Raw genomic sequence first — 57,671 nt, 5'->3', positions numbered from 1 at the left:
GGTGCAGCACCCGCGAGTTGTCGAGGCTGAGCTTCTCCCCCACCCCGCGGGCGGCGTTTGAGTAGCGGTTGTGCAGGCGCACGAGCTCGTCGAGAGGCAGCGTTCGGCCCACGGAGGCGAAGGCCTCGGCGATGGCCGCCACGTGCTGGGGGAAGAGGCGGCTGAGCCGGCCTAGCTGGCGGGCGAACTCGCCGGGGCGGCGGGTGAGCACGCCCAGGAGGGTGCCGAGGTTCTGCTGACGGTAGGCGTCGAGGAGCTGCGCGACGGTTGCCGGCTCAAGCTGGGAGGCAGCTCCCGCGCTCCCCTGCCGACGGGTGAGGGTTGCCGCCCCTCCCATTGCGTTAGCGGGTTCCTCTACTCCATTGGGGATGATGCCCTGCTGCCCCACACTATCACGACCTCAGATATTGGATGAGTTTTTAGCACTCCCTCTACCCTATCAACAACGACGGGCAATTACTAGGGTTAGAGTAACTATTAACTAAGGTTAAGCTATCTTTTGGGTTTTGAGGGCTTTATGAGAATGATTGAGCCCGGCAATTCGAGTGGCGGTAGGGGCGGTAACCTAGACCGGCAGATCCACCCACTGCGTGTCACCCCAGGTCACGCTCGCCGCACCGGAACTCAAGCTCACCACCAGCTCCTCCGCACGCGACAGCTCCTCAGCGCGGTCAAACACGCCCACCGAGATGACCGCGCCCTCCGCACCGTACTCGGTACCCAACACGTTCAGGCCCGCGGCGCGCATCTCGTTCTCCAGGCGGCCCGCCTCCGCGTGCGAGCTAGGAACCTCACCCACGCGCAGACGCTCACGCGAGTCGAACTGCGCCGAGTCCAGGGTCTGCACCACCGCATCAGTGTAGGCGCGCACCAGGCCACCGGCACCGAGCTTAATGCCGCCGAAGTAGCGCACGACCACGGCCACCACGTCGGAGAGGTCGGTCGTGCCGTCCTCGCGGGTCTGGCGCGCCAGCAGCGCCTGCATCATGGGCACACCCGCGGTACCGGCGGGCTCGCCGTCATCCGAGGAACGCTGCACGTCGCGGTCGGCACCAATCACGAACGCCGAGCACACGTGGCGGGCGTCGTGGTAGGTCTTGCGCACCGATTCGATGTAGGCGCGGGCATCCTCGACGGTGCTCACGCGCTTGATGTGACCGATAAATTCGCTACGCTTAATCTCGAGGAGGCTCTCATAGGGCTCATCGCCGCGCGGCACAAGGTAGCGGTTGGCGCGGGTTTCTTCCTGCATGTGTCCTCCTCTAATCGGTACCTATCTATTGTGGCACAGCCCGTCAGGAGCACCGTCCATGTCCCAGCCTGCTTCCCCCGCCTCTACTGCCCTGCGCCGTTACGCCCTGACCGGCGGTATCGGCAGCGGCAAGAGCACGGTCGCCGCCCTCTTCGTTGAGCGGGGCGCGTTCCTGGTGGATGCGGACGCCATCTCCCGCTCCCTCATGGAGCCCGGCGAGGCGGTGCTCGCCCGCACGGTCGCGGAGTTTGGCGAGCATCTGCTCGACGAGGACGGCCGCCTCAACCGCCCCGCCCTGGCGCGCATCGTGTTCCATGATGAGCAGGCGCGCCTGCGCCTAAACGCAATCGTGCATCCGGCCATTCGTGAGCGTGCCGCGCAGCTGGTGGAGCAGGCGCAGTCCGAGCCCGGGTTCAGCGGCGTGGTGCTGGAGGATATTCCCCTGCTCGTGGAGACCGGCGACCCGTCCGCTTTTGAGGGCGTGGTCGTGGCGCGCACTCCCCTGGCGACTCGCCTGCAGCGCCTCGTGTCTTCGCGCGGTATGAGCGAGGAGGATGCGCGCGCGCGCATCGCCGCGCAGGCAACCGACGAGCAGCGTGAGGCGGTCGCAACCTGGATTATCGATAACGGCGGCTCACTAGAGGAAACCGCCGAGCAGGTGCGCGCCGTCTGGGAGCAGATGACCGCCGCCTAAGACCCTTCCCAGCAACACAGGGCACAGCAACACCAGGCACGTACCCCGGATCCCAACGCCCCCAACCCCGACTCACTCCGGCCCCCAATAACGCAAAGAACCCCCTCACCTCCCAAACGGGAGATGAGGGGGTTCCCCTGCTCTAGGCACCCCACGCGGGGTTACCTATCGGCTATTACGCCTGATGAGTGCTCATCTGAGCGGCAGATTAGTTGCCGGTCAGCTTCTTGCGGAGCTCAGCCAGTGCCTCATCCGATGCGAGGGTACCTGCGGAAGCGGGCTCCTCGGAGGAGTAGGAGGTCGGTGCGGGCTCAGCTACTGCGGGAGCTGCTGCTGCAGCCTCTGCGTCAGCCTCGAGAGCCTTAGCAACCTGAACCTTGTGAGCCTCGAAGCGAGCCTGTGCCTCTGCGTACTGTGCTTCCCAAGCCTCGCGCTGTGCGTCGAAGCCTTCCAGCCACTCGTTAGCCTCGGGGTCGAAGCCCTCGGGGTACTTGTAGTTGCCAGCCTCGTCGTACTCTGCAGCCATGCCGTACAGAGCGGGGTCAAACTCGGTAGCGTTGGGGTCAACGCCCTCGTTTGCCTGCTTGAGGGACAGGGAGATGCGGCGGCGGTCCATGTCGATGTCGATGATCTTAACGAAGACCTCTTCACCAACGGAGACGACCTGCTCAGCCAGATCAACGTGGCGGGTTGCCAGCTCGGAGATGTGGACGAGGCCCTCGATGCCGTCCTCAACGCGCACGAATGCACCGAAGGGAACGAGCTTGGTGACCTTGCCGGGAACAATCTGACCCAGAGCGTGGGTGCGGGCAAATGCCTGCCACGGATCTTCCTGGGTTGCCTTGAGGGACAGGGACACGCGCTCGCGGTCCAGGTCCACCTCGAGAACCTCGACGGTAACGGGCTGGCCAACCTCGACAACCTCGGACGGGTGGTCGATGTGCTTCCAGGACAGCTCGGAAACGTGAACCAGACCGTCCACGCCACCCAGGTCCACGAATGCACCGAAGTTGACGATGGAGGAGACAACGCCCTCGCGGACCTGACCCTTCTCCAGCTCGTTGAGGAAGGAGGAGCGGACTGCGGACTGGGTCTCTTCCAGGTATGCACGGCGAGACAGAACAACGTTGTTGCGGTTCTTGTCCAGCTCGATGATCTTAGCTTCGAGCTGCTGGCCGATGTAGGGAGCGAGGTCGCGGACGCGGCGCATCTCAACGAGGGATGCGGGCAGGAAGCCACGCAGACCGATGTCGAGGATAAGGCCACCCTTGACAACCTCGATAACGGTACCGGTAACGACGCCGTCGTTTTCCTTGACCTTCTCGATGTCGCCCCATGCACGCTCGTACTGTGCGCGCTTCTTGGAGAGGATCAGGCGACCTTCCTTGTCCTCCTTGGTGAGGACGAGTGCCTCAACCTCGGAGCCGAGCTCGACGACCTCGGAGGGGTCGATGTCGTGCTTGATGGACAGCTCGCGGGAGGGGATGACGCCTTCGGTCTTGTAACCGATGTCGAGCAGAACCTCATCGTGGTCGATCTTAACGACCTGGCCGGAGACGAGATCGCCGTCGTTGAAGACCTTGATGGTCTTGTCGACAGCCTCGAGGAATGCCTGCTCGTCGCCGATGTCGTTGATTGCGACCTGAGGGATGTTGGTGCTCATGTAGTGAGGGCTCCAATTGGATTTCTAATAGGTCGACGCCGCCGGTTCACCGTTCAACACCCCCGACTGGAGGCGCTAATCGGCTCACTGTTTCACCCCGGCGCGCACGGTATAGGACCGCTAACGCCTTTGAACGAGGTGAGGAAACGTCGAGCTGACGGATACTTACAATGTGTACCGCCGCCGAGGCGAAGACGCTTCAGCGGGTGTACGGAAGATATAACTCGTTTTTCCGGAAAGTTATTCCCATAAAACGGGTGCAAAAACCCGTACGTTGGTACACGCGATTAACAGTGTACGGGAATCCCGGGCGTGTCGTCAATGGATGCGCGCCCGGAATCCCCGTACTTATTTGCGGTTTTGTGTGGTTGTGAGGTTGCGGGGCTGTGCTCGTCCTCGTTCCTCGCCCCGGCCCAAGGAAGCAGCCGGTGCGCACCTTCCTACGCTCCTACAGGGGAACCTACCCTCTCGGGCGCTCCGCTCTCTCCTTGCTTCGCTGCGGAGAGCACCCGAGAGGGTACCCTGATGTCGCTTCCGGAAGGTGCACCGGCACGCTCCGGCAGCGGGGCCGAGAGCGGCTACTCGAAGTACACGTTCGGAAAACGCGGTCACCCGTTATCCCAGCGAGAAAGGCGGTATCGTCCGAACGTGACATCAGGGTGCCCGAAGCGAAGCGAGGGCGGGTTCCCTGTAGGAACGAGGACGATAACCGTCTTTCCAAGCGGAGCAAAGCTGAGCACTGCCTTTTCAAGCGGAACCGTGCATCCCCCGCCGAGCCAAGCGTCCCCGGTCTTTCCAAGCGGAAACTGAGGAGTTGAGCCTAGTGGCCCGCCTCCTGCCAGGACTTACCCCAGCCGACCTGCACATCCAGAGGAACACGCAGGGAGGCGGCACCGCTCATCTCCTCGACGAGTACGCGTTCGGCGGCTTCACGCTCACCGGTGGCGACTTCGAGGATGATTTCGTCGTGCACCTGCAGCAGCATGCGGGTCTTCAGGCCCTCTTCGCGCAGGCGGCGGTGAATGTTAATCATGGCGATCTTGATGATGTCCGCGGCGGTGCCCTGAATCGGGGCGTTGAGGGCGGCGCGTTCGGCGGCTTCTCGGCGTACACGGTTGGGCGAGTCCAGGTCGGGCAGCACGCGGCGGCGACCGAAAATGGTTTCGGTGTAGCCGTCCTGGTGTGCCTGCTTGAGCACGCCGCGCAGGAAGCGGCCCACGCGTCCGAATCGCTTGAAGTAGTTGGTGCGCAGTTCGCCTGCTTCGTCGGAGCTGATGTTCAGCTGCTTGGCGAGGCCGAAGCGGGACAGGCCGTACGCCAAACCGTAGGACATGGCCTTGACCTTGGAGCGCTGCTCGGGGGTGACGTCCTCGGGGGCTACGCCGAAGACTTCGGAACCGACGTAACGGTGCAGGTCCTCCCCCGCTTCGTAGGCTGCGATGAGCTTCTCGTCGGCGGCGAGGTGCACCATGATGCGCATTTCGATCTGCGAGTAGTCGGCGGTGAGCAGACCCTCGTACTCCACGCCGTCGATGGGCTCGGGAGCCACGATGAAGGCACCGCGGATGCGGCGGCCCTCCTCGGTGCGAATCGGGATGTTCTGCAGGTTCGGCGCGGTCGAGGAGAGTCGGCCGGTGGATGCGGCGCCCTGCTGGAAGGTGGTGTGCACGCGTCCGTCCTCGGTGGCGGCCTTCTGCAGGCCCTCGACGGTCTGGGCGAGCTTGATGTTGTCGCGGTAGGCGATGAGCGCACCAAGGAAGGCTGCGCCGTCGGATTCGGGCGAGATCTTGGAGAGCAGCTCGGTGACGGATTCGGCGTCGGTCGAGTAGCCGGACTTAATCTTGCGGGTGTGCGGCAGGCCGAGGGTCTCGAAGAGCACGGTCTGCAGCTGTTTGACGGAGGCGAGGTTCAGCGACTCCTCGCCGTCCTCGGTGGCGACCTCCCCACCGATGATGGCTCGGGCGGATTCCTGCGCCTGGTTGGCGCGTGCCGAGAAGGTTTCGTGCAGCTCGGTCAGGAGCGCATCGGAGACGGCGATGCCGGCCTGCTCCATGTCTGCGAGCACGTACAGTAGCGGCAGCTCGATTTCTTCGTAGACCTTCAGCTGGCCGTGCTCTTCCATTTCGTAGTGCAGCAGGCGCGCAAGCTCGTGGATGATGCGGCTGATTTGCGTGAAGTAGCGCAGGTTCTCGACGGGTTCGGTTTCGCCGGGCAGGCTGAACAGGGAGGGTTCTTCGCGCGTCTCGGGCTGGAAGACCAGCTGCGCGTAGGGTTCCTTGGGAATCCACAGGTAGCGTTCGGCGAGGTCTTCCATGCGTTCGGAAAAGAGCTTGCGGGTTGCGGTGGGGATGAAGCCGCACATGTACGAAGACAGCGCGGGGTCCTCGACGGCGCCGGCCAGTTCGTAGCCGTAGGAGCGAAGAAGCTTGCGCTGAACCTTGAGGTCCATAACGATTTTGCGGGCGGCGGGGTCGGAGAGCCACGCGGCGAGGGCGGTATCAAGCTCCGGGTCGATGCTGCGGGTGTCGACCCACATACTGGCTCTCTTGCTGGTCAGGAGCACGCCGAGTAGTTCGGGGTTCTCCTCGGCGGCGCGAATCTTCGTCTTGGTGACCTTGACGGCGGGTTCGTCGCCCACGGCGGGGCGCGCCACGGGCAGGTTCGTGACCGGGTAGAGGGTCACGGCACCTTCGAGGCGTTCGGGCACGGGGATGGGTGCGCCTTCGGGGGTTTCGCCGTAGTTCTCTTCGGCCGCGGCGGCGCAGAAGGCGCGGAAGGCGGCCGCATCCGTGGCATCCTGCGGGGCCTCGACGGGGATGGGTGCGTAGACGGGGCCGGCGGGGGCCTTCTTTGCGGGGCCCTCCTCCCCCGCTTCTGCGGCGGAGCTGGTAGCGCCTGCGGAACCGGCGGCGCGCACGATGGGGCCGAGGGTGTCGGCGGCGCGCTTGCGGATGGTGCGAAACTCCACCTCGTCGAAGAAGGCGTTCAGAGCGTCCAGGTCGGGGGTGAATGCGGTGTCTTCGAGGGTGACGCCCAGGTCGAGGTCGTTGACGAGCTGGTTGAGGCGGCGGTTACGCACCACGTTATCCACGTTCTCACGCAACGCCTCGCCCTTCTTGCCGCCAATCTTGTCGCTGTTTTCGATGACGGCGTCGAGGGAGCCGTATTCGCCGAGCCACTTGGCGGCGAAGCCGGGGCCCACGCCGGGTACGCCGGGCAGGTTGTCGGCCTGCTCGCCGGTGAGGGCGGCCAGGTCGGGGTACATGTGCGGGGGCACCTTGGTCTTCTTTTCGATGGCGGCGGGGTCCATGCGCTGAATACCCTTGGAGGGGCCGGTGGTGACCGGGTAGAGCAGGGTGACCTCGTCGGTGACGAGCTGGAAGATGTCGCGGTCGCCCGAGAGGATGAGGACCTTGTAGCCGGCTTCGGTGCCGCGGCGGGTCAGGGTGGCGACGATGTCGTCGGCCTCGTAGTTTTCGTAGGTGAGCGCGGGAATGTTCAGCGCGCCGAGCATCTTCTTGATGAGATCGATCTGGCCGTCGAAGGCCTCGGGGATGGCGTTGCGGCCGCCCTTGTATTCGCCGTATTCGGCGGTGCGGAAGGTGCCGCCGGGCAGATCGAAGGCAACGGCGATGTGGCTGGGCTGGTTGTCTTTGATGATGCTCAGCAGGGTTGAGAGGAAGGCGTGCACGGCCTCGGTGTGTTGGCCGTCGCTGCGCACGAAAATGTGCTGGCCGGTCTTTTCGGCCATGGTGTAGATACCGAAGAAGGAGCGTAGGGCCAGGGAGTGTCCGTCAATGAGCAGAAGGGTTTTGTTCTCTGTAGTCACTCCTCTAGTGTATCGAGTCTGAGTTTGCTCGGTGGTTGGCTTCGTGAGGCTGGGTTCGGGAGGCTAGTTTCGGTGACTGCTGGTTAGCCCTGCGGGGAGGCGCCCGCGCTGTGTTGGGCGCCCGCGCTGTGTTGGGCGCCGGTACTGTGTTGGGTGCCGGCGCCGTGCCATATGGCGGAATAGCAGGGTACCGGGAAAGAGTTTTACCTCATATATAGGTGCCGGTGGGGTGCGTTTGGTGAATTTTCTCTAAAAAATTGTGCCCCAAGCCACTATGTAAGGTGGATAATAATACAGTTTCCAGATAATATATAACCTTATTATCGCCTCCAGCGTAGGAACCCCCGCACCCCGTGTATTCATAGGCAGAACTCTACCCAGAATTCACCGGCAGGATTCACTGGACTGTGAGGGCACATCCCGCGCTTAACACACAACGAACCCTCATTTAGGAACCCATGAAGGTACTCAAAAAAATCCCCCTAATCCTGTGGATTGTCATCGCAATTGGCGCGGGTGTGCTCATCGGTCTCTTCACCCCTGGAATGATTAGCGGCATCAATGACGCAACCGGCGCGGCCATCCCCACCGACCTCATTGTGCAGCTCTTCGTCTCCTTCTCGACCGTATTCAGCGCCTTCCTGAGCTTCGCGATTCCGCTGATTATTATCGGCTTCATCGTGCCCGGCATCGGTTCCCTCGCGCAGGGTGCAGGCAAGATGCTCGGCATCACCGTGGGTCTGGCATACCTCTCCAGCATCCTTGCTGGCTTCCTGGCACTGACCTGCGCACTGCTGCTCTACCCCATCATCTTGAAGGGTCAGCAGCTCGCCTCCTTCGATAACCCCGAGAACGCCCTCTCCACCGGTTACGTTTCCATTCAGCTGCCCCCGATTATGGGCGTGCTGAGCGCACTGATTCTCTCCTTCATCCTGGGCCTAGGCATTACCGCCCTGAAGACCCGTGCGATGCTGAACCTCTTTGAGGACTTCCAGGTCATCGTTGAGAAGATGCTCAGCTACGTGATTATCCCCCTGCTGCCCGTGCACATTGTGGGCGTGTTCGCGAACATGACCCTCGCCGGTCAGGTGGCAAAGATTCTGACCGTCTTCGTCTGGGTCTTCGCCATGATCTTCATCCTGCACTGGGTCACCCTAACCCTGCAGTACTCGGTGGCTGGCGCAGTCTCCCGCCGCAACCCCTTCAAGATGCTCAAGACCATGATGCCCGCGTACTTGACCGCAATCGGCACCCAGTCTTCGGCTGCGACCATCCCGGTGACCGTGCGTTCTGCGAAGAAGGCTGGCGTTTCTGCTCGCGTGGCTGACTTTGCAATCCCCCTGTGCGCAACCATTCACCTCTCCGGCTCCATGATTACCATTACCTCCTGCTCGGTGGCAGTGCTGTTCATGACCGGTCAGCACCCCGACTTTGGTTCATTGATTCCCATGATTCTGGTGCTCGGCGTGATGATGGTGGCAGCCCCCGGCGTTCCCGGCGGTGGCGTGATGACCGCAATCGGTCTGCTGCAGTCCATGCTTGGTTTCGATGCCTCCATGATTGCCCTGATGATTGCCCTGTACCTGGCTCAGGACTCCTTCGGCACCGCAACCAACGTGACCGGTGACGCGACCATCGCGGCCCTGACCGAGCGTATCTCCAAGGCAATCGGAGCGAACCCCGATAAGGAAATCCGCGACGAGGACATCGAAAAGGCAGAGGCCATCTCCGCCTAGCCATCCCCCGCTTGCATAACGTTTTCGGCCCCGTCTCCCCCCGTTCGGGAGGCGGGGCCGACGCGTACCCGCGGGCGCTCGCGAAAAACCACCCGCCCGAAGCACCAAACGCCGAGGGGTACACTGGAGACCATGACTGAAAACAACACGCAGCACGCACCCGTCCGGGCGGCGGCACCCACCACACTCACCCCCGAACAGATCAAAGCACAGCTGATTGAGACCGGCGTTCCCGAGCACCTGCACTCCTATTTCCCCCGCGGCATGGGCGAGCTTATCCCCGCCATGGGCATCAAGTTCCAGGAGCTGACCGCCGAGCGCGCCGTCGCCACCATGCCGGTTGCCGGCAACACCCAGCCTATCGGCCTGCTGCACGGCGGCGCGAACGTTGTGCTCGCCGAGACCCTCGGTTCGCTCGCATCCGGCGTGCACGGAGGCGAAGACCTCGTGGCCGTGGGTGTTGACATCAACGCAACCCACGTGCGCCCGGCGGTATCCGGTGTGGTCACCGCGACCTGCACCGCCGTCAAGCTGGGACGTACGCTGTGCATCCACACCATCGACATTGTGGATGAGCGCGGCCGCACCACCTGCACCGCGCGCATCACGAACATGCTCATTCCCCGCCCCAAGGCCTAAGCTAACAAGGCCTAAGCTAAGGTAGAGGGAACGACCCCGACGAAAGGACGACCATGGCCCGCGAGCGCACCCCCTATTTCAAGCGCTACCCCAAGATTGTGCGCGCCAAGCGCATTATTCTGCCCATCGCCATCGGCGTGATGCTGGTGTGCCTGGTGACCGCGATTAACAACCCGGGATCCTTCTGGTGGCTCGGCGTCATGCTGGGCACCATTGGCATGCTCTGGGCAGGTTCGCCCACCGCGCGTCCGCTCAACGGCCCGCAGGATTCCGACGACGAGCTCAACCGTTACCTGCGCTAATCGCCCGCCGCGACTCATAAGCGCAATCCGTCATAGGCAACGCAAGCGCCCCGTCCCTCAGCTTCTTCGTGAGGGGCGGGGCGCTTGTTAATGCTTTGCGTGTGTGTCGGCAAATCCGAATATTTGCCTATCTCTTTAGCCTGTCGTGCGTGCACTTTCGAGCTGGTTTCTCGTCGGTTGAGAAGTCTTCAAAAGCACGGTCAAAGGGGTGCTGACACGTATTCGTGCCTGGTTATCTCGCACATCGCGAAAGTCGTACACCGAATCGCTCTGCGATAAGTTGCGAGATGAGAACCGCTAAGCGGAGAGCTGCTTGATGATGGTGTCAGACACCTCGCGCATGGACAGTCGACGGTCCATGGAGGTCTTCTGAATCCAGCGGAATGCTTCCGGCTCGGTCAGGTTCATCTTGGTGATGAGCAGGGACTTGGCGCGGTCCACCAGCTTGCGGGTCTCGAACTGGTCGCGGATGGTGCCCACTTCCTTCTCGAGCGCACGAATCTGCTCGTAGCGGCTCATGGCCACCTCGATGGCCGGGATCAGGTCGTTGGGGGTGAAGGGCTTGACGACGTATGCCATAGCGCCCGCGTCCACGGCGCGGTCCACGAGTTCCTTCTGGCTGAAGGCAGTCAGCAGGACCACGGGGGCGATCTGTTCCTTCGCGATCTCCTCCGCAGCGGTGATGCCGTCCATGATCGGCATCTTGACGTCCATAAGAACCAGGTCGGGGCGGTGCTTCTGTGCGAGCTCGACGGCGGTCTTACCGTTATCGGTCTCGGCGACAACATCGAAACCCTGGTCCTTCAGAATTTCGACAATATCGAGGCGAATCAGTGCCTCGTCTTCTGCCACGACAACGGTGCGAGCCGGAGCCTGCTCCTCCGCCTGGTTCTGAGTGGTCAGCTCTGACATTACTCTATCTCCTTTATTAAATTTCAATCACCTCAAGTCTACAGGAGTAGACAAAAGTTCATCTACTACTGCCCGGGTTCTGCCGTGTGTTCTGTGGGCGTGACCTGTAGAGATGTAACACAACGTCCACATTTTGCACTAAATTGCATATTTTGTTTTATACTTCCAGTAGACCCTCATGGGACGGTCTGTGATATTCCCTCCGATGGCCAGAAGAGCGAGGCCGAAACCTGCGACAGCGACAGGCCTGCACACCTGCTCAAATGCACCCCACGCGGCCCATCTCACAGGTGTTCGCAGCCTTCCCCAGAAGGCCCTGACCTGCGATAACACCCGTCTGCGACAGGTACGCAAGTAATAAACCAAATATTTGTCCAGAAAGTCCCTCACCTGCACCCGGAGGTCGATAAACTGGAATGGATTATTCTCCTCGACTTCTCCGGCACTCGCATTTGACCGACCATACCCGCATACCCGGAGGGGACACATGTCAATCACCCGACAAACGCGAACCCTGTACTCCGACTTCGTTGAGTACAAGGAACTCGATCGCGCCACTCTATCATCGATTCACCCCGGAATCCTCGTCATCTTTGACTCCACCGCACTGGCCAGTCTCTACCAGTACCCCACTCGCACCAGCGACGAAATCATCCGTGCTTTCTCGCAGCTGCGCGGCCACGCATTCCTCCCCCACCAGGCACTCAAGGAATTCTGGGCGGCCCTAGACGGCGCCTCCCCCGTACCGGCGGCCGCCGATCGCGTTCGCTCCGCCCTCGCCTCCTTCAAAGAAACTCTCCCCGAAGAGAAGGGCTCGCCCTGGAGTGCCCTGCGCTCCGTCACCCACCAGCTGGACCACTCCATCGCCCAGATTATGAGGATTCTCGAGCCCACCACCGACACCGGTTCCATCAACGTGGCCCGCCGCGAAGATGACACGATTCTGCCGCGACTGAACCGCCTCTTCACCGGACGCGTGGGCGCGGCCCCCAGCCCGGAACGCTACAATCAGCAGCTCGCAGAGGCCGCGGAACAGGGCCACCCGCTTCTGCCCAGCGCCAATTTTGACGCCGATTTTGCGCTGTGGACCCAGTGCCTCGCCGAGGCTTCAACCCGGGTGAAGGGTACCGACTGCGTTTTCGTGACCGCCGGGGTGCGCGACCTGTGGTTGCGCAATAGCGCTGAGGTGCGCGCCGCGGCTGCCAGCGGCAAACCGATTCGTCAGCTCGCCAACCGCCAGCTGCTGCGCGAGTACGCGCAGACCACCGACGGCGGCGTGTTCCGTATTTACACGGTGGAGGAAATCCTCAAGCTCGCTTCGCGCCAGTACGGTGTGACGGTCAGCGATGCCACCTACCATGCGGTACGCGCCGAAGAACCCGTCGCCGTGTAAAGCCTCGGCATTGAGAATAATCAAACAACGCCACACCCACCACAGATAATCGCAAGAAGCCACATGTGTTCGCAACACATGTGGCTTCTTAGCGTCTGCCGGCTAGACGTTAGGCGTTAGCGGCCGCGACAGGCGGCAGGCAGGGGCACCAGGCAGGGTATCTGCTGGGCCAGAATATCTAAGGACGCAAAAACCTAGCTCTACTCCCCGCGACTGGCTCGGTAGAGCTCCGCGGCGCGTTCCTCCGAAGACTCGTCGTCGCCGAGCATCAGGTAGCACAGGTACAGGGTGAAGGCGGCGCGGGGGTCCTCAGCGAGCGCGCCGGTTCCTTCGCCGGGCCGGGTGCTGAAGACGATGACGTCGTGCGCCTGGGGCAGGGCGGCAATCAGGTGCGCGGCGGTTTCGTAGCCGTCCTGGTTGCCGGGCAGGACGAAGTTGCGCGGCTCCGGGTTCGTCTCGGTAGCGTTAGCATCGGCTCCTACTCGGGCGGCGGAAAAGTTAGCCTTGAGGACATCCTCAACACGGCGAATCTGCTCGGCATCGGGCAGGGCGCGGTCGGGCTCAGCCAGCGACGCATGGATGCCGCTCAGAGTCTCGTAGGGGTGCTCACCCGCGTAGTATCCGGCGGCAAGAGCGTAGCCGGTCAGCAGGCGTGCCTCGTCGGCTGTGAAGGTGCCGCGCGCCTCGCGCAGGGCGGGTAGCAGAAGCTCAGTCAGGAGCGGGTACAGGGACTCGGGGGCGTTCGCGATAGCCTCCTGCAGGTATTCGCCTGCCTCCGCGGTGGGCTCGGCGTTGAGCAGGGTCAGGAAAGCCTCATCGGTGCCAGCCCAGCAGCGGGCAATCAGCACAAGGGTTGCAACGAGTGCGAGAAGTTCACGGTAGTTACCCGAACGGTCGGCGCCGAAGGTGTCAGCAACAACGCGGGCGAGCATGCGGGCGGCAATGTTCTCGAGGATGAACTCGTCGTAGGGGTTGGTGCCGGGCCAGTTGGCGGGGTCGGGCAGATAGGTTTCGTCCAGGTAGCGCAGCACGGGCTCGAGGGGCGCGGGCGCGTCCGCGGCGAGGTCGGGGCAGCACTGCTCAACCCAGCCGTTCACGGTAGCCTCATCGGCGATTCCGGTAGCCTCAGCCAGCTGGGCGCGCGAAAGGCTGTACGGTGCAACGAGTTCGGCGAGGTCGTCACAGGCGCCGTTGGAACGGTAGGCGGGCTGGTAGTTGGCGCTGGGAAGAGTGCCAGGAAGAGTGCCGGGGAGGGTGCCGGGGAGGTTGCTGGCTGCCATGGTGGTTCCTTCGCTGAGGTTCGGGGTGAATTGGGTTGTATGGTGTGCGATGCTCGGTTGAGGGCCCGGTGCATCTTCTGATTTCAGAATATCCCAGAGCCTCGCATCGTGTGCTGCCCGTCGTCATTATGGGCTTCGGAGTGCTTTTTATCGCCTTCGCCATACCCTCCATCGACACATACAAGCACCCACCAGTTGTTAATGATAGAATCGCAGTGTATTATTTAGTTAATTTTTAAACAATATTTTTCAAAGGAGTTAATAATGTCCCACTCTCCCTATAGCAACAAGAAGGTCATGGAGGACTGGCTTAAAGACCTCGGGGTTTTGGATACTCTGGCCACTGCGGCAAAGATTATCCAGCTTGCGGCGAATAACCCGGACTACCCTGAACATGCACGGAACGCCAGCAAGGGCATGAACCACTACGAGCTTGTTGCTGAAAATCTTAATCGTGTCACCCTTACCGGTGATAAGTTTGTCTCATTTCAAAATGAACCTATCACTAAGAATCTCAACGCTTTGGCAACTGACCTTCCGCAGGAAGCATATCCGCTTCTCACTGCGTTGAGCCGTCGGCGTGGTCTTTACCGCAGTGATTCGTACAAGAACATGCCCTATTGGGAGGTCAGTACCTGTTGCTCCCTGGTAATGCAAAGCGCTAACCGCTTCGGTGGCATTGACAAGATTCGCTGGGAGAGCAGCACGAAAAAGCGAATTATTTCAGCAACGAATCACTACGTTCAGGACACTCTCGATATTCCGGGGTTGGATGATCTCGTCGAAGATTTGCCGTTGCGTCTCCCCATTTTGGTAGTAGCGTATAATATTTCCCCCGAAGGTGAACTCAAGGAGTTTGCCCTTGGTCTACCTGCTCCGGTCGAACGTCGCAACCAGAGCCCTTGGGTATGGACCATTGATGTACTCGATCATGCAGCATCGCCGAAATTCCTTGCCGCCATCGATTCCGCGCAGGAAGAAGTTCAGTCTACGACCCATCCTGAGGCCCCGGCAGTTCCTGACGCTCATGTTAAGCTGAAGAAGGCAGCCGAGTAGGAGCTGTTATGACTCATACACCACACTCTTTGTCCGCGAAAGCATTATGTCTGTACAAGATTCTTCCCCCATACTCTCCTTTGACCCAAGGAGGCTCACGTTAGCTCGAGAACTTCAAGGTGTCCGCAAGAGCGATTTGGCTAGGAGTCTTGGAGTTAGTGCTGTCACTATCACTCATTGGGAGTCGGGTAACCGAAACCCAACTAAAGATAATGTCTACGCACTAGCTCTGACTCTTGGCGTTGCTCCATCTTTTCTTGAAAGTCAGTTCTCAGAAGCCCCATTAATTTCTGGCGCACCTCACTTTAGGTCCTTACGCTCGACAACTCAGCTTAGCCGCAACCAGGCTCAAGCGTATACGCAGGTTGTCCAGGATGTTGTACATACAATGAATGAGTACGTCGATTTCCCGGACCTGGTACTTCCCAACATCTTGACTGATTCTGACCTTCCCGGTTCTGAGATTCCTCGTCTAGCAGCTGAGCAGGTTCGTAAAGATTGGGGTTTAGGAAATAAGCCTGTCCAACATGTTGTCCGCGCCATGGAGAACCATGGTATCGTCGTTGTCTTTGCACCATTCCATAGTGCAGCAATTGATGCATACTCCACTTTTGGTAGCGAGGCTCCAGTAGTAGTTCTGAACCCGACAAAGGGTGATTACTACCGTCAACGCTTTGATGCCGCCCATGAACTAGGCCACCTAGTAATGCATGCTGATGCTGATCCTGGTCATAAGGTTCTTGAGGCTCAGGCTCATGCATTTGCCGCAGAATTTTTGGCACCAAGTGCATGCATTCAGGATGAATTGCCTACAGTCATGAACGGTCAAGGCTGGATGAAGCTGAAGGAGCTTAAGGAATATTGGGGCATCAGTATGCAGGCTCTTTTGTATAGGGCTAAAGAACTGGGTCGCCTTTCAGACGATGCCTACCGAAACGCAATGGTTACCGTTTCTCGTAACGGATGGCGTTCCAAGGAACCAGGTCTTATTTCTTCTCTCGAAGAACCGTCCCTAATTCCTCACGCGATTAGTCTCATCGAGGAGTCAGGCATTCCAGTTGAGATATTGAGAGAGAAGTCGCGCGTACCTCAACATTATTTTGAAGTCATCACAGCGCGACGTCCTGTTCTACCAGTGAGCGTATAAACGGCAAAGCCTCGAGAGGGTGTAATTTCTACACTCCCTCGAGGCTTCTCTGTGCGTCCTCAAAATGTATCAGACCAATTCCGCCGAAAAGCCACATGTGTTTGAACACATGTGGCTTCTCGGCATAAAGGCGTAGAGGTAGAGGATATTAGTCCAGCAGCGCGTCCACGAATGCTTCCGGGTCGAACGGTGCCAGGTCGTCCGGGCCCTCGCCCAGGCCGATGAGCTTGACGGGAACGCCCAGCTCCTCCTGAATGGCCACGACGATACCGCCCTTCGCGGTGCCGTCCAGCTTGGTCAGCACGATACCGGTCACGTCCACGATCTCACCGAAGACCTTCGCCTGGATCATGCCGTTCTGGCCGGTCGTCGCGTCGATGACCAGGAGCACCTCGGTTACGGGGGCTTCCTTCTCAATCACACGCTTGATCTTACCGAGCTGGTCCATCAGGCCGGCCTTATTCTGCAGGCGGCCCGCGGTATCCACGAGCACGGTGTCGACGCCTTCCTCCTTGCCGGTCTTAACCGCATCAAAGGCGACCGAAGCGGGGTCGGCGCCTTCCTTCTCGGAACGCACCGTCTTCACGCCCACGCGGTCACCCCAGGTGGTCAGCTGCTCCGAAGCGGCGGCGCGGAAGGTATCGGCGGCGCCCAGAATCAGGGACTGACCGTCCGCAACCATCACGCGGGCAATCTTACCGACGGTCGTGGTCTTACCCACGCCGTTCACGCCAACGACCAGCACCACGCCGGGGTTGCCGTCGCTACCGGAGGTCTTCAGCTCGCGGTCCATGTCGGGGCCGACAATCTTCACGAGCTCCTCGCGAAGCATCTTCTTCACGGCGGCGGGGTTATTCGTGCCCTCAACGCGCACGCGCTTCTGCAGGGCCTCAACCAGGCGGGTGGTCGGCTCGGAACCCAGGTCAGCCAGCAGCAGGGTCTCCTCAACCTCGTCCCACACATCCTGGTCGATGCGGTCGCGAGACAGCAGGGAAAGCAGGCCCTGACCGAGCATATTGTTCGAGCGGGCCAGGCGGGCACGCAGACGAACCAGGCGACCCGCGGAGGGGTCGGGCATCTCAATTTCAATGGAGCGAGGTGCCGAACTCTCAGCTTCCGGTGCCGACTCTCCGGAGGCGGCGGCGGCCTCCTGGCGCAAAGACTGCAGGTTCGCGGTCTTCTTGGGTCGGCGCAGAACGGCGAAAAGCACACCGGCAATCACCAGTACGCCCAGCACAATCGCACAGATTATCATCATCGTTTCATTCACACTACTAGCTTACCGGCTTGGGAGGTTTCGTCGGTCTAGTTGACGCGCGTGCCCGGCCCGGCCCGGAGTAGACTGGACACTATTGAAGTTTTCTAACTGAGCGCAGCCGGCGTTTAGGGGTGGGGCCCCGCGGCTGCCTCAGCCCACACACACGAGGATGCGCATGAGGAAACCTGCCACAACACCGCCCGTTTTTGATCCACGCACAATCAACCCAAACCGCGTGCCGACCGGTCTGAAGGTTCTAATCGTTGCCTCGTTCATGATTGCGGTAGGTTTCGGCCTGGTCGCGCCGGTGCTGCCGAATTATGCGCAGAACTTTAACGCGACGGTTGCCATGGCGACGATGGTGGTTTCTGCGCTGGCGATTACGCGTCTGCTGTTTGCACCGACGGCGGGCAAGATTATTACCCGTTTCGGTGAACGTCCGGTGTACACGATTGGCATGCTAATCGTGTCCGTGACCTCGTTTATGATTGCCTTCGCCTGGGATTATTGGGCGCTGTTGGCCGCACGCGCGGTGGCCGGCATTGGCTCGGTCATGTTCACGGTCTCCGCGATGGGTCTGCTGGTGCGTCTCTCCCCTCCCCACATGCGCGGCCGTATTTCCGGTTATTACGCGACGGCGTTCCTGCTGGGCAACCTGCTGGGCCCGGTCATTGCGAGCGCCCTGGCTCCGTTTGGTCTGCGTGCGCCGTTTATCGTGTACGGTTTTTCGCTGCTGGTGGCGGGCCTGATTGTGTGGTTCTTGATGCCGTCGCAGGCGACCCTGGAGGCCGAGCGTGATGCGATTGCCGAGGCGGCGCGGCTGGCTGAGCGTAAGGGCACCGGGACTCTGCCGTCGGAGGCTCCCTCCCCCGCTTCTGACAGCGCCGAGCGCTCTGAGACTGAAGCTAATTCCCCCGCCCAGGCTATCCCTCCTGCCGAGGCACAGGCTGACGCCTCCGACAAGGCCGCCCACCCCGAGGCCGCCTCGGGTAGGAGCAACCTGCCGGCGATGACGGTTCGTGACGCGTTGAAGTTCACGAATTACCGCTCCGCTCTGGTTTCGAATTGGGCGATTGGCTGGTCGGTGTTCGGCGTGCAGTCCTCGATTATTCCGCTGGCCGCGGCATATTTGGCGACCGGCGGCGACATGTCGAACGCCGTGGCGGGTACTCTGCTGGCCTCGTTGGCGATGGCGACGAACTCGCTGGGCAACGCGCTGACGCAGACGTTCTCGGGCCGTTTCTCGGACCGTTTCGGCCGCCGTGTCATGGCCTTCTCCGGTCTACTGCTTTCGGGCTCTGCGGTGACTTTCATGGGCTTCGCGTCTGTGGCCTGGGTGTTTGTCTCGTTGACGGCGTGCCTGGGTATTGGTGCGGCGTTTATGGGCCCGTCGATTCAGGCCGCGGTTTCTGATGTGATTGGTACCCGCCGCAGCGGCGGCCAGGTGTTGGCGGTGTACCAGATGTGCAGCGATTTCGGCATGATTCTGGGCCCGCTGGTGGCCGGTCTCATCGCGGATGCGTGGGGCTTCGTCCCGGCGTTTGTGTTGAGCGGCTTGCTGCTGGTGGCGGCGGCCTTCACGTGGGCTCCGTTCCAGAAGGCTCGCTGGCCGAAGGATATTGCGGACGCCGACTACACGGGCCGCTAAGCACTCTATAACATGTGAAAAGCCGGTGTCTGCTGCGAAGCAGGCACCGGCTTTATGTCTATGTATCAGGTCTGTATACGGGAAGTAGATAAAAAATCCGACAGGATAACCCCAGAATCGGGTGAGCTAGCTGCAACACCCGACCCCAGACCAAGCCACCTATATATCCCCAACCCAAGGGGATGGCGCGTTACCTCTGAAACCCAGACCCAGATCAACCCCTTCTATCACCGACCCGAGGCAAGCTAACCGGAGAAGGTAACCACCTACCAACCCCTTCTATCACCAACCCGAGGGATAGGCGACCTAGAGGGCGTACCGGACACGCGAAGCGGGGGCTCCGTCCTCGAGGTGCCTCAGGCACCGATGAGGGGGCACTCCCCCGCAAGCGTGAACCGGTACAGCCTCTCAAGCCCTAACCCACAGAAGCCGCACTCCCCCGCGAGCGGCGTCCGGTACAACCTCTCCAAACAACTAACCCACAGGCTAGCGGGTCACAGGCACCTTGGAGAATTCGCGCACGGTACCTTCGGGGTCGCCGGAGCGAACCAGCGCTTCACCGATGAGGATTGCATCCGCACCGGCACCGGCGTAGGCTCGCACATCCTCGATACCTGCAACACCGGACTCGGCAACCTTAATCACCGAGTCGGGCAGGTGCGCGGCGAGGGATGCGTAGTGCTCGTTATTGACCTCAAGGGTCTTGAGGTTGCGCACGTTGATGCCCACAATCTTGGCGCCGATGCGCTGGGCGACCTCAATCTCTTCGGGGGTGTGGGTCTCGACCAGGGCGTTCATGCCGAGCGACTCGGTGAGTTCCAGGAACTCGCGCAGGGTCTTCTCGTCGAGGGCCGCGACGATGAGCAGCACCAGGTCGGCGCCGTGCGCGCGGGCCTCCCAAATCTGGTACTCGTCGACGGTGAAGTCCTTACGCAGCACGGGGATGTTCACGGCGGCGCGCACAGCGTCCAGGTCGGCGAGGGAGCCGTTGAAGCGGCGCTGTTCGGTGAGTACGGAGATCGCTGCGGCGCCACCTGCCTCGTAGCGGGCGGCGAGCGCGGCGGGGTCGGGGATTTCGCCGAGGGCGCCCTTGGAGGGTGAGGAGCGCTTCACCTCGGAGATAATACGTGCGGTCGAGCCGTTGCCGCCGCCGGGTACCTCACCGCGCAGGGAGGCGAGCGCGTCACGGGCGGGTGCGGCGGCGAGGGCTCGCTTCTTCATCTCCTCGAGGGGAACCTGCTGTACGCGGGCGGCGAGGTCTTCGCGGACGCCAACGATGATGTCGTCGAGAACGGTGCTCATGGTGTCTCCTTGGGTTACTGGGCGGCGTTGACGGCCGCGTCCGCGTCCAGCGGTGCCAGGCCGGAGGCGGTCAGCACGGCGCGCAGCGGGGCAGCGGACTTGTTGACGGTTTCGAGGGCTTCGGAATCGGGGTTGGAGTCCATCACGAGGCCCGCACCGGCCTGAACGTAGGCGGTGCCTTCCTTGAGTACGGCGGTGCGGATGGCGATGGCCATGTCCATGTTGCCGGCGAAGTCGAAGTAGCCGCATACGCCGCCGTAGACGCCGCGGCGGGTGGGTTCGTATTCGTCGATGAGTTGCATCGCGCGAGGCTTGGGCGCGCCGGAGAGAGTACCGGCGGGGAACGCGACGCGCAGCACGTCGTAGGCGCTGAACTGCGGGTCGAGTTCGGCGCTGACGGCGGAGGAAATGTGCATGATGTGGCTGAAACGCTCAATGATCATGAACTGGTCAACCGAGACGGTGCCGGGCTTGGCGATGCGCGAGAGGTCGTTGCGTGCCAGGTCGACGAGCATGAGGTGCTCGGAGCGTTCCTTTTCGTCGGCGAGCAGCTCCTCGGCCAGGGCCACGTCTTCCTCGCGGGTTGCGCCGCGCGGGCGGGAACCGGCGATGGGGTGGGTGCTGGCGATGCCGTGCTTGAGGGTAACGAGCGCCTCCGGGGAGGAGCCGACAATGTGGAACGGAGTTCCCTCAGCGTCGTCGAAGTTGAAGAGGTACATGTACGGCGAGGGGTTGGACTGGCGCAGCACGCGGTACACGTCGAGGGGGCGGGCGTCGGTCTGCGCCTCAAAGCGGCGCGAGAGCACGAGCTGGAAGACGTCGCCATCGATGATGTTCTTCTTGGAACGCGCGATGATGTCCTTGAAATCCTGGTCGCTCCAGGTGAGGGTGACGTCCTCGCGAACCTTGCGGTTGACCTCGTCCACGCCCGAGAGAATGGAGGTCGTGGCCGCGGCGCCGCACTGCAGGCGACGGAGCATACTGTGCAGGCGCGCGACGGCATCCTCGTAGGCGCCGTCGACGTTTTCGCTGGTGCCGTTGAAGTTAATGGCGTTGGCGACGAGCAGGACCGTGCCGTCCTGGTTGTCGTGAATGGCCATGTCGGAGACCATGTTGAGCGCGAACTCGGGTAGCTTCACGTCGTCGGCGGGCGGGTTGGGCAGGTTCTCCCAGTGGCGGACGACATCCCAGCCGAGGTATCCTACCAGGCCGGAGGTGAGCGGCGGCAGGCTCGGGTCGGGCTCGGTGTAGAGCATCTGCAGGGTCTTGGCGATGGCCTCCACGGGGTCGCCGTCGACGGGTGCGCCGGCGGGGGTACGGCCCTGCCAGTGGACGGCACCGTCAACGGTGGTGAGGGTCGAGCGGGAAGACGCGCCGATGAAGGAGTAACGTGCCCACGAAGCGGACTCACCCTCGGAGGAAAACGTGGCGGATTCGAGCAGGAAGGTGCCGTGGGCCGCTTCGACGGGCGCGCCCTGGTCGTCCTGGAGTACGAGGGAACGGTAGATGCCGATGGGGGTGAGCGAGTCGGCGAGGATTTTAATGTGGACGGGAATCACTCGGGTTCCGGCTGCACGGGCGCGGAATTCTTCGCGCGAGGGGGTGATGGTGCCCAAATCCTGCATTACTGTACTCCTTTGGGGTGGGGTGACGCCGGTGGTGCCGCGATGCGTCAGGGTAGGTGGCGGGTTCTGTGTTCAGTCTACCCGCGGGTGTTGATTCGTGTTGGCCCGCGGCAGGGACGATGCGGGCCGGCGCCTCCGAGCTTCAAGGGGTCCGGAGGCGCCAATCCGCGAACGCCGTGAAGCCGCCGAGGGCGGCCCCGCTACGGGGTAGACGTGCCGTTAGGCGAGGTTCTTGAGGGTTGCCGCGGTCTGCAGTGCGGCGGCGGTCGCCTCGTAGCCCTTGTCCTCGTTGGAGCCTTCCAGGCCTGCACGGTCGAGTGCCTGCTCCTCGTTATCGCAGGTGAGCACGCCGAAGCCGATGGGGCGGCCGGTCAGCACGGAAACGTCGGTCAGACCGCCGGTTGCGCCCTGGCAGACGTACTCGAAGTGCGGGGTGCCGCCGCGAATCACGACGCCGAGCGCGACGATGGCGTCGAACTTATCGGCGAGGCGAGTTGCGGCGACGGGCAGCTCAAAGGTGCCCGGAACGCGCACGAGGATGGGTTCAAGGCCGGCGTCGCGGGCGGCGCGCTGCGCGCCGTCAATCAGGCCGTCCATAACTCGGGTGTGCCAGCTGGCCGCGATAATGGCGAGCTTGAAGCCCTTGTAGTCTTCGGGGTTGAGGGAGGTGTCTGCTGCGCCGACGCCGCTCATGGTGTTCTCCTTTTGGTGGGTTGATTTGAAATAGTGGGGTGTCTGTTTTCCGGGGTTCGCAGGGTTGCTGGCCGGCCGAGTTAGGCACGCTCAAGCAGGTGACGCATGCGTTCCCGTTTGGTGTGCAGGTAGTGGGCGTTCTCAACTCGGGCGGGAATCTCGTCCGGGATCAGCTCGGTCACGCGCAAGCCGAGGCCTTCGAGGGCCTCCTGCTTGGCGGGGTTATTGGTGACCAGACGCATTTCGTGCACGCCGAGCTCCTGCAGAATCAGTGCCGCCTGCGAGTAGTCGCGCATGTCGCCGTCCAGGCCGAGGGCCAGGTTAGCGTCGAGGGTGTCGAGCCCGGCATCCTGCAGGGCGTAGGCGCGGAGCTTGTTAACCAGGCCGATGCCGCGCCCCTCGTGGTTACGCACATAGACGAGGTACCCGCCGGTGCGGCCGATAATGCGCAGGCCGTTCTCCAGCTGAGGTCCGCAATCGCAACGGAAGGAGCCGAAGATATCGCCGGTCGCACACTCGGAGTGGATGCGCACGGCGGGCACTCCCCCGCCCTCGTAGGGTACGGGGTTGCCGTCGCGGTCGAGGGCCCGGGCGCTGAGGTGCTCGGCGCCGTCCGCGAAACGCCAGGCGCGCAGACCGAAGAGGCCGTTCGGGGTGGGAACAGCAACCTCCTCGGTGCTTTCGACCAGCAGCGGGCTGGGGTTGGGCACCATGTCGAGGGGGCTGACTCGGTAGCTCTCCGCGAGACGCGCGGCCGTAGCGCGGGACTCGGCGCTCAGGCTCTCGGGGCCCGTTGCCTTCGCGGTCACCTGCTCGGCCGCGTTCATCGCGCCGCTCATGCGTTCTCCCCGGTCGGAGCGTTCTGTGCCACGTACTTGATGAGGTCCTCAATGGAAATCATGGGCAGGCCGTGCTCGGTTGCGAAGGCGCGCAGGGCATCAAAACGCATCATGGAGCCGTCGTCGTGCACGACCTCGGCGATGACGCCCACGCCGGATAGGCCCGCCGCGCGGGAGAGCTCCACGGCGGCCTCAGTGTGGCCGGGGCGCTGAGCCACGCCGCCGTCAACGGCGCGCAGCGGGAAGATGTGGCCGGGGCGGGTGATGTCCGCCGGACTGGAGGAGGCATCGGCAAGAATCTGCACGGTGCGTGCGCGGTCCGCCGCAGAGATGCCGGTGCTCACGCCGGAGGCCGCATCGCAGGAGACGGTGTAGGCGGTGCCCTTGGGATCCTCGTTGTTGGTGACCATGGGCGGCAGCTTCATCTCGTCGGCGCGCTTGTTGCTCATGGGGGCGCACACCACGCCGGAGGTGTAGCGAATCATGAAGCCCATCAGCTCGGGGGTTGCGTGCTCGGCGGCAAAGATAATGTCGCCCTCGTTCTCGCGGTCCTCGTCGTCCACCACGACCACGGCGCGGCCGGCGGCGATGGCGTCCACCGCGGTCTGCACGCCGTCGAGGACGCTTGCGGCGTCGGCGCGGCGGGCCGCAACCTGCTCAGAAGCAGTCTGAGGCGCGCCGGCGAAGGCGGTCAGGCGCTGCACGTACTTGGCGAGCGCATCGGTCTCGAGGTTCACGCTGTCGCCGACCTTGAGCGTGCCGAGGTTGGTTGCCTTCAGGGTTTCGGGAATCAGGCCGACCTCAAACCACGCGGGGCTCTCACCGGGGGCAGAAACGGCGGTGACGGTCAGGGACACGCCGGACACAGCGATGGAGCCCTTCTCCGCCAGCAGGGGTGCCAGCTCGGCGGGCAGGTTGAAACGCAGGGTGCTCCATGCCTCGTGCGCGGTGACGGAGGCGAGGGTACCGACCGCATCCACGTGACCCTGCACGACGTGACCGTCGAAGCGGCCACCGGCGGGCAGGCAACGCTCCAGGTTGACGGTGTCGCCGGGGTTCAGGTCGCCGAGGTTGGTGCGGCGCAGAGTCTCACCCATGGCGTAGGCGCGAAACTGGCCGGGCTGCAGCTGGTCGAGGTCGATAGCGGTGAGGCATACACCGTTGACGGCGAGGGAGCCGCCGTGGTCGAGGTCGGCGACGATGTCACCGGCGTTGAGGGTCAGGTAGGCTGCGTCGCTGCCTTCGATGGGGGTGATGGATTCTACGGTGCCGAGGGCGCCAATAATTCCGGTAAACATGTGTTTTCCTTTTCTCGCCGTATCCGCCGGTTGTCGTCGTTGAGGGTGACGGGCGGCGATGGTTTGCTCTACGTATAACTATACGTATTTTTCGAATATTCCCTGTAGTCGGATGCGGGACGTGCCAGTATGCGAACCCGGTAGCGTTCAGTGAAGCTACCAACGCAGTTCTACCGGGCCCGATTTGCCCGGCACGTACGGGGGCTAATCCAGCCGCGGTTCGGGCGCGCGGCAGGCGTCCAGCTTTGGCAGGGTGCGCCGCTCACCCGGTTCCTGTGCCGTTCCGCGAGGTGCTGGCACCAGGTGCGTTGCGGTGTCATTGCCGAGCACGCGCATCGCCGGGAACATTCCCAGGTCGTCCAGCTGCAGGCGCGGTGCCTGCGCGAGGGTGTCCACGAGCAGGCGATACACGGCGCTTTTGCCGCGGCCCATGATGATGGGGGCGCGGTACCAGACCATCTCGTCGATGAGGTCTTCACCGGCGAAGAGGCCAACCATGCCGGGGCCGCCCTCAATCATGAGGTGCCGCACCCCGCGGGTGTACAGCTCATCGAGCAGTTCGCGCGGGTCGTGGGTGAAGACCTGCAGGAAGTTCTGCGGGTCCGCCTCCACACCTTCGGGCGGGTTCATGCCGCGAATCCGGTAGTTCTCCGTAATCTCGGTCTTGCCCATGACCACGCGCAGCGGCTGCTTCTCGAAGCGTTCCCCGTTGGCGTCGCGCGCGTCCAGGGTCGGGTCGTCCATGAGGGTGGTTCGGGTGCCGATCATGACGGCGTCGGCGCGGTGACGAATCAGGTGCCCGTCAATGCGCGCGGCGGGGCCGGTAATCCACTTGCTCGTGCCGTCGGCCGCCGCGATAAACCCGTCCAGAGTGGAGGCGCTCTTTGCTGTGATGAAGGGGCGGCGTTCAGCGGCGGCAATGAACCAGCGCTCGTTCAGCAGGTAGGATGCGTTCGCGAACTCCTCCATGGCGTGCACGGTGACGCCCCGCGAGCGCAGGTAGGCGGCGCCTCCTGCAGCGTTTTCGGTGTCGTCGCTGTAGGCGTAGTAGAGTTCGCCGATGCCCGCCTCGGCGACGGCGTGTGAGCAGGGGCCGGTGCGTCCGGTGTGGTTGCAGGGCTCGAGGCTCACGTACATGCGGGCGCCGGTCAGGTCGGTTCCCGCGGCTCGGGCGGCGGCGAGGGCGTCGGCTTCGGCGTGCGGGGTGCCTGCGCCTCGGTGGTAGCCCACGTGCAGCAGGTGTCCCTCACTGTCGGTGATGACGGCTCCGACGAGCGGGTTTGCGCCGCGAATACCCTGACGTGCGGCTTCGAGAGCCAGGCTCATCGCCTCGTCGTGGCTGAGGGCCTGCTCGGGGCCCGGCAGGTTCAGGGTGCGGGCGGCGGGTACGCCGGTGAGGTGCCCGTACTCGGCGGCGGAGTAATCCAGGTCATTGTGCGGAAGCGGCACAGTCGAGGGCGTGGTCGCGGGCAGGTAGCCCGTGTCTTTGGGAATGGGTCGCTCGTGCACGGCGCCAATACGCTCGGGCAGGGTACTCGCCGGGCCCTGGGCCTCGTGCTGAGAATCGGTGGTGGTCATCTCGCTTACGCCTCTTTCTACGATGCTACGTTCTGCGAAGCTACATTCTGCGCGGTGTTGCTCTTGGTGGCGACCTCGCACTCCGCCACGGAGTCCGCGGAAGCCAGGTCCGCAACGTCCACGGTCACGTCCGGGAACTGGGTCTGCACGCGAGCCTTCTGCACCTCCAGGTTGCGGGTGCGCCACCAGACGAAGAAGCCGACCAGGGTGAAGCATCCGTAGAACACGTACATGAGGGAGGTCGCGTAGTAGCCTGCGCTCCACAGCAGCGGCACGCCAACCAGGTCGACGGCCACCCAGATGAGCCAGAATTCAACCCAACCGCGCGCCATGCCGTAGGTGGCGAGCAGCGAGCCGGTGAAGATCCAGGCGTCGGACCAGACCGGTTCGTAGGAGCCGAGGGCGCGGAAGACGGGGGTGAGCAGCAGGGTGCCGGCGACCATCGCGACGACGAGGCCGGCGCGTTCGGTGTTCGTTGCCCACTGCGGGATGACGGCGGCACCCGCGCTCGCGTTACCGCCGGAGGCTCGGGTTGCGCGCCAACGGTACCAACCCCAGATGGACACGGCGATAAACATGACCTGGCGGCCCGCCTGGCCGAGCATGGTCACGGGGTGGGGGCTACCGACGAGGGTGCCCAAAAAGACGGTGAGGAGCAGCAGATTGCCGAGGATTCCAACGGGCCATGCCCATACTTTGCGTCGCATGCCACCCAGCGCCGATGCCAGGCCGAATGCGTTGCCGAGGACTTCGCGCACGAGGAGGGATTGATCCCCCACGTGGATCTGTGCGTCGAAGAGCCACCGCAGAATGTCCATGATTCTTTCCTCTCGTGTGTGGACGTATTCCGGATGCGCTGTGTGCGCATCTGCGGCGGCTCCGGGGAGAGGAACAGAACTCATCGATTCCGGGCGCATCACGGGGTGGATGCACCGGCTCCGGTGTGTGAACAAGGTCTGCGGACCCTTCGGGGTGCCACGACGAAACGCCGAACGCAACCTCCACCGCGTTGTACCGCCGGTGGGGTCGCAGACACTTCCGCGAGGGGCGGGACCTGCCGTTTTCTGCTCGTGCTACCTTCCATCCAGACTGTACTGTCGGCACCGGATTTTCACCGGTTCGGCCGTCTGCCTGCTCGGGTGCTCGGTGGTTCGCCGCCGTAAATAGTCGGGCGGTGAACGCGAGTCTGCTCGATGCGGGCAAAACGGTTCGCGGGCTGTGACCGCCGGTTCGGAATTTCACCGACCCCGGAGCACGATGACGCTTCTGATTATGCCACAGCGCGGGCGGGGCGCATATTTTCTCGCCGCCGGAATAAATTACGTGACAAAATGACGTTTTTTGACGCTCCGTGACGATTGACCGCGCACGACTCGAGGCTCTTTTAGACATCAGCGTCATGGAATTTATCACGATTTAATAACGATGAAGAGCGTCAAACGGACCAAAGTTCCGGGAGTCTAGTTATGCAACCCCCAGAGGGTGTTGAACGACTATCAATAACGCGATGACTAGGAATTATAACAATAAGGTTAAATTATTGGTTGAAGGTTTACTTTAGGCGCGCTTTAAGGTTATTCTATCTACAGGAGCTCCCATCACCGATCATCCGGTTCCATGAGGGCATCGATTATTTTCGGACTCCTCCGAGCGTTTCCTGCAAGATGTTGACTCCTGCCATTGTGGTCTTCACTCCGCACGGGAATGCTTCACCATCGGAAGGAGCGACCACTCCGATTCCTACCTGATGGAACCGGCATGGGAGCTTCTATAAATCTTCCGGACGGGCACCTCGCCCCGAAGGTCGCATACTCCCGTCTTCTCTGTCTACGCCTACCGTGGTGCGAGGCAGGGAACGCGGGAACCTTGCGGGATGGTTTATTCCCGCGCGCTCTGCATTGTCTTGTGGAGTGTGGTGTGTTTGGGTGGCGTATCTGCAGTGCCGGAGCGGATACGCCACCCGTTTTTAACCTGTGAAACGTTTAGTAACCACGCACCCAGGTAAACCGACAGCGCAACCTAACGACAGAACAACCCCTTATTCAACCCAAATTAGGTGTGCTACCTCTGAAACCCAACCACAGACAACCCCTATATCAACCTCACCGAGGGGTAGGCGACCTAGAGGGCGTACCGGACACGCGACGGGGTTCCCTCCTCAAAGCGGCTGGGTTCTTTGAAGGTTAAGGCGCCGCAGAGGGGGCACTCCCCCGCGAGCGGCGTCCGGTATGCACTCTCAAACAACCAACCCACGGAAGCCTAACTCCCCCGCGCGCCGGTATGCCATCTCTCCCCGCATTTAGCGCACGGAGCACCCGCTTTCTCGGGGATAAATTTCTCGGGATAGATTTCTAGGGGATAAACCAAATGTTCCTAATAGTATCCGGGCCTCCCCAGAACATGTGGACCCACGCAGCGGAGGCCAGCACCCCGAGAAGGACCAGCCCCGGGCGGTAGACGCGACTCTTGGGCAGATAGGAGGCCACCAGCAGGGAGAGGGTAAACATCGGCAGGATGATACGAGGCGTGGAGGTAATGGGGAGCCAGAAGATGAAGAGGTATCCGGCGTAGCAGGCCGTCCACAGCCACAGTGCGGGGTGTAGCAGGGAACGATTGCCCTTGAGCGAAATCCACCAGTAGAAGCCCAGGATGAGCGCCACGAAGAATAGCGCCACAATTTCCCAGGGAAGGGATCCGCCAAGGTATTCGTCCCATTGCTTGACCCACTGGATAAAGATGAGGTGTCCCTCTTCAGGCTTGCGACCGCTCCACCCCAGTTCCGTCGCGAGGTACGCATCGGGGCGTCCGGTGCGAAGGGCGGCGTGCAGAGGGTGCACGAAGGCGAAGGAGCACACCACCAGGGCGCTCAGAAGCTGGCCGAGGCGGCCGCGGAACGCAGCCCACGCATCCGAGAGCGATAGCCGCAGGATGCCGCCGGTGCGGTCGCGGTAGTCGGCAACCGTGCACCAGAGCCACCACAGACCCACGAAGGCACCCAGCGGCACACCCACCGGCCGGGACAGGGCCGCGCAAAGGGCCACGGGGAGCAGCAGAAGGTAGCGGTTACGCACCACGCACCACGCGCACAGGGCCAGGAACAGGGTCGAGAGGGCTTCAGCGTAACCGGTGACAAAGATTGGGCTTGCGGGGCTCAGGGCGTACACGGCCAGGGCCCACAGCGCCAGGCGGTTGCGGGATTCGTCCCCCGCCCGCGGGCGGGTGTCGAAGACGCCCCGGGCACTCCAGTTCAGGGAACCCACGAAAAGGCGGTAGAGCACGAGGGACAACGCGCACCCGGCCACAAGAGTCACCAGGACCGACGCCAGGCGGTAGTCAATACCGAAAACATTGGATACCCCACCGCTGAGCACCGACTGCAGGGGCATGAACGCCCAGGTGTTGTGGTTTACCGTTCCGTCGGGAAGGAAAGGCAACTCCTGGGGGTAGCCGTGTTTGTGGATGCGCTCGTAGAAGAGAGCGTCCCAAATGTTCAGGTAAGACAGGTAGTCGAGGTTCCGGTTGACCTTGCTCATGGGATGCTGCAGGTCTCGGGAGAGGGAGAGAGCAAAGATGCCGAAGTGAACCGCGCAGGAAAGAATCCAGATCAGCAGCGCCGGGACCCAGGTACGGTATGCGGGCAGCCGACGAGTAGGACGAGCATCCGAGGAACCAGCCGTTACCGGGAGGGCAGACCGAGCCGTCCCCGCACTCTTCGTCGAGACGCGGGGCTCGTCGGGGGTCAACGCTTGATCGCTGATGTTTGAGGTAGTGGAGGAGGGCGCGGCCCGGTTCAGGTGTTTAGCCATACTGCTCTCGAGTGTATAGTCCGATGGGGTTTTGGGTACCCAGGTACCGAAAATGCTATGTGTTATGCGCTTTGGTAAATAATTTACCTATAGGATACCGGTAGGTTATGCCGTTAAGACGTTGAACGCGATATCCGCGGAAAATATGACGCAGACTAATTCACGTGATTTCGGTACACAACGCTGAAGCTCTAAATGGCTGCCCGGGCAGATAAGAGACACCCCAGCAGCCCCTCCCAAAACGCAACGCTCCCCCGCTACACACGGTAGCCGAGGGAGCGTTACGTCTATCTGGAGCTAAAAGCCCCAGGATGCTTAGTCTTCGACCGAGCGGAATGCCACGACAGCGTTGTGACCGCCGAAACCGAAGGAGTTCGAGATGGCGACGATCTCACCGGCGGGCAGTTCACGAGCCTTGGTGACAACGTTCAGGTCAATCTGCGGGTCCTTGTTGTCAAGGTTGATGGTGCAGGGCGCAGTGCGGTGGTGCAGCGCGAGAACGGTCAGCACGGCCTCGAGAGCGCCAGCGCCACCGAGCAGGTGGCCGGTCATCGACTTCGTTGCGGAGACAGCAATGTCCTTGGTGTGCTCGCCGAAGGTTTCGTGGATCGCGGTTGCTTCGGGGAGGTCACCGGCGGGGGTGCTGGTCGCGTGGGCGTTAATATGCACCACGGTCTTGGGGTCGATGTTGCCGTCTTCGAGGGCTTCGCGCAGCGCGCGAGTTGCGCCGAGCGCTGCGGGGTCGGGCGCGGTGATGTGGTAGGAGTCTGCGGAGACGCCGGTACCGGCGAGCTCTGCGTAGACGCGTGCGCCGCGAGCCTTGGCGTGCTCTTCGGACTCGAGGATGAGGGCCGCTGCACCTTCACCCATGACGAAGCCGTCGCGGTCGACGTCGTAGGGACGCGATGCCTTCTCGGGCTCATCGTTACGGGAGGAGAGCGCCTGCATCTTGGCGAATGCCGCCATGGGCAGCGGGTGGATGGCAGCTTCGGAGCCGCCAACGATAACCACGTCGGCCTTGCCGCTACGAATCATCTCGGCGCCAATCTGCATAGCCTCGGTGGAGGATGCGCAAGCCGAGACAACGGTCTGGGCTGCCGCGCGTGCCTTGAGGTTCATAGAAACCGCGGCTGCGTTGCCGTTGGGCATGAGCATCGGCACGGTCATGGGCAGGACGCGGCGGGGACCCTTTTCGCGAAGGGTATCCCAGGCGTCCAGGAGGGTCCACACACCGCCGATACCGGTACCGAAGGCGACACCGGTGCGAAGGGGATCGACTTCCTCGGCAGATTCAGCGTCGGGGCCGGAGAAACCTGCGTCTTCCCACGCCTCGCGAGCTGCGATGAGGGCGAGCTGTCCCGAAGGATCGAGGCGCTTGGCTTCGACCTTGGTGAGGCGGCCGGATTCGAGGGGTTCAACGGCAAGCTGACCGGCGATGTAGACCGGCAGGTCGTATTCCTGAACCCAGGGCTGATCAATCGTGGAGACACCGGAAACGCCCTTGGTGGCGTTTGCCCAGGTGGTGGGGACGTCGCCGCCGATGGGGGTGGTTGCGCCGAGGCCGGTCACCAGCACTTTTCGAGACATTGTGGCACTTTCTCTTGGGTGGTTTTGTGGGTGGTCTATCCGGTGGTGTGTGGATAAAAACCTGTGGTCCCCGGGAAGCTTCGGTGCGCGGGCACGTTTGCGGGACCGGGGGTATGCAGTGGGGGTATGGTGATGCGGCGCGGACCGGTGAGAGCCCGCGCCGCGTCGGTCGCGTTACAGCTTAGGCTGCGTTTGCGATGAAGTCGACTGCGTCGCCAACGGTCTTGAGGTTCTTGACCTCTTCGTCGGGGATGGTAACTTCGAACTTCTCTTCGGCGTTCACGACGATGGTCATCATCGAGATGGAGTCGATGTCCAGGTCCTCGGTGAAGGACTTGTCCAGCTGAACGTCCTCAACCTCAACGCCGGTCTCTTCGTTAACGATCTCTGCCAGACCTGCGAGGATCTCTTCCTTGTTAGCCATTCAGGGGCTCCTTTTGTTATTTCGATGGTCGTCGCACCCACCGGACGGGGGTACGCGTGCATTACCGAGTTTATCGTGTATGCGCTGTGAACGCATGCGGCAACTCGGAGTGTGTGGGGATCCGCATGGATCCGGCTCGGAGCCGTTACGGAAGAACGACGACCTGAGCTGCGAAGGCAAGACCCGCGCCAAAGCCAATCTGCAGGGCGAACTTACCGGAAAGCTCCGGGTTTTCCTTGAGCAGTCGGTGAGCTGCCAGCGGCACGGATGCGGCGGAGGTGTTGCCGGCATCGACGATGTCGCGCGCAACGGCGACGGTGTCGGGAAGCTTGAGGGTCTTGACCATCTGGTCGATGATGCGGGCGTTAGCCTGGTGCGGGATGAGGGCACCGAGCTCGTCGGGGGTGATGCCGGCTTCTTCAAGGGCCTTCTTAGCGACCTTGGCCATCTCCCAGACGGCCCAGCGGAAGACGGAGGGTCCGTCCTGGCGCAGGGTGGGCCAAATCTTCTCGCCTTCCTGCACGGGGTTGGCAACGAAGTCGCGGTTGCGAATGTCCAGGAGGGAGTGGGTCATGCCGACGGTACCCCAGCGGGAGCCGTCCGAACCCCAGACGGTGGGGGCGATGCCGGGCTCGTCAGAGACGCCGACAACTGCGGCGCCCGCGCCGTCACCGAGCAGGAAGGAGATGGAGCGCTCGGTGTTATCGATGAAGTTCGACAGTTTTTCAACGCCGATCACGAGGACGTTCTTGGCGGTACCGGCGCGCACGAGCGCGTCCGCCTGGGCGATGCCGTAGCAGAAGCCCGCGCAGGCTGCGGAGATGTCGTAGGCGGGGCACTTGGAGCCGATGGCATCGGCGACGATGGTGGCCAGGGAGGGAGTTGCGTAGGGGTGCGAAATGGTCGAGATGATGACCGCTTCGATATCTTCGCCGGATACGCCGGAGGACTGCAGGGCGTCCTTTGCGGCGCCGATGGCGAGGTCGGTGACGGACTGGTTCTCGCTGGCGCGGTGACGAGTAATGATGCCGGTGCGCTGACGAATCCACTCGTCGGAGGAGTCGATGGCCTCGACGATGTCATCGTTGGGGACGATGACATCGCCGCGGGCGGCACCGTAGCCGAGGATGCGGGAGTAGCGGTTGATCTCGTACTGCTTGAGGGTAGTCACGTATTCAATCCTTTATACTGTTGCGGCTCGCAGGCTGCGGGCTGCTGTCTATGGGGTGAAGCTGAGTCGGTGCCCGTATTTAGGCCTTGAGAGCGTCGAGGTCCTCGGGGGTGTTGATGGCGGTGCCGGGGACGCCGCGCATGGCGCGCTTGGCCAGGCCGACGAGGGTGCCGGCGGGGGCCACCTCGATAATGCCCTCGACGTTACGGTCGAGCAGGGTTGCCATGCACAGGTCCCAGCGCACGGGGCTGGTGACCTGCGAAACCAGGGTCTGCACGAACTCTTCACCCGAGGTGACGACGGAGCCGTCACGGTTGGTCAGAAGCGGCGAGTTCGGGTCGGAGACCTTGAGGGAGTCCGCAAATTCCTTGAGTGCGGGGACGGCGGGTGCCATGGCCTCGGTGTGGAATGCACCGGCCACCTTCAGGGGAATCACACGGGTGCGGGCCGGCGGGTTGGCGGCAAATTCCTCGATGGCGGGGATGGGGCCTGCGGCAACAATCTGGCCGCCGCCGTTGGAGTTTGCGGCAACCAGGCCTGCTGCGGCGATGGCCTCGCGAACGGTGTCTTCAACGCCGCCGAGGACTGCGGCCATGCCGGTCGGGGAGGCAGCGGCTGCCTCCGCCATGCCGTTGGCACGCACGCGCACGAAACGCATGGCGTCTTCCTCGCTGAGCACGCCGGCCAGGGCGGCGGCGGTGATTTCACCGACGGAGTGTCCGGCAAAGACGAGCTCTTCACCCTCGAGATCCTTGAGCGCGAGGCGACCGGTCACGATACCCGCTGCCACGATGAGGGGCTGGGCAATGGCGGTGTCCTTGATGGTTTCCTCTTCGGCTTCGGTGCCGTAGTGGATCAGGTCGATACCTGCAGCCTCGGAGAGTCGTTCCAGGTGCTCGCGCACCCCTTCAATCTCAAGCCAGGGGCTCAGAAAGCCCTTCTTCTGGGATCCCTGACCGGGGCAAACGAGTGCGCGCATGCGGTGCGACCTTTCTGATTTTGGTACTCGTACGCGGCGCCGCAACGGGTGCGGCACCCTCGGATAATCTGTTACCTATGCTACCGCGTTCCACTGCCGTGCATAAAGTTTCAGCGCAAGTTGAACGGTGTATAGCTTAGAGCGAACGCGTCCCGCCCATATAGAGAGACGGCCTCGGGCGGCCCAACGACGCATTGCCAGGGCCCTCTCCCCCGTCGGTTAGGCCCGGGGGTGGGCGCGGGCATAGGTCTCGGCCAGGCGCCGCATTGACACGTGCGTATAAATCTGTGTTGTCGCAAGCGATGAGTGCCCCAGCAGCTCCTGCACCGAACGGATGTCGGCACCGCCATCGACCAGGTGGGTCGCCGCGGAATGACGCAGAACGTGCGCGCCGGAGGCCTGAGTGTTCTCCACGGTGCGCAGCAGGCGCGTCAGGTCCTCACGAATCTGACGGGCATTGGCCCGCCCGCCGCGAGGCCCGATGAACAGCGCCGTCACCCCGCTCGAGCCCTCGGGAATCCACTGCGGACGCCCCGTGGAAACCCAGCGGTTGAGGGCTTTGAGAGCCGGGGTTCCCAGCGGAACCACTCGTTCCTTGTTGCCCTTGCCCAGCACGCGCACCGTCTTATTCACGCGATCGATACTCTGCAGGTCCAGGCCGGTGAGCTCGGAGATGCGCATCCCGGAGGCGTAGAGAACCTCAACGACGGCTTCCAGGCGTAGCAGACGAGGGTTCCGGGGGTCTTCGGCCCGTTGCCGCTGAACGTTTTCGATGAGCTGGCTCATCTGGTCTCGGCTGAGCACAGGCGGCAGATGGCTCTCACGCTTGGGGGTGTTCATACCGCGCGTGGGGTTGGCCTGCACGAGCTCTTCCTCCTGCGCCCAGGAGAAGAAGGTTCGCAGGGTCGAGCCTCGACGGGCCACGGTCGAGCGGGCAGCACGGCGCAGGTGAAGCGAGCCGAACCATTCGCGAATGAGGGAGGCATCGATGCTGTCCACATGCCGCACGCCGCGACGAGCCACGTAGCCGAAGAACCCCTCCAGGTCGGATACGTAGGACCGGATGGTCTCCTCGGAACGGTGCTTTTCGTAACGCAGGAAGCGCTCAAACCGTTCGATAACCGGGCGGAAGACCTCACCCGAGACGCCCAGGGCCGATTCACCGTTTGCCGATTCGCCGGAGGCCCGGCCCTCCGGTTCCTCCATCGGTCGGGTGTAGGCAACGGGAAGCGTGGTCGAGGGAGCATCCCGGCTCGTGTCGGACTGCGCAGGATGCGCCGGCTGGTTCATAGCGTCTCCTCTCGACCTCTTGGGTAACTGCCGTAGTACCGGTGGACGGGTACCGATGCGCGCCTCCCAGGGGTGGCACGATGCGTCGGGGTGCAACGGCGGCACAAACCGGTTCTCCCCATTCTAAGCGTTGGCGTGCTCCACGGGCCTACACGAGACCTAAACCCCAGTTAGCGGTGGGGCAAGGTGCATCCCCGCGTTGAGGTGGAGCCGGGGTGGACTCTCCCCGGCTGTCTTCTCACGCTCCCTTCTTCGGGCGCATCTTACGCCAGCCGGTGCCGTTGCTCTCGGCCAGGCCCAGCCGTTCCAGTTGAGCGAGATCCATCATGACCTCTCGAGCGCCCAGCCCCAGAGCGCTGGCAATATCGTCCACACCGCGGTAAGAACGCAAGCCCAAATCGTCCCACACCCTTCCCTGCCGTTCCGTAAGGTCGTCAAGAACGGTGGAAGCCGCCGACTCCTCGGCGTCCCAGTCTCCGGCGTGCTCTGCGCCGAGCTCGTATCCCGCTGCGGCATCGTACTCCAACAGGTCGGCGGCCTCCGTCAAAATCTGGGCGAGCCCATCGCGCAGCAGGCGGTTCGTGCCCACCGAGTTGGGAGAGTTAATCTGCCCGGGAACAGCCCAGAGGGGGCGACCTATTTCGAGGGCGTGGCGTGCGGTGTTGAGCGCCCCGGAGCGCCAACGGGCTTCAATCACGACCGTGTGCCTGGCCAGCCCCGCGATGAGGCGATTGCGTTCCAGAAAACGCCAGCGGGTCGGGGTGTTGCCAATGCTCACTTCACTCATGATGAGCCCGCGCTCGACGATGTTTCTGAGCGTATCACCGTTCTGAGCGGGGTAGAGACGGTCCAGGCCTCCGGCCATGAATGCGACGGTGGGTAGCTCAGCGGTGCTGTGGGTGAGGGCCGCGCGATGAGCCGCGATGTCGATGCCCATCGCACCCCCAGAGATCACGAGGTACCCCCGGCGGGCGAGCTCTGCGGCCAGGTGCGTGGTCGCCTCGCTACCGTAGATGCTGGGGTCTCGCGAACCCACCAGGGCAGCGCTCGGCAGGTTAGCGAGGTCGAGCAGATGCCGCGAATCCCCCAGACACCACAGTCCGTAGGGTTGGGCCGGGCCCAGGTCGCGGAGTTGCTCGGGCCAGAGCGGGTCGGCGGGGGTAACGAGCCACGCACCGAAGGTGGCGGCCATATGGGCCTCGGAGGCCAGGGTGCGTTCCATGCGGCGGTGCCAGCGCAGACGGCGGGTTGCGAGTTCCGCGTGGAAGGTATCGCGGTTCATCTGATGCTCTCCGGGGCGGTAGTAGTCGCACGTATTCGTCATGAGTCGGGGGCTCTTCTCGTCGCCCGCGACCCCGCGTAGAAAATCACCAATCTGCGGGTCCGGTTCGCCCAGCTCCCAGATCTCGGACGGCACCCTTTCGCCGGTGAGCAGGTAGTACACCGCGAGGGGCGTTCCCAGGCAGGCGAGCGCCTCAACCACAAGCTCGTCGGCGGGTTCTGCGCAGCGCATCAGCTGGGCGGTGCAACAGCGCACGTATTCGCGGCACGCGGCGGCAAGCTCTTCGGGACTGAGGCCAGGATTGAAGAGCGGAGGTAGCCCGCCGGGTTCCTCGTTCGTTAAAACTCCGTCGAGTTTCTCTGCCCCGGATTTTTCCTCCCCTGCATCAGTCCTTTGAGGGTCGCCGATAGTCTCCTCCGCGCCCCGCTCCCCCGCGACCGCCGAAGGCTCAGGGACCGCCGAGGGCTCCGCATTTGCCGAAGACTCAGCGTTCATCGAAGGGTCGGCCCTCAACGTACCGGAGTCTGCCGAATCTTCTTGCCCATCCTGCGGGTCGGGCAGGTACACCGGGTTGAGGCACGCGGCGAGGTACCCCGGCTCGCGCGCGGCGCTATAGGGACTCGGCGAGGGCTCGTTCCCCAGGGAAAGGATGTGCCGGGCCCGCCAGCGGGTCAGGACCCGCAGGTCAAAGTCTGCCTCTAGGGCAAGCTCTCCCTGCACGTACCCTTGCCCCTTCGGTTTCGTTCCGGTCGCGGCGTGTGACGTCCCCTCTCGGGCGTTCCCCTTACTCCGCTTCGTACCGTGACGAGTGGCGGCTGAGCGGCGGTTTGTGGTTGAGGTCATTATCGTTCTCCCCTATCATCATTGATTTTCACGTCTTGAAGACCCTTGGTTAGCTTGCACCACGCGTTAGTGCAGCTGGCCCTGTTGGCGTAGGAACAGGGCCACGTCCAGGTGTTCCCGGCTCGGGTATGCGGCCCCTTCCAGGTCGGCCAGCGTCCAGGCGATGCGCAGCACCCGGTCGTAGCCGCGCGCCGTCAGGTTTCCCCGGTCGACAGCGGCGTTGAGCTCGCCGGTGAGTTTCGCGTCCAGGCGCAGCGGGCCGCGCAGAATCTTGCCGTTCATCTCCGCGTTCGTCTTCAGACCGTAGGGTTCTAATCGCTCGCGCTGAGCCTCACGGGCAGCCAGCACGCGCTTGCGAATCTGCGCCGAGCTCTCATTCATCTGACCTCCCACAAGCTCCGTGGACGAGACCTTCGGGACCGTCACGTTGACGTCGATGCGGTCCACGAGCGGCCCGGAAAGACGCCCGAAGTAGGCGCGTCGCTCCCGGGGCGCGCAGGTGCACTCGGTACCGAGCCCCACGTTCATGCCGCAGGGGCACGGGTTGGCGGCCAGAATCAGCTGAAAACGCGCGGGATACGTGGCGGATGCGGTGGAACGGTCCAGGGTTACGACCCCGGATTCGAGGGGCTGGCGCAGGGAGTCGAGGACCGTACGTTTGAATTCGGGGGCCTCGTCGAGAAAGAGCACGCCGCGGTGTGCTTTAGAGACACATCCGGGCCGAGGAATACCGCTGCCGCCTCCCAAAATTGCCGGCGCGGATGCGCTGTGATGCGGGGCCTCGAAGGGAGGCTCACGTACCAGTTCGCTGAGCGCCTCACCCGCCGAGCAGAGGGAGCGGATGGCGGTCACCTCCATCGCCGCATCGTCGTCCAGGGGCGGCAGGATGCTCGGTAACCGCTCGGCCAGCATGGTTTTACCCGATCCGGGAGGGCCGGTGAGGAGCATGTGGTGCCCACCGGCTGCCGCGATTTCCAGGGCGAAGCGGCCCTGCGCTTGACCGGCTACGTCGCTCATGTCCGAAGGAATACCCGCGTTTTTCTTGGGGAGGGCTTTCTCCTCGGGGTTCGGGGCGGGCGGGTAGGTTAGCTTCTGCGTCTGTGCCCCCAGAGCCGCGAACACCTCGGCCAGACAGCGGAATCCGTTCACCTGTACGCCGGGGATGAGGGCCGCCTCCTCCGCATTTTCGGCGGGGACGATGACCCTGCGGTGTCCGGCGGCAACCGCGGCCTTCACGGCGGGCAGGATGCCCGGAACCGGGCGAATCGTCCCGTCGAGGCCCAGCTCCCCCAGGAACACGCTGTCCCCGCTCGGGTGTAGCTTCTTCTCTGCCTGCAGCGCGGCCACCACGATAGCCAGGTCGAAGGCCGATCCGCGCTTAGGCAGGGTCGCCGGGGTCAGGTTGACGGTGAGCCGATGCTGGGTCAGGGTAATTCCGGTGTTCTTGGCTGCGGAGCGAACGCGCTCCTTGGATTCGTTGAGGGCGGTATCTGGCAGTCCCAGCAGCACGAAGCCTGGAAGTCCCTGCGAGATATCGGCCTCAACGTCAACGATGTGCCCGCTCAGCCCCACGAGGGCTACGGAGTAGGTGCGTGAGAAGCCCATTACGCCACCCCCTTCAGGTGTTCGAAGGTAAAGGTTTCGCAGGTTCCGGTCACCGCAATCGCGTCTATGCGAAAACGCGCGAAGTCCAGGCTCTCGCGCAGGCGGCACCAGAGAATCGCCAGTGAACGGGTGCGGCGCGCCTTGTCGCGGCCGATAGCGGCGAAGGGGTGCCCAAAGTCCTCGGTGCTTCGGGTTTTGACCTCGATAAAGACGAGCTCATCGTCGGGGTCGATTGCGACAATATCGATTTCGCCGCGAATCTGTTCGTGCTCCAGCCCGGCGGGCGGTCGCCAATTGCGGTCGACGATGCGGTAGCCGTTCGCCTCAAGGATGTGGCTGACCACCTCTTCGCCCCAGCGTCCGACGCCGTGAGCTCGGGGCAGGGCCCGCGTGACCGCGGCGGGGTTCTTCCGGGCGCGTCGCGCGCCTCTGCGGGGCGAGCCACCAGGTTCGTTCGTTCGGGGTGCCTGTGCGGTTGTCTGCGTTGCGATGCTCTGATGTTCGGGGGTCACGATTCCCTCCCACGGTAGATGGCTTGGTCGTGCTTCTACTGTGCCCAGGCGAACCGGGCCGAGGAATCGGAAAGAAAAAACTGTGGATAACCTCGGCCGCATCGCGGTCAGGGAGGTTATCCACAGCTTCTTATTTGAAATTTTGGGGGTGTTTTTTCAAAAACCGGTCGAGGGGAATGTCATATACACACCGGCTACCGGAACACTAGGCGCTGAAATCCGGCATCTCGGGGACCGTGAATTCCTGGTTGGGCAGGCGCTCCTCTACGTTCACATCGCGCACCGAGTAGGCGTGCACCTTCTTCACAAAGCGGTTGGAGCGGAACACGTCCCATACCCAGACATCGCTCATGAGCACCTCAAAGTAGAGGGTGCCGTCCTGCACGTGCGGGGTCACGTCCACCTGATTCGCCAGGTAGAAGCGCCGGTCGGTTTCCACCGCGTAGCTAAAGAGCGACATGACGTCCTTGTACTCGCGGTACAGCGCCATCTGGGCGTCCGTCTCGTAGTTTTCGAGGTCTTCTGCGCTCATTCTTCCTCCTATAGTCATTCTCTGCTGCGCGTGCAACTCGGGTGTCTCTCAGCGGGTACCTCACCAGCATTGCGGGGTGCTCCAAGCAAGACTCAGGCCTCCTCAACGGCGCTCTCCCCTAGCGTTCGGGGCTCTTCTCCCCGAATACGCGGGCCCGCTGCGCAGCCGCTATCTGCTCGGCGGTGGCCGGTAGCGACCAGGACAGGCGGTGCATCGGGCTGGGGCCCCGCGCGCTGATTGCCTCACGGTGGGCGGCCGAGCCGTAGCCTTTGTTCTTCGCCCAGCCGTACCCCGGGTGAACCCCGTCGAGGGCCACCATCAGCTCGTCTCGCTCAACCTTCGCCACCACAGAGGCAGCCGCAATCGAGGCGCACTTGTAGTCGCCCTTGATGACCATGGTCACGGGCATAGCCGCGGGTTCTCCCACTCCTTCCCAGGCCTCGGCCAGCAGAGCGTCGTAGCGCGCCTGTGCCGGGTCCGGTACCAGCGCGCTGAACAGGTCCTCCTGCGGAGGGGTGAACCAGTCGTGCTTACCATCGAGTAGGGCGGCATCGGCACGGTAGCCTCGGCGTGCCAGAGCGGCCAGGGCCCGCTGGGCGGCGAGCCGCAACGACAGGGTCATGCCCAGCGCATCCACGTCCTGCGGGTCCACGTGGCCCACTTCAACGGCGCACCAGCGGCGAATCTCGGGGACCATGGATTCGCGGCGCGCAGGCGAGAGGGCCTTGGAGTCAATCAGCCCGCCCACCTCGAGGGTGGCGTCCGGGGTGAGGATTGCGACGCCCACGCTGACCGGGCCGGCCATGGAGCCGCGTCCCACCTCGTCGATACCCGCCACTGTGCGAGCCCCCGCCTCGAAGAGCCGCTTCTCATGCTCCAGGTCGGCGGCGGGCTTTGGCGCCCGAGGCCTCGCGGCCTTGGACTTCTCCGCTTTTGCGGGTTCCTCAGCCTGTGCGCTCACCGTCACGGCCTCTCTCCTACTGCTCGGGGGTCGAGGTCGGAGAGGGAACCGAGGAGAACACAGAGCTCTCGTCGGTCAGCAGGCCGAAGTGGTTCAGCGGCCAGGCCACCACGAAGACGTTACCCTGAACGTCATCCTTCGAGATGAAGGCGGTGCCGTCAGAGATGTGGTAGCGGGAATCCGCAGAGTTGCTGCGGTGGTCGCCCATCACGAAGTACTTGTCCTTGGGCACGGTCACTTTGAAGGCCAGCTCGGAGGGCTGGTTGCCCGGGTACAGGTAGGGCTCGTTAATCTCCACGCCATTGACCTTGATCTTACCGGAGCCGTCGCTCTCCACCACGTCACCGGGGGTACCGATAACGCGCTTGACCAGGTAGTTCGATGAGGTATCGGGCAGAACACCCACGAAGGAGAGGCCTTCCTTAATGGGGTTGCTGCTCTTCTGGGTCGAAGGAATCCAGCCCTGCGAGTCCTTGAACACGATGACGTCACCGCGCTTGGGCTCGTTGAAGTAGGAACCCGCCACGTTGATGAACACGCGGTCGTTGACCTGCAGGGTCTGTTCCATCGAACCGGAGGGAATGTAGAAACCGCGCAGCAGGAAGGTCTTAATCAGGAACGCAATAATCAGAGCGTAGAGAACCACGGTACCGCCCTCACGCACCTGAACCCAGGCCCACTCGCCCAGGCGGTCCTCCTCGCGGGCCTTAGCGAAGGTCAGCTCGGCCTGCTCGGCGCGCTTGGCCTTGCGGCGCTCCTTGGCGGTCATGGTCGAGGGGTCTTCGGGCTTCTCCTCGTCCTTCTCGGCGCTCTTATCGGCGGTGGTTGCGGCGCCCTCTTCTTCCGAGCCCTTGGTATCAGGTGCTTCCGCGGGCTGAGCGGATGCGCTCGCCGCCTCGGCAGCGGCGGGTCGAGCGTCGCCTACGTGGGATTCCTCGCCCTGTTCGGAGGAGGCCAGCTCGGCCTGTTCACGCTTCTTCTCTTCGGCCAGACGCGCGGCGTACTCCTCCATCTCACGGCGCTCGCGACGGGATTGGGGCTTATATCCCTCGGGATAGGGGCTGTTGTTCGCAGTCGTCTTGTCATCTGCCATGCTGAAGAGCCTTTCGTTTGAGAGACATGTAGGCCAACCTGAGTGAGGCGGTACCTAGCTATTGTAACGAGAGCACCCGTGCCGCCGCCTCTTTGACTCGTATAGCGAAGCTCCGCCGAGCCCTACGGCTCGCCGACAGCAGGGACCTAGGGAAGGCTCCTCCGTTCGCTTCCCCCGCTTCTGGACAGCGCATCACCGTATTCGGGGTGCTCGCCCGGATACGCAAAAACCGCCCCACATTCCGCACGGGTGCGGATGGGAGCGGTTTGCAACAGAATTCTGAATCGATAAAGATTAGAACTCGCGCTTCTCGCGGATACGAGCAGCCTTACCGTGGCGGTCGCGCATGTAGTACAGCTTTGCACGACGGACGTCACCGCGGGTCACAACCTCAATCTTCTCGATGGAGGGAGAGTGAACGGGGAAGGTACGCTCAACACCAACGCCGAAGGAAACCTTGCGGACGGTGAAGGTCTCGCGAACGCCTGCACCCTGGCGGCCAACGACGAAGCCCTTGAAGACCTGGATACGGTGGTTCTTACCTTCAACGATCTTAACGTGAACGTTCAGGGTGTCACCGGGGCCGAAGGCGGGGACGTCGTCACGGAGGGACTTCTTGTCGAGGAAGTCAAGAGTCTGCATAGTTGTAGATCTCCAGAGCCATCTGCCGCAGGTCAAATAGACTCAGATTGCTCTGCCCCACAGCGGGACAGAAAACTTCATGCTTCGGACAGGATTGGTGCCCGAAGGTTGACATCGTTGGTCGCTCTCCCCCCTGCGGCAGGGGCGTGCCCGATGTCAACACAATGCTCCATTATCCCAATGCACCCGCGTTTATGCAAGCATCCGGGGAGCACTTTTAGAAGGGGGGTTCGTCACTTTGAGCTCCTCCACCCTGCGCGCCCCCGCCCGGTGCTCCCGCAACCTGCGCTCCAGCGCTCTGAGCCACCGTGCTCGGCAACTCGGCGTTCTGGGGCACATGCGATACCGCATCCGGCGCGCCCTGCGGCGTATTCGGCAGCGCGCCCAGCGGGGCATCCTCGTGGAGCGCGCGCTTCTCCACGGTGCGGGCAAAGGAACTTGTGCCGTAGTTCAGGTCGTGGCCGATGCCCTGCGCGTCAATCTCCACGGTAGTTCCCTGCGTGCCGTCCTCACGGTTCCAGCGGTTGATGCGCTGGCGCCCGCTGATGACGAGCGGCTGCCCCTTCTGCACCGAGACAGCGATGTTCTGCGCCAGGCGGCGGTAGGCCTTAATGGTGTACCAATTGGTCGTGCCCTCCTTCCAGGTTCCGGTAGCGTCCTGCCAGCGCGGTGTGCTGGCCAGGCGGAAGTTCACGACGGGCACGCCGTTCGGCAGGGCCGCCAAGGTCGGGTTGGATGCGGTGAATCCGCGGATTACGATGGTGTCGCTCACGATATCTCCTATGATTTCTTGGGGTTAACCCCGGGCTAAAGCCTCTGCACCGGCTGGCCCGAACCGGTTGAGGCGCCTCCGTTCGGGCTCCCGGTCGGTTGCCCCAGGTTGGGTTGGGCCGGTTGATCAGCCTCGGTCAAGTTGGGCCGGCAGGTTACCCAGTCGGTTCTTAGGGTAGGTTTCTTCTACTGTGCCGCGTGCGCCGCCACCGGGTGCCCGCCCCTCGCGCATCTGTGGATAATTCACGGTCTTATCGCGCTATCATCCCGCCTGTGGACGAAATATTTGAACGTTTGGGGTAGTTTTTTCAAAAAACCGACGCGAGGAACCGTCATTGGAACGAATTATGACGCCATCCGCATCCTCGCTCCCCTCCTCGCAGAGGCGAGCTAATTCACGGCGAGCGAGTTACCTTTTACACCGCAAGCCCTCTATCCTTGATGGAGCGGCGACCCGCTGCTTTGACCAATACTTGACCGATACACCGTGCTACCCCCGGAGTTTCCGTGAGCAAAAAGCCCATGAACAGCAACGACCTGCCCACGCTGCAGGATCTTCAGCGGATTCAACGCAACCTACCCAGGCTCCCCGAGTCCATGGACCCGCAGAAGAAGCGCCTCATCTACGGCCTGCTGGCCTTTCTGGCCATCATTCTGCTGATTGTCGGCATGATCTACGTGAGCAAGCACGGCGAGGGCGGCCTCTTCGGTTCGGAGTCTTCGACCTCCGCTACCGACGACGATGACGCCAACGTAGCAACCGAGACGCTCTCCGAGGTCAAGAACCCGTACAAGGCGGTTGATCCCGTCACCGCGCTCGCGCCGGATCTGGCCACCGCGAAGAGCGAGCTGGCGTCCCTGCAGGTGAAGGAACGCGCGTCGAAGGCTGGCTACTCTCGTGATCAGTTCGGCCCCGCCTGGGATGACGTTGACGGCAACAAGTGCAATACCCGCGACGACATTCTGCGCCGCGACCTGACCAATATTCGTTTCAAGGTCAAGACCCACGCGTGCACCGTCATTACCGGCACGCTTGCAGACCCGTACACCGGTAAGACCATCGAGTTCAAGCGCGGCAAGAAGACCTCCGCGGCCGTACAGATTGACCACGTGGTCGCCCTATCGAACGCATGGCAGACCGGCGCGCAGGACCTGAGCGCCGAGCAGCGCCGCCAGCTGGCAAACGACCCCGAGAATCTACTCGCCGTGGACGGCCCGGCCAACCAGCAGAAGTCCGATGCGGATGCCTCCGAATGGTTGCCGAGCAACGCCTCCTACCGCTGCACCTACGTGGCTCGCCAGGTGCACGTGAAGGCCAAGTACAAGCTGTGGGTGACCGCCGACGAGAAGAAGGTCATGGAGCGCACCCTCAACTCGTGCAAGGACACGAACCCGACCAAGAAGTAACGCGCCCCGCATCTTTGCGGTAGCTCAAGGGTATAAAGAAAACCGCCCCGCACCCCCGTTGAAGGGTGCGGGGCGGTTTTCGTTACGGCGCCCCAGGAGGGAATCGAACCCCCGACCAAGAGATTAGAAGGCTCCTGCTCTATCCTCTGAGCTACTGGGGCCTTCCTCTAGGGTACACGAGTCCTGGCTGTTCCCCGCACGTTTGGACGCCCAGAGGAACCGTCGGGGCGGAACACTCGAGGGGGTTAGCTCCGCGTGGAGCCGGTCAGCACCTCTCGCTCCTGTTTCTTTGCCTCGCGGCGGCGTGCACGGCGGCTCGATGCGCCGGGGAACAGCTGCCACCACAGGCGAATCGCGGTGCGGCGCACCTGCGTGGGGCGGAAGCTCACGTACACCATGCGGCGGGTTGCCGGGTCGAGGACCATGAGGTACACAATGTAGCCCAGGCAGACCACCGTTGCGATAAGTCGGCCCATATCCTGGTTGAAATCGCGCAGATAGGGCGAAACGTTCAGCTGGTCGCTCACGCCGTAGGCCATGAAGAACAGCGTAGTGATGAAGTACCACATGAGCTGAAAGTGCGAGCGCAGACCGGTCGCGGCAAGCATCGGGATAGCCCAGAGCAGGTACCACGGCTGAATCATGGGGCTACACAGGAGCATGAACAGGATGGCCAGGCCGGCGTGGCGCACGATGTTGCGGTCGCGTCCAACGAATGCCATTGCTACCGCTCCGAGCATACCGATGCCTTTGCCGACGGTCTCGATGAGTTTGCGAATGACCTCGAAGGTATCCCCCTGCGTGAAGAGGGATGCCGCGCCAATCACCAGGCCGAAGGGGGTGTACCAGATGTACTGGCCGCCGGTGGTGGACAGTGCCTTGATCCAACCGAATTCGAGGCCGGTCACCCAGCCCATGACCGCCATTTCGGCAAGCAGGAGCACACCGGAGAGCACCCAGAAGATGAACTTGCGCGGCCAGGAGGCGTTCTTGCCGGCCCAGAGCAGACCCACGAAGGGCAGCACCACGAGGGCGAGCGGCTTGACGGCAACGCCGAGGGCTACGAATGTCACGCCGAGCGGGCCGCCCCATCGGGTGTCGCGGTAGCGCTTGGCGTAGTAGAGGCCGCCGAGCATGAACATGGTCATGAGCGAGTCGTTGTGGCCGCTGGCGATGAACGATGCGATGAACAGCGGGTTCGGGCCGATCTGCCAGAGGGCGCGGACCTGGTTGAAGCCGTGTGCCTTGGCGAGTTTTGCCACGTAGAAGAGAATGCCGATGACCGCGAGCACGGAGAGCAGGCGGAAGTAGAAGAGGGAGAGGTCGATGTTCTCCCCGGCCAGGCGCACGATCCACTCTTCGAGCTTGAGGGAGACCGGGCCGTACGGGGGCGGGGATTCCGCCCACATGGGGTCCGCACCGTTCTGCATGAAGTTCGAGATTTCGGAGACTCCGTGCTTGTACGGGTTGAGGCCGTGCGCCATGACCATGCCCTGACCGTAGTAGGAGAACATATCGCGGCTGTAGATGGTGAAGGCGAAGATCTGCGGCAGGGACCAGCTGGTGATGACGGCAATCATCCAACGCATGGTGTTGGGTTCGTTCCAATCGCCCATCTTCTGGTAGATGCGCAGCCATTCACGGCACATAATCATGGCGCCGAGGGCCAGCAGGATAATGCCGGCGATGACCCATACGGCGTCAAACCTGATGGCGCGAATCAGGTCGTAGCGCCAAAAGTTGGAGCTATCCGAGAGCCATCCGACGGTGTAGGACCCCAGGGTGACCATGATTGAGCCGATGGTGCCAATGACGAGCGTTCGCAGACGGTGGTTATTGACGTAATCCAGCAGCCGGGGTGAGAGGGGTGCGTCGTGTGCTCTGGTGGCGGCGAGCCGGTGTGCGGGCTCTTTCAGTGAGCGCATTACTCCCTTTCTGTATGCGTCGTCTCTTTGGCTTTTATCATACCCGAGCGCTTCACCGGAGCCCGGCGGATTCGGGTGCGAGCGCGCGGTGTGGACACCGCCTCTGCACACACCTGAGCGTTCTTATACGTTCCGACTATGTTCCGACGCGCGGAGGGGCGGGCGGGCGCGAATGAGGGTAGAGTTGGAGTGTGAGTATTTCTAGTGAACGTATTGTATGGATTGACTGCGAGATGACCGGCCTCGACGTGGCCAATGACGCCCTGATTGAGGTGGGCGTTCTGGTCACCGATGCCGACCTCAACATTTTGGGTTCGGGCGTGGAGTTCGTCATTAAGCCCGGCGACGAGTCCCCCGCGGGTGCGGTGGAGAACATGAACGACTTTGTGCGTTCGATGCACGAGTCCTCGGGTCTGCTGGACGACCTCGAGAACGGCGTGTCGATGGATTACGCCCAGGAGCAGGTGCTCCGCTACGTGAAGAAGTATGTTCCTGTGGCGGGCAAGGCGCAGCTGGGTGGTAACTCGGTGGGCATGGATAAGCGCTTCCTGGAACGTTACATGCCGCAGGTGATGAACCATCTGCACTACCGCGTGATTGATGTGTCCACGATTAAGGAGCTGGCTTCGCGCTGGTACCCCGCCGCCCGTCACAGCGCCCCGGTGAAGACCGGTCACCACCGCGCGCTGGGCGATATTAAGGATTCGATTGACGAGCTGAAGTACTACCGTCGCGCAATTTTTGTGGAGCAGGGTCCGGATGCCGTGGCCGCCGCTAAGATTGCCCGTGAGGTTGAGGCTGAGCGCGTCGAGCTGGAGGCGAAGGCCGCCGAAGCTGCCGAGCAGTAGCCGAGCGCGATGCAACGGCGCCTGAGCGCGGCGTAGCTGTGCACCGGGGATGCGCGTCCCGCGGGCCCGCGAGGGTGTCCCGTGGCGTGCGTCCGGCGCGCCCCAACCCCCATCTCAAACTGTAACGAGCATCACCCAATCTCAGCTTGGCAGGGTTCGTGAACTCATGTACAGTAGTATCCGTTGCACATCGCAAGGGAAACCAAGCGAAGCACATGGTGGTCGTAGCTCAGTTGGCAGAGCGCCTGGTTGTGGTCCAGGAGGTCGCGGGTTCAACCCCCGTCGATCACCCCGATGGAAAGGGTCGTTATGGTTATCCGTAACGGCCCTTTCGCTTTACCCTGACCTCGGTTTACCTGGACAAGGTTTACCGGAGCAAAACTTTTACACCAGCACTTTCAACCCTTCGAACGAGAACAGCACGCCCCGCGACTTCATGCGGCAGGCGCACCCGATAGGTCCCCGTTCAACACAAGCAAAGGATGATTCTGTGGCTATTCGCCCCATCGTTATTCACGGCAACCCCGTTCTGCACCGCCCCGCGGCACCCGTCACCGAGTTTAATGATGAGCTCAAGGAGCTCGTGGCTGACATGTACGAAACCATGGACGCATCCAACGGCGTGGGTCTGGCGGCACCGCAGATCGGTGTGGGCCTGCGCATCTTCACCTACAAGATGGAGAACGAGGACGGCGTTCCCCCGCGCGGCTGCATCATCAACCCGGTGCTGACCCTGGGCAAGATTTCTACCGCTGACCCGGACCCCTACGAGGAGGAAGAGGGCTGCCTCTCCTTCCCCGGTTACGGCTTCCCCCTCAAGCGCGCCGAGTGGGTCACTGTGAACGGCCTTGACGAGCACGGCAACCCCGTCCACTTCGAGGCGACCGGCTGGTTCGCCCGCTGCATGCAGCACGAGACCGACCACCTGGACGGCAAGCTGTACGTGAACCGCCTGAACAAGAAGTGGACCAGCAAGATGAAGAAGGTCGTCAAGAAGGAAGGCTGGACCGTGGACGGCAACTCGTGGATGCCGGGCGTGGATCCCGATCCCTTCGGCCACTAATCGGACCCTCCTAGGGCCCCCTAGAGGTCGGGCGGGCCTCCCGCGAAGCTTTAAAGCGAAGACCGCGAACGCGTTAGAAAATGCGTTCGCGGTCTTCGCTTACCATCTGCGGATGGTGACATGAAAACGGGTCATCCTATGAGCCGGGTTCTGTCTAAAACGCCGCCCGAAGGGGCGTTTCGAGGCAATCATCTATCTAGAACGTACGTTGCCGCACGTCTCAAGCAGCCTACCCGAATACGCACCCCGAGAACCGGGGATCGGGCGCACTACCCTACCATGGCGCATCCTATTTGACCTTGCTCCGGATGGGGTTTACCTAGCCGGGCACGTCACCGCGCCCGCTGGTGGTCTCTTACACCACCCTTTCACCCTTACCGCGGCGAACCGCGGCGGTTTACTTTCTGTGGCACTGGCCTGCGGGTTACCCCGAGTGGATGTTATCCACCATCCTGTGCTGTGGAGCCCGGACTTTCCTCGAAGCATCCGAGTGCCTCGCGATTGCCCGGACGGCCCGTTTTCACCCCACTCATTATACGCATACCTCTCGGGGCGGTTATTTACCGGGTTCGTCTCGCGGGTACGCTGGAATCTCGCGGATGCGCTGGCAGCCTGCCAGGTACACTGGGTAGATGCTAATTCTTCTTCCCCCGTCTGAAGGTAAGACCCCCGCCCCGGCGGGCAACGCACCGGTTTCTTTTGCCGATCTCTCCTTTCCGGAGCTGACTGCCGAGCGTGAGAGCGTTCTAGAGGAGCTGACCGCGGTCAGTTCGGGCCCCGATGCCCTGGCGGAGCTGAAGGTGGGTGCGTCCCTCGAAGCAGAGGTGGAGCGCAACACGCGCCTGCTGTCCGAGCCGGCGCAGCCCGCGATTCGCACCTATACGGGCGTGCTGTTTGAGGCGCTGGATTACGCGAGCTTCTCCCCCGCCGAGCGCGATGCGGCGCACTGGTCGCTGCTGATTTCTTCGGCCCTGTGGGGTGTTCTGCGCCCCGAGGATGCGATTCCCGCCTACCGTCTGTCCATGGGTGTGAAGCTGGGTTCGATTGGTGCGCTGGCAAACTTCTGGAAGGGTGCGCTGGGCACCGCCCTGGAGGCAACCGCGAAGGACCAGCTGATTCTGGATTGCCGTTCTGCAGCCTACGCGAAGTCGTGGGTGACTCCCCCGTCGCAGACTCTGGCGGTTCGCGTGGAGCGTGTGGCGGCCGATGGTTCTCGCAAGGTCGTCTCACACATGGCGAAGCATTACCGCGGCCTCTTTGCTCGGTATCTGATTCAGTCGGGATTGGCGGCGCGCCCCCTAGATGGTTCCACGGCGGGTATCGCCGAATTCTTGGAGGCGGTCAGCGAGGATTGGGCGGTGGAGTGCGCTCTGCCCACGGCTCGTAAGGCGGGTGTCCTGACCCTCCTCGTGCACGAGGGGCAATAAATCCCAGCGGGCTTTATGTCGTGATTTTAGCCGGGCGGTGCGATCGTGCTGCCCGGCTAAAAATTTAAATATTAAGAAATTTTTACCCTTAAAAGAGTCGCGGGAAATAACATTCTTTCTCAGTGATTTAGCATTTCCTCTCATCGACGCTTTCCTAATGCGCTCTACGGCAGAGGTATCACTCAGCGCACCGTTTTCTTTAACCATTCGATGTGTTTATAGTATTAATTAACCCCTCACCGAGAGGGATTGCATATTCACCTCGCGTTCTCTCGACTCAGCGCTATCGAAGCCCGATACGTCCTGCACGCCGATAGGTCTCGCTCGGATTATGGCCGAGCTACAGGTCTAGCGGCGGTATAACAATTCATTCAGAAACACACCGATTGGACACGATATGTCTACCTCGTCATCTCGTCGCCTCTTCCTGAAGGGCACCGCCGCCCTCGGTATCGCCGGGGCGCTAGGAGCTGGCCAGCTCGCCCTGCAGGGTGCACAGGCCGCAACCCTGGACATTCAGAGCGTTCCTCTGGATTTGCAGGTCAATCAGGCAATGATTGATATCAGCGGATTTACCCTCTCCTACGAAGTTTCCGGTTTGCAACCGATCTTTGAAAACGGGCTATATACTCCCTATTTTGAAATCGGTAACTACACCGAGGATAAGGGATTTAAAGTATTCTATTTTATTTCCCTCGAGAAGAATCGTTTGGATACCGATAATGTGTACCGCCAGACGGTCATTCTTCCCACGGGTATGACGACCGGCCCGAAGGGAAAGTACGGTATTCGCCTTACCCTGCGCCCCTACAATAAGCAGTACACCATTCTGCGCACGATGGTTTCTGACGTTACCGTCAATACCGATTACGCGCGGACGCCTTTCATTATTGACCTGGAAGACGAAGATCCGTACTCCTACGACGTATACACCGTGTGCCAGCAGAAGATGATGCTCATCGACAAGAACCGCCGCATCTACCCTTACCGCGCGGCCACGCGCGGCGACCTTATGGATACGCTGTACCGCACGGTGGGTTCGCCCAAGGTAGTTCTCCCCGCAGTTTCGCCGTACCCGGATGTTTCGCCGAAGGACCCCCGGTACGCCGCCTACATCTGGGCCGTGCAGAAGGGACTGACGAGCGGCTGGTCCGACGGCAAGATGCATCCGGAGGCGGTGGCTCACCGCACCACGATGGCCGCTTTCCTGTATCGCTTCAACGAGGCGTACCCGGCCCTTACCGAAGGAACCCACCCCACTCCGGTGGCGCCTGCGGATATGCACCCCGGTTCTCCCTTCTTTAGGGAATCCGTGTGGTTGCATACGCGCGCGAATATCGACCCGAATTTCGCGTACAAGAGCGCAAATTTCTTCCCGGACCAGGAAGTCACCCGTGCGGAATGGGCGCGAGCTCTGATTATGCTGCACGCGGATACCCTGTGTGCCAATATGCGAGATTAAGGGCGGGTCGGGCCTCACCCGGCCTTTCCCTAATCTTTCTTCGCTAGATACCCCATCTTGCAATTGCGTATCAAACCCACCGCACGACGAGACTTATCAACTTTATATAGTTGATAATTTGGTTTTTATCGATTGTGCGGTGGGTTTTCTGCCCCGTTTGGAGCATGGAGCTTTGCCCGCGACTCAGTGTTTGTGCTTATCAGCACAATATTTAGGCATATTTTCCACCTCATGCACATAGTTTTTAAAGTTATACTTCAGCTTAAGACCAGCCTTCTGGTGTGAAACTTTTTCCAAGTCCACAACCGCCCCGATTACGGCAGGTCTTATCTATTTGCTACGGTGTTGATACGCACTTCCACACAATGCGTCACACCGATAAAACCGATTGGATACCAATGTCCTCACTTCAGAGCCATCCGCGTTTCGTATTCTCTAAGAATATGGTGAAGGGCGGTTGCGCCCTCACCCTTGCCGGCGCGATGCTCCTGCCTCTCTCCCCGGCCATGGCGGCCCCCACGGCGAATACCCCGGCAGTAGCCGGTGCCGTGCAGCAGGGAGAAGCACAGAACACGCAGCACCTGCAGGTTACCTCCGGCACCTTCGACATCCTCAAGGGCGGCACCATCACCGTTAACGGCTCCGGGTTCTCCCCCGAGTTCGTGCACGATAAGTCTTTCCGTCTTTACATCGTGCCCAAGGGTGAGAGCATCGCTTTCCCGCCGCATCACCCGCGCAGCTACCCCTACTACGCCCAGGACGTGCCCTCCACCGCCTTTGCTGCGGACGGCACCGTGAAGCTCACCGCCTCGGTGGACGCCAACTTCTTTGAGGCAACAGGCTCCTCCTTCGACGTGGTGCTCGGCTACCGCGACTCCGACCAGGACGGTTGGATTCCGGCGGGCGAGACTCGCACCGAGCTGAAGGTTGCCGCCGTTCCCACGGTTTCGTCCCCGACCCTGAGCTACAGCGCTTCGACCGTGGATGCTTCGGCAAACACCTCGATCACCGTGAACGGCGCTGGATTCCAGGACATTTCCTACAACGGCAACGAGTCTCTGATTCTGGCCGTGCGCGCCGTTGACCCGGCCACCGGCAAGCCGACCGGTCCCGCGCTGGCCCAGTCCGAGGCAAAGTTCACCTACTACTCGGCCTTCTTTGGCCAGTACATGGGCTACGTTAACGGCCGCTTCAGCACGAACCTGAACATCCCCGCGGGCGCCCTGAAGGCTGGCACTTCCTATGTGGTGCAGACCTTCGAGTACACCGTCCCGGAAGACAACGACCAGGCGAACGAGCAGGCCCTGAGCACCCAGGCATTCGTGCCGGTGACCGGCGTGAACGCCGTCCACGCAGACCCCTCGGTTACCCTGAGCACCGATTCGGTGGATCTGGGCTCTTCCACGACGGTTCGTGTGAAGGGCTCCCACCTCAATGTTCCGGCCGGTTCTTCGGTCCAGGTTCTCTTCTCCGCCGCCGAGGCTGACGGTCAGCCCACCGGCGACCCCATCCAGAAGGTTGTGCTCCCCGCCAACCGCGTGTCCCAGGGCGCCTTCGAGACTGCCCTGTCGATTGACGGAACCCAGCTCGAGGCCGATGGCCACTACGCGATCTTCGTGAACGTGGTATCGGCCAAGGGCGAGAGCGAGCGCGTCTCGGCCACCTACCTGAACCTGACCGGCACCTCGCCGCAGCAGAAGAACGGTTTTGCCGACGTTCCCTCCACCCACTCCCTGTACAAGGCCGTGCAGTGGGCCAACGAGAAGAAGCTCCTGGACCCGCACGAGAAGACCTGGTTCGGGGCGAACGATAACGCGACCCGCGGCGACCTGACCGTTGCCCTGTACCGTCTGGCGGGTTCGCCGAAGGTCACCCTTCCCGCGACCAGCCCTTATAAGGACGTGAAGACCACCGACCCGAACTACTCTGCCTACATTTGGGCTCGTCAGAAGGGTATTACCTACGGTTGGGCCGACGGTAATTTCCACGCCGAGGCCGGTGTCTCGAACGCCACCGTGGCGGCCTTCCTGTACCGTTACGACGGCAAGAAGCGCGTGACCGTCACCCAGGCTCCGTACACTGACGTCAAGGTGGGTTCGGCGTTCTACCGCGAGATTACCTGGGCTAAGCAGCGTAATCTTCAGGTGTTCCCGGGCAGCAACTACTACCCCACGGCTCTGGCAAGCCGTGGCGAGCTGGCCGGGTTCCTGATGAACTACGCGGGCCGCTAAGGGCTGACAAAGCCTTCTTCTGCCGGGCGGATGCGAATGCTACCGAGAGGTGCGTCGCGCATCCGCCCGGCAGGTTTTTGCGGGGGTGGAAGCCGCGCCGATCACCTGGCTCATCTCTCACCGTTGAGCCTATTTCCATAAAACCACCCCGGCAGTGTTCCAGCATGTCCAAGGCCTTTCAGCGGGTTGAGTTCGCATTTTGGGTCCTGCGGTTTTATGCTAGGTCTATTGCATATCCGTGCGCGTATTCCCCTTTTCCGGCGGGGAACACGCGGTAGCGCGGTACAAGAAACACACCGATACACCAACCACATCGAGGATTTATGTCCCGCAACGCGAAGCGTTCCGCTACGTCTAATTCTTCAACGAATCATCACGAGTCCGCGCAGGTTCTCAGCTCCGTCGATTCTGCCGACGCATCCGCCGAGCAGCGGAAGAAGTCGACTTCCCGACGCCGCATTGAGCTGGGCGTGGGGGCGGTAATCCTGGCGGGTGTGCTGTACCTGCCGTTCTCTCCCCTTCTCTCGATGGCCGATCCCTCGCAGGCGAATACTCCGGCGGCAGATGCCACCGTCCCGACATCGGCCAGCCTTCATGCCTCCGCGGATGGTAGCCCCTCGCTAAGCCTCTCTTCCCCCGACACGAAGCTACACCGTCCGGTCATTGCCTCGCCCGATTACCAGCCCGCTTTCGAGGATGTACCCGAGGGTTCTGCCTACTACGATGGTGTGCGCTGGGCCGTGCGCGCGCAGGTGATGGATCCCGATTCCGAGACTCTCTTCGGCGCGGATAATACGGTGACACGAGGCGAACTGATTCGCATCTTCTATCGTCTGGCGGGCTCGCCGTCCGTGACTCGGCCGGACCATTCCCCCTACGAGGATGTTGACGAGTCCGACCCGAATTACGACGCCTACCTGTGGGCGCGCGATCAGCAGATTACGAGCGGCTGGAATGATGGCAAGTTCCACCCGGAGGCACCCCTGTCAAACGCCTCGACCGTCGCCCTGTTGCACCGTGCTGACGGCTCCTCGAAGATTCAGCTGACGGGCATCTCACCGTTTAGTGATGTGACTTCCTCGACCCCCTTCTATCGCCAGATTGTGTGGGCGTCTCGCCGCGGCGTGTCGACCGTGTCCGAGGGCGACGCGTTCGCCCCGACGGAGCACACGTCGAAGGCACGCGTGGCGATGATGCTGTACCTGTACTTCCGCACGCTGTAGCCGATGGCCCACGGGGTCTTAGAGGTTGAAATAAAGGGAAACATTCAACTCATCATTGAGCGGGTCTGTGATTTCCGGTTGAGGGTTTGGTAGGGTGAAATCATCCCCGAAACCGACGGGGACAACCAACCAACCCATCGCACCCGCGTCCCCATACGCGCGGGGGTGCCTCACCGTTTTCGGTGCGGTATTCCGCAATGTTGCGCGCCGCTTCCCGCGGTACCGCACACCGCGGTGCGAGACACAATAGAACCGATAGGGATAATGATGTCTTCTCTGCCGAACTCTAAGGCCCCTTCTTCTTTTGCCCGCGCAGCACAAGGATGCGGTGCGCTGGTTCTCGCCGGTGCCATGGTGTTTCCCATGAGCCCGGCGCTGGCTCAGAACGTGACTGCGGAAGCACCCGCGGCCGTTGCCGCTGGCTCCCTGCCGGCTAACCCCACCCCGAAGGCCGGCGGTGACCAGAAGGCTGAGACCAACGCCTTCACCCCGCACTGGAGCTACAGTGCCCTTACCGATACGTCCAAGGACCAGGATTTTCACTTCAATGGCTGGGACTTCAACGGCGATATTAACTCCCCCAAGGGCGTGCAGATTCTTATTCGTGAGAAGGGTTCGAACACCGCCGTCCTGGCTATCAGCGACATTGTCGAGTACAACGACCCCGAGTATGCGTTCCAGTACCAGCACGGACTCCTCAACGGTAACGTTAAGATTCCCGCTAACACCCTGGATTCGGCGAAGCAGTACACCGTCGAAGTGTGGGGCAACAACGGCTACGAGGGCAGCGACAAGCTCGTCACTCCCGTCGTGGGTCAGGCCCCCGAGGGCCGCGGCACTCTGTTGGCCTGGCAGGATCTGAACTTCAAGGGTTCGGACGGCGTTCAGGCCGCCAACCTGCCCACGACTCAGGACAACGACAAGAAGCCCGAGCCAACGCCGGATCCCAAGCCAGTGGAGCAGACCACCACTTTTGAGGCGTCCGTTCTCGACGGCTACAAGTACGATGGCGTGAACCCCTTCCTCATCACGACCGAGGGCGGCACCGTTCACGTGAAGGGTTCGGGCTACACCAAGGAGTGGCGTGCCCAGCACGGCACCGTGGCGCTGTACATTGCCCCCGCAAAATACGCGCCCTCCGGCTACAGGATTCCGACCTCGGATATGTTGCGTTTTGTGGAGGGGCAGGACTTTACCATTGCCGATGACGGCACCTTCGAGGCTGATCTGAAGGTTGAGGCGTACAAGCTTGCCGCCTACTACTTCATTGACGACGACATTTTCCATGATCCGACCGGCGGCACGAAATACGACGTCCGCTACAATATTCACGTAGTTGCTGAGCAGAAGGGCCAGAAGCCGCTGACCGCCCAGGAGCTGTGGACCAGCAAGAACGTAGTGAGCACTCGGGTGCTGAACACTCTGGGCGAGAAGCCGGAGCCGTTCGTGCCGCGCCTGAGCTACAACGCTGTGGCTGACTCTGCAAAGGCACAGGTTTTGCACGTTGGCGGTCAGGGGTTCAACGGCGATATCCACTCCGTTAAGGGCGTCCAGTTCGTGGTTCGTGAGAAGGGCTCGAACACCCCGGTTCTGGCAACCAGCGACATTATCGAGTTTGACCACCCCACCCAGGCTTCGGCTTACCGTGACGGCAACCTGAACGGTACCGTGAATCTTCCGGCAAACACCCTGGATGCTTCGAAGAAGTACGTGATTGAGGTCTGGGCTAACGACGGTTACAGCGAGAACGGCGAGCTGCTCGCGCCGGTTGTGGGCAAGTCCACCGAGGGTCGCGGCACCCTGCTCGCATGGCAGGACCTGGACCTGAACGGCACGAACGGTTATAGGGACGCCAACCTGCCCAAGGCCCAGGACCCCAATGAGAACGATAACCAGAACCCTGATCCTTCCGACGAGAAGCTGGAGACCCTCGCTACCCGCGGCGAGCTCACGGCTGCCCTCTACGTGCAGGCGGGTACCCCCGAGGTGAAGCTCCCCGAGACTTCCCCGTGGCCGGATGTGAAGACCACCGACCCGAACTTCCCCGCCTACGTGTGGGCCCGTCAGAAGGGCATCACCTTCGGCTGGTCGGACGGCAAGTTCCACGCTGACGCCGGCGTTTCGAACGCAACCGTTGCGGCCTTCACCTACCGCGCGGCGGGTTCGCCTGCGGTAACGGGAACCTCCTCCTACAAGGACGTGACCCCCGGTTCGGCCTTCTACCGTGAGATTCTGTGGGCTCAGCAGAACAAGGTGGTGCTGAACGCTAACGGCACTTTTGATGCTCAGCACATGGTGACCAAGGCTGAGCTGGCCACCCTGATCGCGGCATACCAGGCTCGCTAAGCGTCGCATCGGTGCGCTCGCGTCTCCCCTCGGGTTTTACCTTGAGGGCGCGTGCGGCGCATCGGATAGCTCGCTGGTTCCCCGTGCTCCCGAATGG

General features: G+C 62.3%; 45 protein-coding genes, 2 tRNA genes, 1 other RNA gene, 1 pseudogene and 1 riboswitch (1 of these 50 running past the window's edge). Of the genes and pseudogenes, 18 read left to right on the top strand and 31 right to left on the bottom strand.

Features of this window, described 5'->3' with window-relative positions; translation table 11 throughout:
• Together HMPREF2630_RS07840 and HMPREF2630_RS07835 are read right to left on the bottom strand one after the other, a co-directional pair.
• A protein-coding gene (locus tag HMPREF2630_RS07840) for a 2-oxoglutarate dehydrogenase (RefSeq protein ID WP_070484283.1) crosses the window boundary here: on the bottom strand, window positions 1-388 show its 5' end (the start). 866 nt of this gene lie to the left of the window's left edge; 388 of the gene's 1,254 nt are visible here — the first part of the coding sequence; it begins with the start codon at window positions 386-388; the stop codon falls past the left edge of the window.
• Window positions 389-565: 177 nt separating this feature from the next.
• Complete coding sequence (locus tag HMPREF2630_RS07835) at window positions 566-1,252, bottom strand: IMPACT family protein (RefSeq protein WP_070484281.1); 687 nt, start codon at window positions 1,250-1,252, stop codon at window positions 566-568.
• Window positions 1,253-1,310: 58 nt separating this feature from the next.
• Between HMPREF2630_RS07835 and coaE the strand changes: the two genes are divergently transcribed.
• On the top strand, window positions 1,311-1,946 hold the full coding sequence (gene coaE / locus HMPREF2630_RS07830; protein WP_070484278.1) for a dephospho-CoA kinase: 636 nt from the start codon (window positions 1,311-1,313) through the stop codon (window positions 1,944-1,946).
• Between the two features lie 208 nt (window positions 1,947-2,154).
• Here the strand turns inward: coaE and rpsA are convergent, their stop codons facing one another.
• On the bottom strand, window positions 2,155-3,609 hold the full coding sequence (gene rpsA / locus HMPREF2630_RS07825) for a 30S ribosomal protein S1 (protein WP_070484275.1): 1,455 nt from the start codon (window positions 3,607-3,609) through the stop codon (window positions 2,155-2,157).
• 820 nt (window positions 3,610-4,429) lie between these two features.
• Complete coding sequence (gene polA / locus HMPREF2630_RS07820) at window positions 4,430-7,438, bottom strand: DNA polymerase I (protein WP_049342750.1); 3,009 nt, start codon at window positions 7,436-7,438, stop codon at window positions 4,430-4,432.
• A 458-nt stretch (window positions 7,439-7,896) separates the two neighbouring features.
• Between polA and HMPREF2630_RS07815 the strand changes: the two genes are divergently transcribed.
• From HMPREF2630_RS07815 to HMPREF2630_RS07805, 3 genes are all read left to right on the top strand, one after another.
• Window positions 7,897-9,174, top strand: coding sequence for a dicarboxylate/amino acid:cation symporter (locus HMPREF2630_RS07815; protein ID WP_049342751.1), 1,278 nt, complete (start codon window positions 7,897-7,899; stop codon window positions 9,172-9,174).
• 132 nt (window positions 9,175-9,306) lie between these two features.
• Complete coding sequence (locus tag HMPREF2630_RS07810; protein ID WP_049342752.1) at window positions 9,307-9,813, top strand: PaaI family thioesterase; 507 nt, start codon at window positions 9,307-9,309, stop codon at window positions 9,811-9,813.
• A gap of 53 nt (window positions 9,814-9,866) precedes the next feature.
• Window positions 9,867-10,115, top strand: coding sequence for a hypothetical protein (locus HMPREF2630_RS07805; RefSeq protein ID WP_049334096.1), 249 nt, complete (start codon window positions 9,867-9,869; stop codon window positions 10,113-10,115).
• A 297-nt stretch (window positions 10,116-10,412) separates the two neighbouring features.
• On the opposite strand, the gene HMPREF2630_RS07800 is transcribed toward HMPREF2630_RS07805, so the two are convergent.
• A complete protein-coding gene (locus HMPREF2630_RS07800) occupies window positions 10,413-11,027 on the bottom strand; it encodes an ANTAR domain-containing response regulator (protein ID WP_049334095.1) in 615 nt (204 codons plus the stop codon).
• A 487-nt stretch (window positions 11,028-11,514) separates the two neighbouring features.
• On the opposite strand from HMPREF2630_RS07800, the gene HMPREF2630_RS07795 reads away from it, so the two are divergent.
• On the top strand, window positions 11,515-12,420 hold the full coding sequence (locus HMPREF2630_RS07795) for a PIN-like domain-containing protein (protein ID WP_049342753.1): 906 nt from the start codon (window positions 11,515-11,517) through the stop codon (window positions 12,418-12,420).
• Between the two features lie 200 nt (window positions 12,421-12,620).
• Here the strand turns inward: HMPREF2630_RS07795 and HMPREF2630_RS07790 are convergent, their stop codons facing one another.
• On the bottom strand, window positions 12,621-13,700 hold the full coding sequence (locus HMPREF2630_RS07790; protein WP_049342754.1) for a hypothetical protein: 1,080 nt from the start codon (window positions 13,698-13,700) through the stop codon (window positions 12,621-12,623).
• 264 nt (window positions 13,701-13,964) lie between these two features.
• On the opposite strand from HMPREF2630_RS07790, the gene HMPREF2630_RS07785 reads away from it, so the two are divergent.
• The 3 genes and pseudogenes from HMPREF2630_RS07785 (at window position 13,965) to HMPREF2630_RS08985 (ending at window position 15,903) form a co-directional block, all read left to right on the top strand.
• Complete coding sequence (locus HMPREF2630_RS07785; RefSeq protein ID WP_049342755.1) at window positions 13,965-14,756, top strand: hypothetical protein; 792 nt, start codon at window positions 13,965-13,967, stop codon at window positions 14,754-14,756.
• Window positions 14,757-14,802: 46 nt separating this feature from the next.
• Window positions 14,803-15,003, top strand: a pseudogene (locus tag HMPREF2630_RS09485) (helix-turn-helix domain-containing protein); the annotation flags it as partial.
• A 141-nt stretch (window positions 15,004-15,144) separates the two neighbouring features.
• Entirely contained in the window at window positions 15,145-15,903 is a 759-nt protein-coding gene (locus tag HMPREF2630_RS08985) for an ImmA/IrrE family metallo-endopeptidase (protein WP_239663095.1), read from the top strand.
• Window positions 15,904-16,051: 148 nt separating this feature from the next.
• On the opposite strand, the gene ftsY is transcribed toward HMPREF2630_RS08985, so the two are convergent.
• Entirely contained in the window at window positions 16,052-17,161 is a 1,110-nt protein-coding gene (gene ftsY / locus HMPREF2630_RS07775; protein WP_049334093.1) for a signal recognition particle-docking protein FtsY, read from the bottom strand.
• A gap of 175 nt (window positions 17,162-17,336) precedes the next feature.
• Here ftsY and HMPREF2630_RS07770 point away from each other — a divergent pair, with 175 nt between their 5' ends.
• Window positions 17,337-18,809: an MFS transporter gene (locus HMPREF2630_RS07770; RefSeq protein ID WP_049342757.1), complete on the top strand. Its 1,473-nt coding sequence runs from the start codon at window positions 17,337-17,339 to the stop codon at window positions 18,807-18,809.
• Between the two features lie 486 nt (window positions 18,810-19,295).
• Here HMPREF2630_RS07770 and trpC read toward each other — a convergent pair whose 3' ends face one another.
• The 21 genes from trpC to HMPREF2630_RS07665 form a co-directional block, all read right to left on the bottom strand.
• On the bottom strand, window positions 19,296-20,111 hold the full coding sequence (gene trpC, locus HMPREF2630_RS07765; protein WP_049342758.1) for an indole-3-glycerol phosphate synthase TrpC: 816 nt from the start codon (window positions 20,109-20,111) through the stop codon (window positions 19,296-19,298).
• Window positions 20,112-20,125: 14 nt separating this feature from the next.
• Complete coding sequence (locus HMPREF2630_RS07760; protein WP_070484272.1) at window positions 20,126-21,736, bottom strand: anthranilate synthase component I; 1,611 nt, start codon at window positions 21,734-21,736, stop codon at window positions 20,126-20,128.
• Window positions 21,737-21,955: 219 nt separating this feature from the next.
• Complete coding sequence (ribH, locus tag HMPREF2630_RS07755; RefSeq protein ID WP_049342760.1) at window positions 21,956-22,429, bottom strand: 6,7-dimethyl-8-ribityllumazine synthase; 474 nt, start codon at window positions 22,427-22,429, stop codon at window positions 21,956-21,958.
• Window positions 22,430-22,509: 80 nt separating this feature from the next.
• Window positions 22,510-23,268, bottom strand: a complete 759-nt coding sequence (locus HMPREF2630_RS07750) for a GTP cyclohydrolase II (protein ID WP_143131615.1) — start codon at window positions 23,266-23,268, stop codon at window positions 22,510-22,512.
• The gene (ribB, locus tag HMPREF2630_RS07745; RefSeq protein ID WP_070484269.1) at window positions 23,265-24,566 is read right to left on the bottom strand and encodes a 3,4-dihydroxy-2-butanone-4-phosphate synthase; all 1,302 of its coding nucleotides are present in this window, start codon (window positions 24,564-24,566) and stop codon (window positions 23,265-23,267) included. The genes HMPREF2630_RS07750 and ribB overlap by 4 nt, the downstream gene beginning before the upstream one ends.
• A 204-nt stretch (window positions 24,567-24,770) precedes the next feature.
• Window positions 24,771-26,144 (bottom strand): bifunctional diaminohydroxyphosphoribosylaminopyrimidine deaminase/5-amino-6-(5-phosphoribosylamino)uracil reductase RibD, encoded by a 1,374-nt coding sequence (ribD, locus tag HMPREF2630_RS07740; RefSeq protein ID WP_246822770.1) that lies wholly within the window; start codon window positions 26,142-26,144, stop codon window positions 24,771-24,773.
• 17 nt (window positions 26,145-26,161) lie between these two features.
• The gene (gene pnuC / locus HMPREF2630_RS07735; protein WP_239663098.1) at window positions 26,162-26,962 is read right to left on the bottom strand and encodes a nicotinamide riboside transporter PnuC; all 801 of its coding nucleotides are present in this window, start codon (window positions 26,960-26,962) and stop codon (window positions 26,162-26,164) included.
• A gap of 248 nt (window positions 26,963-27,210) precedes the next feature.
• A riboswitch (FMN riboswitch) is annotated at window positions 27,211-27,404 on the bottom strand.
• 1,091 nt (window positions 27,405-28,495) lie between these two features.
• A complete protein-coding gene (locus tag HMPREF2630_RS07730) occupies window positions 28,496-29,950 on the bottom strand; it encodes a hypothetical protein (RefSeq protein WP_143131614.1) in 1,455 nt (484 codons plus the stop codon).
• A gap of 315 nt (window positions 29,951-30,265) precedes the next feature.
• Window positions 30,266-31,537: a beta-ketoacyl-ACP synthase II gene (fabF, locus tag HMPREF2630_RS07725; protein WP_049342763.1), complete on the bottom strand. Its 1,272-nt coding sequence runs from the start codon at window positions 31,535-31,537 to the stop codon at window positions 30,266-30,268.
• Window positions 31,538-31,718: 181 nt separating this feature from the next.
• Window positions 31,719-31,961: an acyl carrier protein gene (locus HMPREF2630_RS07720; RefSeq protein WP_049334085.1), complete on the bottom strand. Its 243-nt coding sequence runs from the start codon at window positions 31,959-31,961 to the stop codon at window positions 31,719-31,721.
• 145 nt (window positions 31,962-32,106) lie between these two features.
• The gene (locus HMPREF2630_RS07715; RefSeq protein ID WP_049342764.1) at window positions 32,107-33,132 is read right to left on the bottom strand and encodes a beta-ketoacyl-ACP synthase III; all 1,026 of its coding nucleotides are present in this window, start codon (window positions 33,130-33,132) and stop codon (window positions 32,107-32,109) included.
• Between the two features lie 79 nt (window positions 33,133-33,211).
• A complete protein-coding gene (locus tag HMPREF2630_RS07710) occupies window positions 33,212-34,111 on the bottom strand; it encodes an ACP S-malonyltransferase (protein ID WP_049342765.1) in 900 nt (299 codons plus the stop codon).
• Window positions 34,112-34,330: 219 nt separating this feature from the next.
• Window positions 34,331-35,401 (bottom strand): tyrosine recombinase XerC, encoded by a 1,071-nt coding sequence (locus HMPREF2630_RS07705; RefSeq protein WP_083298913.1) that lies wholly within the window; start codon window positions 35,399-35,401, stop codon window positions 34,331-34,333.
• Between the two features lie 238 nt (window positions 35,402-35,639).
• Entirely contained in the window at window positions 35,640-37,403 is a 1,764-nt protein-coding gene (gene dprA / locus HMPREF2630_RS07700) for a DNA-processing protein DprA (protein WP_246822769.1), read from the bottom strand.
• A 189-nt stretch (window positions 37,404-37,592) separates the two neighbouring features.
• On the bottom strand, window positions 37,593-39,131 hold the full coding sequence (locus HMPREF2630_RS07695; protein WP_049342767.1) for a YifB family Mg chelatase-like AAA ATPase: 1,539 nt from the start codon (window positions 39,129-39,131) through the stop codon (window positions 37,593-37,595).
• Window positions 39,131-39,514 (bottom strand): YraN family protein, encoded by a 384-nt coding sequence (locus HMPREF2630_RS09140; RefSeq protein ID WP_049342778.1) that lies wholly within the window; start codon window positions 39,512-39,514, stop codon window positions 39,131-39,133. Before HMPREF2630_RS09140 ends, HMPREF2630_RS07695 begins: the two co-directional genes overlap by 1 nt.
• Before the next feature lie 334 nt (window positions 39,515-39,848).
• Entirely contained in the window at window positions 39,849-40,175 is a 327-nt protein-coding gene (locus HMPREF2630_RS07685) for a DUF2469 domain-containing protein (protein ID WP_049342768.1), read from the bottom strand.
• Window positions 40,176-40,293: 118 nt separating this feature from the next.
• Complete coding sequence (locus HMPREF2630_RS07680; protein WP_080975234.1) at window positions 40,294-41,142, bottom strand: ribonuclease HII; 849 nt, start codon at window positions 41,140-41,142, stop codon at window positions 40,294-40,296.
• Between the two features lie 10 nt (window positions 41,143-41,152).
• Window positions 41,153-42,229, bottom strand: a complete 1,077-nt coding sequence (gene lepB, locus HMPREF2630_RS07675; protein ID WP_049334079.1) for a signal peptidase I — start codon at window positions 42,227-42,229, stop codon at window positions 41,153-41,155.
• A gap of 294 nt (window positions 42,230-42,523) precedes the next feature.
• On the bottom strand, window positions 42,524-42,871 hold the full coding sequence (gene rplS, locus HMPREF2630_RS07670; RefSeq protein WP_005507488.1) for a 50S ribosomal protein L19: 348 nt from the start codon (window positions 42,869-42,871) through the stop codon (window positions 42,524-42,526).
• 217 nt (window positions 42,872-43,088) lie between these two features.
• Window positions 43,089-43,643 (bottom strand): single-stranded DNA-binding protein, encoded by a 555-nt coding sequence (locus HMPREF2630_RS07665; RefSeq protein WP_049342769.1) that lies wholly within the window; start codon window positions 43,641-43,643, stop codon window positions 43,089-43,091.
• Window positions 43,644-44,149: 506 nt separating this feature from the next.
• On the opposite strand from HMPREF2630_RS07665, the gene HMPREF2630_RS07660 reads away from it, so the two are divergent.
• Window positions 44,150-45,049, top strand: a complete 900-nt coding sequence (locus tag HMPREF2630_RS07660; RefSeq protein ID WP_049342770.1) for an HNH endonuclease family protein — start codon at window positions 44,150-44,152, stop codon at window positions 45,047-45,049.
• Window positions 45,050-45,137: 88 nt separating this feature from the next.
• On the opposite strand, the gene HMPREF2630_RS07655 is transcribed toward HMPREF2630_RS07660, so the two are convergent.
• Both HMPREF2630_RS07655 and mptB read right to left on the bottom strand, forming a co-directional pair.
• Window positions 45,138-45,210 (bottom strand) — tRNA-Arg (locus HMPREF2630_RS07655).
• Window positions 45,211-45,294: 84 nt separating this feature from the next.
• Window positions 45,295-46,974 (bottom strand): polyprenol phosphomannose-dependent alpha 1,6 mannosyltransferase MptB, encoded by a 1,680-nt coding sequence (gene mptB / locus HMPREF2630_RS07650; RefSeq protein ID WP_049342771.1) that lies wholly within the window; start codon window positions 46,972-46,974, stop codon window positions 45,295-45,297.
• Window positions 46,975-47,165: 191 nt separating this feature from the next.
• On the opposite strand from mptB, the gene orn reads away from it, so the two are divergent.
• The 3 genes from orn to def all read left to right on the top strand — a co-directional run bounded on the left by orn (window position 47,166) and on the right by def (window position 48,885).
• Window positions 47,166-47,822 carry an oligoribonuclease gene (gene orn / locus HMPREF2630_RS07645; protein WP_049342772.1) on the top strand — a complete coding sequence of 219 codons (657 nt, stop codon included), beginning with the start codon at window positions 47,166-47,168 and terminating at the stop codon, window positions 47,820-47,822.
• 218 nt (window positions 47,823-48,040) lie between these two features.
• A tRNA-His gene (locus HMPREF2630_RS07640) sits at window positions 48,041-48,113 on the top strand.
• A gap of 199 nt (window positions 48,114-48,312) precedes the next feature.
• Complete coding sequence (def, locus tag HMPREF2630_RS07635) at window positions 48,313-48,885, top strand: peptide deformylase (RefSeq protein WP_049334074.1); 573 nt, start codon at window positions 48,313-48,315, stop codon at window positions 48,883-48,885.
• Window positions 48,886-49,008: 123 nt separating this feature from the next.
• On the opposite strand, the gene rnpB is transcribed toward def, so the two are convergent.
• Window positions 49,009-49,402, bottom strand: an RNA gene (gene rnpB / locus HMPREF2630_RS07630) — RNase P RNA component class A.
• Between the two features lie 115 nt (window positions 49,403-49,517).
• Here rnpB and HMPREF2630_RS07625 point away from each other — a divergent pair.
• The 5 genes from HMPREF2630_RS07625 (at window position 49,518) to HMPREF2630_RS07605 (ending at window position 57,574) form a co-directional block, all read left to right on the top strand.
• The gene (locus HMPREF2630_RS07625; protein ID WP_070484263.1) at window positions 49,518-50,312 is read left to right on the top strand and encodes a YaaA family protein; all 795 of its coding nucleotides are present in this window, start codon (window positions 49,518-49,520) and stop codon (window positions 50,310-50,312) included.
• A gap of 397 nt (window positions 50,313-50,709) precedes the next feature.
• Window positions 50,710-51,774: a twin-arginine translocation signal domain-containing protein gene (locus tag HMPREF2630_RS07620; protein ID WP_049342810.1), complete on the top strand. Its 1,065-nt coding sequence runs from the start codon at window positions 50,710-50,712 to the stop codon at window positions 51,772-51,774.
• A gap of 398 nt (window positions 51,775-52,172) precedes the next feature.
• Window positions 52,173-54,005: an S-layer homology domain-containing protein gene (locus HMPREF2630_RS07615; RefSeq protein WP_049342809.1), complete on the top strand. Its 1,833-nt coding sequence runs from the start codon at window positions 52,173-52,175 to the stop codon at window positions 54,003-54,005.
• Between the two features lie 323 nt (window positions 54,006-54,328).
• The gene (locus HMPREF2630_RS07610) at window positions 54,329-55,228 is read left to right on the top strand and encodes an S-layer homology domain-containing protein (RefSeq protein ID WP_070484260.1); all 900 of its coding nucleotides are present in this window, start codon (window positions 54,329-54,331) and stop codon (window positions 55,226-55,228) included.
• A gap of 267 nt (window positions 55,229-55,495) precedes the next feature.
• Window positions 55,496-57,574 (top strand): S-layer homology domain-containing protein, encoded by a 2,079-nt coding sequence (locus tag HMPREF2630_RS07605; RefSeq protein ID WP_070484613.1) that lies wholly within the window; start codon window positions 55,496-55,498, stop codon window positions 57,572-57,574.
• Window positions 57,575-57,671: the final 97 nt, after the last annotated feature.

Source organism: Rothia sp. HMSC072B03 (assembly GCF_001809565.1).
GTDB classification, from domain to species: domain Bacteria; phylum Actinomycetota; class Actinomycetes; order Actinomycetales; family Micrococcaceae; genus Rothia; species Rothia mucilaginosa_A.
Note: the sequence above shows the minus strand (reverse complement) of the source record. Positions and strands in the feature narration are given on the sequence as shown.

Coding starts and splice junctions, on each gene's coding strand:
- HMPREF2630_RS07605 (WP_070484613.1), top strand. CDS start 55,496: ATGTCTTCTCTGCCGAACTCTAAGGCCCCTTCTTCTTTTGCCCGCGCA.
- HMPREF2630_RS07730 (WP_143131614.1), bottom strand. CDS start 29,950: ATGGCTAAACACCTGAACCGGGCCGCGCCCTCCTCCACTACCTCAAAC.
- HMPREF2630_RS07770 (WP_049342757.1), top strand. CDS start 17,337: ATGAGGAAACCTGCCACAACACCGCCCGTTTTTGATCCACGCACAATC.
- HMPREF2630_RS07800 (WP_049334095.1), bottom strand. CDS start 11,027: ATGTCAGAGCTGACCACTCAGAACCAGGCGGAGGAGCAGGCTCCGGCT.
- HMPREF2630_RS07720 (WP_049334085.1), bottom strand. CDS start 31,961: ATGGCTAACAAGGAAGAGATCCTCGCAGGTCTGGCAGAGATCGTTAAC.
- HMPREF2630_RS07805 (WP_049334096.1), top strand. CDS start 9,867: ATGGCCCGCGAGCGCACCCCCTATTTCAAGCGCTACCCCAAGATTGTG.
- lepB (WP_049334079.1), bottom strand. CDS start 42,229: ATGGCAGATGACAAGACGACTGCGAACAACAGCCCCTATCCCGAGGGA.
- HMPREF2630_RS07750 (WP_143131615.1), bottom strand. CDS start 23,268: ATGAGCGGCGCGATGAACGCGGCCGAGCAGGTGACCGCGAAGGCAACG.
- HMPREF2630_RS07705 (WP_083298913.1), bottom strand. CDS start 35,401: ATGAACCAGCCGGCGCATCCTGCGCAGTCCGACACGAGCCGGGATGCT.
- HMPREF2630_RS07710 (WP_049342765.1), bottom strand. CDS start 34,111: ATGCGCGCACTCGTTTGCCCCGGTCAGGGATCCCAGAAGAAGGGCTTT.
- pnuC (WP_239663098.1), bottom strand. CDS start 26,962: ATGGACATTCTGCGGTGGCTCTTCGACGCACAGATCCACGTGGGGGAT.
- fabF (WP_049342763.1), bottom strand. CDS start 31,537: ATGTCTCGAAAAGTGCTGGTGACCGGCCTCGGCGCAACCACCCCCATC.
- rplS (WP_005507488.1), bottom strand. CDS start 42,871: ATGCAGACTCTTGACTTCCTCGACAAGAAGTCCCTCCGTGACGACGTC.
- HMPREF2630_RS07810 (WP_049342752.1), top strand. CDS start 9,307: ATGACTGAAAACAACACGCAGCACGCACCCGTCCGGGCGGCGGCACCC.
- HMPREF2630_RS07615 (WP_049342809.1), top strand. CDS start 52,173: ATGTCCTCACTTCAGAGCCATCCGCGTTTCGTATTCTCTAAGAATATG.
- HMPREF2630_RS07815 (WP_049342751.1), top strand. CDS start 7,897: ATGAAGGTACTCAAAAAAATCCCCCTAATCCTGTGGATTGTCATCGCA.
- HMPREF2630_RS07620 (WP_049342810.1), top strand. CDS start 50,710: ATGTCTACCTCGTCATCTCGTCGCCTCTTCCTGAAGGGCACCGCCGCC.
- HMPREF2630_RS07795 (WP_049342753.1), top strand. CDS start 11,515: ATGTCAATCACCCGACAAACGCGAACCCTGTACTCCGACTTCGTTGAG.
- HMPREF2630_RS07790 (WP_049342754.1), bottom strand. CDS start 13,700: ATGGCAGCCAGCAACCTCCCCGGCACCCTCCCCGGCACTCTTCCTGGC.
- HMPREF2630_RS07695 (WP_049342767.1), bottom strand. CDS start 39,131: ATGGGCTTCTCACGCACCTACTCCGTAGCCCTCGTGGGGCTGAGCGGG.
- mptB (WP_049342771.1), bottom strand. CDS start 46,974: ATGCGCTCACTGAAAGAGCCCGCACACCGGCTCGCCGCCACCAGAGCA.
- HMPREF2630_RS07625 (WP_070484263.1), top strand. CDS start 49,518: ATGCTAATTCTTCTTCCCCCGTCTGAAGGTAAGACCCCCGCCCCGGCG.
- rpsA (WP_070484275.1), bottom strand. CDS start 3,609: ATGAGCACCAACATCCCTCAGGTCGCAATCAACGACATCGGCGACGAG.
- HMPREF2630_RS07785 (WP_049342755.1), top strand. CDS start 13,965: ATGTCCCACTCTCCCTATAGCAACAAGAAGGTCATGGAGGACTGGCTT.
- HMPREF2630_RS07760 (WP_070484272.1), bottom strand. CDS start 21,736: ATGCAGGATTTGGGCACCATCACCCCCTCGCGCGAAGAATTCCGCGCC.
- coaE (WP_070484278.1), top strand. CDS start 1,311: ATGTCCCAGCCTGCTTCCCCCGCCTCTACTGCCCTGCGCCGTTACGCC.
- HMPREF2630_RS08985 (WP_239663095.1), top strand. CDS start 15,145: ATGAATGAGTACGTCGATTTCCCGGACCTGGTACTTCCCAACATCTTG.
- ftsY (WP_049334093.1), bottom strand. CDS start 17,161: ATGATGATAATCTGTGCGATTGTGCTGGGCGTACTGGTGATTGCCGGT.
- trpC (WP_049342758.1), bottom strand. CDS start 20,111: ATGAGCACCGTTCTCGACGACATCATCGTTGGCGTCCGCGAAGACCTC.
- ribB (WP_070484269.1), bottom strand. CDS start 24,566: ATGTTTACCGGAATTATTGGCGCCCTCGGCACCGTAGAATCCATCACC.
- HMPREF2630_RS07835 (WP_070484281.1), bottom strand. CDS start 1,252: ATGCAGGAAGAAACCCGCGCCAACCGCTACCTTGTGCCGCGCGGCGAT.
- HMPREF2630_RS07685 (WP_049342768.1), bottom strand. CDS start 40,175: ATGAGCGCAGAAGACCTCGAAAACTACGAGACGGACGCCCAGATGGCG.
- HMPREF2630_RS07610 (WP_070484260.1), top strand. CDS start 54,329: ATGTCCCGCAACGCGAAGCGTTCCGCTACGTCTAATTCTTCAACGAAT.
- ribD (WP_246822770.1), bottom strand. CDS start 26,144: ATGACCACCACCGATTCTCAGCACGAGGCCCAGGGCCCGGCGAGTACC.
- ribH (WP_049342760.1), bottom strand. CDS start 22,429: ATGAGCGGCGTCGGCGCAGCAGACACCTCCCTCAACCCCGAAGACTAC.